At 67.2% G+C, this 55,274-nt stretch carries 60 protein-coding genes and 2 tRNA genes (2 of these 62 running past the window's edge); 28 read left to right on the forward strand and 34 right to left on the reverse strand.

Features of this window, described 5'->3' with window-relative positions; translation table 11 throughout:
• Both RHM57_RS13490 and RHM57_RS13495 read left to right on the forward strand, forming a co-directional pair.
• Positions 1-1,125, forward strand: partial view of a replication initiator gene (locus tag RHM57_RS13490; protein ID WP_322188366.1) — the 3' portion only. It extends 291 nt beyond the left edge of the window; only the last 1,125 of its 1,416 coding nucleotides appear in the window; its start codon lies beyond the left edge, outside the window; it ends in the stop codon at positions 1,123-1,125.
• Positions 1,122-1,334: a helix-turn-helix domain-containing protein gene (locus RHM57_RS13495; protein ID WP_322188368.1), complete on the forward strand. Its 213-nt coding sequence runs from the start codon at positions 1,122-1,124 to the stop codon at positions 1,332-1,334. The genes RHM57_RS13490 and RHM57_RS13495 overlap by 4 nt, the downstream gene beginning before the upstream one ends.
• 138 nt (positions 1,335-1,472) lie before the next feature.
• Here RHM57_RS13495 and RHM57_RS13500 read toward each other — a convergent pair whose 3' ends face one another.
• The 7 genes from RHM57_RS13500 to RHM57_RS13530 all read right to left on the reverse strand — a co-directional run bounded on the left by RHM57_RS13500 (position 1,473) and on the right by RHM57_RS13530 (position 7,843).
• Complete coding sequence (locus tag RHM57_RS13500) at positions 1,473-2,312, reverse strand: hypothetical protein (RefSeq protein ID WP_322188370.1); 840 nt, start codon at positions 2,310-2,312, stop codon at positions 1,473-1,475.
• 170 nt (positions 2,313-2,482) lie between these two features.
• On the reverse strand, positions 2,483-3,817 hold the full coding sequence (locus RHM57_RS13505) for a site-specific integrase (protein ID WP_322188372.1): 1,335 nt from the start codon (positions 3,815-3,817) through the stop codon (positions 2,483-2,485).
• A gap of 144 nt (positions 3,818-3,961) precedes the next feature.
• Positions 3,962-4,033, reverse strand: a tRNA-Arg gene (locus RHM57_RS13510).
• 38 nt (positions 4,034-4,071) lie between these two features.
• Positions 4,072-5,007: a CHAP domain-containing protein gene (locus RHM57_RS13515; protein ID WP_322137252.1), complete on the reverse strand. Its 936-nt coding sequence runs from the start codon at positions 5,005-5,007 to the stop codon at positions 4,072-4,074.
• 118 nt (positions 5,008-5,125) lie between these two features.
• Positions 5,126-5,623: an HNH endonuclease gene (locus RHM57_RS13520; protein ID WP_134450064.1), complete on the reverse strand. Its 498-nt coding sequence runs from the start codon at positions 5,621-5,623 to the stop codon at positions 5,126-5,128.
• A 388-nt stretch (positions 5,624-6,011) separates the two neighbouring features.
• Positions 6,012-6,710 (reverse strand): C40 family peptidase, encoded by a 699-nt coding sequence (locus tag RHM57_RS13525; protein WP_322189864.1) that lies wholly within the window; start codon positions 6,708-6,710, stop codon positions 6,012-6,014.
• A 425-nt stretch (positions 6,711-7,135) separates the two neighbouring features.
• Positions 7,136-7,843: a metal-dependent transcriptional regulator gene (locus RHM57_RS13530; RefSeq protein WP_322188374.1), complete on the reverse strand. Its 708-nt coding sequence runs from the start codon at positions 7,841-7,843 to the stop codon at positions 7,136-7,138.
• 70 nt (positions 7,844-7,913) lie between these two features.
• On the opposite strand from RHM57_RS13530, the gene serC reads away from it, so the two are divergent.
• Positions 7,914-9,032, forward strand: coding sequence for a phosphoserine transaminase (gene serC, locus RHM57_RS13535; RefSeq protein WP_322140969.1), 1,119 nt, complete (start codon positions 7,914-7,916; stop codon positions 9,030-9,032).
• Positions 9,033-9,040: 8 nt separating this feature from the next.
• Entirely contained in the window at positions 9,041-9,274 is a 234-nt protein-coding gene (locus RHM57_RS13540; protein WP_322137249.1) for a DUF2530 domain-containing protein, read from the forward strand.
• Between the two features lie 11 nt (positions 9,275-9,285).
• Here the strand turns inward: RHM57_RS13540 and RHM57_RS13545 are convergent, their stop codons facing one another.
• Positions 9,286-9,912, reverse strand: coding sequence for a DUF3027 domain-containing protein (locus RHM57_RS13545; protein ID WP_322137248.1), 627 nt, complete (start codon positions 9,910-9,912; stop codon positions 9,286-9,288).
• Complete coding sequence (locus RHM57_RS13550) at positions 9,905-10,285, reverse strand: cold-shock protein (protein ID WP_134450059.1); 381 nt, start codon at positions 10,283-10,285, stop codon at positions 9,905-9,907. The genes RHM57_RS13545 and RHM57_RS13550 overlap by 8 nt, the downstream gene beginning before the upstream one ends.
• 93 nt (positions 10,286-10,378) lie before the next feature.
• On the opposite strand from RHM57_RS13550, the gene RHM57_RS13555 reads away from it, so the two are divergent.
• The 3 genes from RHM57_RS13555 to RHM57_RS13565 are packed head-to-tail and all read left to right on the forward strand — an operon-like array spanning position 10,379 to position 14,276.
• Positions 10,379-10,654 (forward strand): hypothetical protein, encoded by a 276-nt coding sequence (locus RHM57_RS13555; RefSeq protein WP_134450058.1) that lies wholly within the window; start codon positions 10,379-10,381, stop codon positions 10,652-10,654.
• A 4-nt stretch (positions 10,655-10,658) separates the two neighbouring features.
• Positions 10,659-12,545, forward strand: a complete 1,887-nt coding sequence (locus RHM57_RS13560) for a helicase-associated domain-containing protein (RefSeq protein WP_322140970.1) — start codon at positions 10,659-10,661, stop codon at positions 12,543-12,545.
• 54 nt (positions 12,546-12,599) lie between these two features.
• Positions 12,600-14,276: a DNA repair helicase XPB gene (locus tag RHM57_RS13565; protein ID WP_134450056.1), complete on the forward strand. Its 1,677-nt coding sequence runs from the start codon at positions 12,600-12,602 to the stop codon at positions 14,274-14,276.
• 28 nt (positions 14,277-14,304) lie between these two features.
• On the opposite strand, the gene RHM57_RS13570 is transcribed toward RHM57_RS13565, so the two are convergent.
• From RHM57_RS13570 to RHM57_RS13580, 3 genes are read right to left on the reverse strand one after another with little or no spacing between them, the layout of a single operon-like run.
• Positions 14,305-15,021, reverse strand: a complete 717-nt coding sequence (locus tag RHM57_RS13570; protein WP_322137245.1) for a pyrimidine reductase family protein — start codon at positions 15,019-15,021, stop codon at positions 14,305-14,307.
• 3 nt (positions 15,022-15,024) lie between these two features.
• Entirely contained in the window at positions 15,025-15,921 is an 897-nt protein-coding gene (gene folP / locus RHM57_RS13575) for a dihydropteroate synthase (RefSeq protein ID WP_322140971.1), read from the reverse strand.
• On the reverse strand, positions 15,921-17,258 hold the full coding sequence (locus RHM57_RS13580) for an NAD(P)/FAD-dependent oxidoreductase (protein ID WP_322140972.1): 1,338 nt from the start codon (positions 17,256-17,258) through the stop codon (positions 15,921-15,923). The genes folP and RHM57_RS13580 overlap by 1 nt, the downstream gene beginning before the upstream one ends.
• Before the next feature lie 141 nt (positions 17,259-17,399).
• On the opposite strand from RHM57_RS13580, the gene RHM57_RS13585 reads away from it, so the two are divergent.
• The 3 genes from RHM57_RS13585 (at position 17,400) to RHM57_RS13595 (ending at position 20,266) form a co-directional block, all read left to right on the forward strand.
• Positions 17,400-18,092: a response regulator transcription factor gene (locus RHM57_RS13585; RefSeq protein ID WP_134450053.1), complete on the forward strand. Its 693-nt coding sequence runs from the start codon at positions 17,400-17,402 to the stop codon at positions 18,090-18,092.
• A gap of 31 nt (positions 18,093-18,123) precedes the next feature.
• On the forward strand, positions 18,124-19,857 hold the full coding sequence (locus RHM57_RS13590) for a HAMP domain-containing sensor histidine kinase (RefSeq protein WP_322188377.1): 1,734 nt from the start codon (positions 18,124-18,126) through the stop codon (positions 19,855-19,857).
• Between the two features lie 118 nt (positions 19,858-19,975).
• Complete coding sequence (locus RHM57_RS13595) at positions 19,976-20,266, forward strand: WXG100 family type VII secretion target (protein WP_134450051.1); 291 nt, start codon at positions 19,976-19,978, stop codon at positions 20,264-20,266.
• Positions 20,267-20,432: 166 nt separating this feature from the next.
• Here RHM57_RS13595 and groL read toward each other — a convergent pair whose 3' ends face one another.
• From groL to RHM57_RS13620, 5 genes are all read right to left on the reverse strand, one after another.
• Positions 20,433-22,052 carry a chaperonin GroEL gene (groL, locus tag RHM57_RS13600; protein ID WP_134450050.1) on the reverse strand — a complete coding sequence of 540 codons (1,620 nt, stop codon included), beginning with the start codon at positions 22,050-22,052 and terminating at the stop codon, positions 20,433-20,435.
• A 129-nt stretch (positions 22,053-22,181) separates the two neighbouring features.
• The gene (locus RHM57_RS13605; RefSeq protein ID WP_322188380.1) at positions 22,182-23,165 is read right to left on the reverse strand and encodes a DUF3048 domain-containing protein; all 984 of its coding nucleotides are present in this window, start codon (positions 23,163-23,165) and stop codon (positions 22,182-22,184) included.
• A 186-nt stretch (positions 23,166-23,351) separates the two neighbouring features.
• Entirely contained in the window at positions 23,352-23,555 is a 204-nt protein-coding gene (locus tag RHM57_RS13610; RefSeq protein WP_134362230.1) for a cold-shock protein, read from the reverse strand.
• 224 nt (positions 23,556-23,779) lie between these two features.
• Entirely contained in the window at positions 23,780-24,355 is a 576-nt protein-coding gene (locus RHM57_RS13615; protein ID WP_322137242.1) for a LytR C-terminal domain-containing protein, read from the reverse strand.
• A gap of 69 nt (positions 24,356-24,424) precedes the next feature.
• Positions 24,425-24,739 (reverse strand): DUF3263 domain-containing protein, encoded by a 315-nt coding sequence (locus RHM57_RS13620; RefSeq protein WP_322188383.1) that lies wholly within the window; start codon positions 24,737-24,739, stop codon positions 24,425-24,427.
• Between the two features lie 259 nt (positions 24,740-24,998).
• Here RHM57_RS13620 and msrB point away from each other — a divergent pair, with 259 nt between their 5' ends.
• From msrB to RHM57_RS13640, 4 genes are all read left to right on the forward strand, one after another.
• The gene (gene msrB / locus RHM57_RS13625) at positions 24,999-25,400 is read left to right on the forward strand and encodes a peptide-methionine (R)-S-oxide reductase MsrB (RefSeq protein ID WP_134450046.1); all 402 of its coding nucleotides are present in this window, start codon (positions 24,999-25,001) and stop codon (positions 25,398-25,400) included.
• 3 nt (positions 25,401-25,403) lie between these two features.
• Positions 25,404-25,982, forward strand: coding sequence for a nitroreductase family protein (locus RHM57_RS13630; protein WP_322137240.1), 579 nt, complete (start codon positions 25,404-25,406; stop codon positions 25,980-25,982).
• A 196-nt stretch (positions 25,983-26,178) separates the two neighbouring features.
• Complete coding sequence (locus tag RHM57_RS13635) at positions 26,179-26,583, forward strand: hypothetical protein (RefSeq protein ID WP_322137239.1); 405 nt, start codon at positions 26,179-26,181, stop codon at positions 26,581-26,583.
• A gap of 171 nt (positions 26,584-26,754) precedes the next feature.
• Positions 26,755-27,354 (forward strand): DinB family protein, encoded by a 600-nt coding sequence (locus tag RHM57_RS13640; protein WP_322137238.1) that lies wholly within the window; start codon positions 26,755-26,757, stop codon positions 27,352-27,354.
• A 16-nt stretch (positions 27,355-27,370) separates the two neighbouring features.
• Here the strand turns inward: RHM57_RS13640 and RHM57_RS13645 are convergent, their stop codons facing one another.
• From RHM57_RS13645 to RHM57_RS13655, 3 genes are read right to left on the reverse strand one after another with little or no spacing between them, the layout of a single operon-like run.
• The gene (locus tag RHM57_RS13645) at positions 27,371-28,303 is read right to left on the reverse strand and encodes a hypothetical protein (protein WP_322137237.1); all 933 of its coding nucleotides are present in this window, start codon (positions 28,301-28,303) and stop codon (positions 27,371-27,373) included.
• Complete coding sequence (locus tag RHM57_RS13650; protein WP_322137236.1) at positions 28,300-28,446, reverse strand: hypothetical protein; 147 nt, start codon at positions 28,444-28,446, stop codon at positions 28,300-28,302. The genes RHM57_RS13645 and RHM57_RS13650 overlap by 4 nt, the downstream gene beginning before the upstream one ends.
• Positions 28,447-28,481: 35 nt before the next feature.
• A complete protein-coding gene (locus RHM57_RS13655) occupies positions 28,482-28,772 on the reverse strand; it encodes a DUF4287 domain-containing protein (protein WP_134450042.1) in 291 nt (96 codons plus the stop codon).
• 150 nt (positions 28,773-28,922) lie between these two features.
• On the opposite strand from RHM57_RS13655, the gene RHM57_RS13660 reads away from it, so the two are divergent.
• Positions 28,923-29,318 carry a VOC family protein gene (locus tag RHM57_RS13660; RefSeq protein ID WP_322140974.1) on the forward strand — a complete coding sequence of 132 codons (396 nt, stop codon included), beginning with the start codon at positions 28,923-28,925 and terminating at the stop codon, positions 29,316-29,318.
• A gap of 99 nt (positions 29,319-29,417) precedes the next feature.
• Here the strand turns inward: RHM57_RS13660 and RHM57_RS13665 are convergent, their stop codons facing one another.
• The gene (locus tag RHM57_RS13665; RefSeq protein WP_322137235.1) at positions 29,418-29,831 is read right to left on the reverse strand and encodes a hypothetical protein; all 414 of its coding nucleotides are present in this window, start codon (positions 29,829-29,831) and stop codon (positions 29,418-29,420) included.
• 39 nt (positions 29,832-29,870) lie between these two features.
• On the opposite strand from RHM57_RS13665, the gene RHM57_RS13670 reads away from it, so the two are divergent.
• A complete protein-coding gene (locus RHM57_RS13670) occupies positions 29,871-30,128 on the forward strand; it encodes an antibiotic biosynthesis monooxygenase family protein (protein WP_322137234.1) in 258 nt (85 codons plus the stop codon).
• A 36-nt stretch (positions 30,129-30,164) separates the two neighbouring features.
• On the opposite strand, the gene RHM57_RS13675 is transcribed toward RHM57_RS13670, so the two are convergent.
• Together RHM57_RS13675 and RHM57_RS13680 are read right to left on the reverse strand one after the other, a co-directional pair.
• A tRNA-Thr gene (locus RHM57_RS13675) sits at positions 30,165-30,240 on the reverse strand.
• A 134-nt stretch (positions 30,241-30,374) separates the two neighbouring features.
• Entirely contained in the window at positions 30,375-31,289 is a 915-nt protein-coding gene (locus RHM57_RS13680; protein ID WP_322137233.1) for a DsbA family protein, read from the reverse strand.
• Positions 31,290-31,544: 255 nt separating this feature from the next.
• Between RHM57_RS13680 and RHM57_RS13685 the strand changes: the two genes are divergently transcribed.
• Entirely contained in the window at positions 31,545-32,642 is a 1,098-nt protein-coding gene (locus RHM57_RS13685) for an ABC transporter ATP-binding protein (RefSeq protein WP_134450030.1), read from the forward strand.
• Positions 32,643-32,824: 182 nt separating this feature from the next.
• On the forward strand, positions 32,825-34,147 hold the full coding sequence (locus RHM57_RS13690) for a DUF4032 domain-containing protein (RefSeq protein ID WP_134450029.1): 1,323 nt from the start codon (positions 32,825-32,827) through the stop codon (positions 34,145-34,147).
• A 76-nt stretch (positions 34,148-34,223) separates the two neighbouring features.
• On the opposite strand, the gene rlmB is transcribed toward RHM57_RS13690, so the two are convergent.
• The 4 genes from rlmB to RHM57_RS13710 all read right to left on the reverse strand — a co-directional run bounded on the left by rlmB (position 34,224) and on the right by RHM57_RS13710 (position 38,599).
• Entirely contained in the window at positions 34,224-35,318 is a 1,095-nt protein-coding gene (gene rlmB / locus RHM57_RS13695; protein WP_134450028.1) for a 23S rRNA (guanosine(2251)-2'-O)-methyltransferase RlmB, read from the reverse strand.
• The gene (gene cysS / locus RHM57_RS13700) at positions 35,318-36,733 is read right to left on the reverse strand and encodes a cysteine--tRNA ligase (protein ID WP_134558856.1); all 1,416 of its coding nucleotides are present in this window, start codon (positions 36,731-36,733) and stop codon (positions 35,318-35,320) included. Before cysS ends, rlmB begins: the two co-directional genes overlap by 1 nt.
• Positions 36,730-37,989, reverse strand: coding sequence for a 2-C-methyl-D-erythritol 4-phosphate cytidylyltransferase (gene ispD, locus RHM57_RS13705; protein WP_322140975.1), 1,260 nt, complete (start codon positions 37,987-37,989; stop codon positions 36,730-36,732). Before ispD ends, cysS begins: the two co-directional genes overlap by 4 nt.
• Positions 37,990-38,116: 127 nt before the next feature.
• Entirely contained in the window at positions 38,117-38,599 is a 483-nt protein-coding gene (locus tag RHM57_RS13710) for a CarD family transcriptional regulator (RefSeq protein WP_035879449.1), read from the reverse strand.
• A 178-nt stretch (positions 38,600-38,777) separates the two neighbouring features.
• On the opposite strand from RHM57_RS13710, the gene RHM57_RS13715 reads away from it, so the two are divergent.
• Positions 38,778-39,257, forward strand: a complete 480-nt coding sequence (locus RHM57_RS13715; RefSeq protein ID WP_134450025.1) for a hypothetical protein — start codon at positions 38,778-38,780, stop codon at positions 39,255-39,257.
• A gap of 129 nt (positions 39,258-39,386) precedes the next feature.
• On the opposite strand, the gene RHM57_RS13720 is transcribed toward RHM57_RS13715, so the two are convergent.
• Positions 39,387-40,067, reverse strand: coding sequence for a response regulator transcription factor (locus RHM57_RS13720; RefSeq protein WP_134450024.1), 681 nt, complete (start codon positions 40,065-40,067; stop codon positions 39,387-39,389).
• Positions 40,064-41,218: a sensor histidine kinase gene (locus tag RHM57_RS13725; protein WP_322137230.1), complete on the reverse strand. Its 1,155-nt coding sequence runs from the start codon at positions 41,216-41,218 to the stop codon at positions 40,064-40,066. The genes RHM57_RS13720 and RHM57_RS13725 overlap by 4 nt, the downstream gene beginning before the upstream one ends.
• A gap of 180 nt (positions 41,219-41,398) precedes the next feature.
• Between RHM57_RS13725 and phoU the strand changes: the two genes are divergently transcribed.
• Positions 41,399-42,061, forward strand: coding sequence for a phosphate signaling complex protein PhoU (gene phoU / locus RHM57_RS13730; protein WP_134450022.1), 663 nt, complete (start codon positions 41,399-41,401; stop codon positions 42,059-42,061).
• A 110-nt stretch (positions 42,062-42,171) separates the two neighbouring features.
• On the opposite strand, the gene RHM57_RS13735 is transcribed toward phoU, so the two are convergent.
• From RHM57_RS13735 to RHM57_RS13750, 4 genes are all read right to left on the reverse strand, one after another.
• Positions 42,172-42,918, reverse strand: coding sequence for a phosphoglyceromutase (locus RHM57_RS13735; protein ID WP_322137229.1), 747 nt, complete (start codon positions 42,916-42,918; stop codon positions 42,172-42,174).
• A 46-nt stretch (positions 42,919-42,964) separates the two neighbouring features.
• A complete protein-coding gene (locus tag RHM57_RS13740) occupies positions 42,965-44,146 on the reverse strand; it encodes a folate-binding protein (RefSeq protein ID WP_322140976.1) in 1,182 nt (393 codons plus the stop codon).
• A 67-nt stretch (positions 44,147-44,213) separates the two neighbouring features.
• A complete protein-coding gene (locus RHM57_RS13745) occupies positions 44,214-44,873 on the reverse strand; it encodes an FABP family protein (RefSeq protein WP_134450019.1) in 660 nt (219 codons plus the stop codon).
• Positions 44,874-45,064: 191 nt separating this feature from the next.
• Positions 45,065-45,328, reverse strand: a complete 264-nt coding sequence (locus RHM57_RS13750; protein WP_134450018.1) for a hypothetical protein — start codon at positions 45,326-45,328, stop codon at positions 45,065-45,067.
• Between the two features lie 83 nt (positions 45,329-45,411).
• On the opposite strand from RHM57_RS13750, the gene RHM57_RS13755 reads away from it, so the two are divergent.
• The 8 genes from RHM57_RS13755 to pstB all read left to right on the forward strand — a co-directional run bounded on the left by RHM57_RS13755 (position 45,412) and on the right by pstB (position 54,451).
• A complete protein-coding gene (locus tag RHM57_RS13755) occupies positions 45,412-46,104 on the forward strand; it encodes a winged helix-turn-helix transcriptional regulator (RefSeq protein ID WP_241975327.1) in 693 nt (230 codons plus the stop codon).
• Positions 46,079-46,993 (forward strand): mycothiol synthase, encoded by a 915-nt coding sequence (mshD, locus tag RHM57_RS13760; protein WP_322140977.1) that lies wholly within the window; start codon positions 46,079-46,081, stop codon positions 46,991-46,993. The genes RHM57_RS13755 and mshD overlap by 26 nt, the downstream gene beginning before the upstream one ends.
• Before the next feature lie 56 nt (positions 46,994-47,049).
• Complete coding sequence (locus RHM57_RS13765; RefSeq protein ID WP_322137227.1) at positions 47,050-49,224, forward strand: RNA degradosome polyphosphate kinase; 2,175 nt, start codon at positions 47,050-47,052, stop codon at positions 49,222-49,224.
• The gene (locus RHM57_RS13770) at positions 49,221-50,171 is read left to right on the forward strand and encodes an NUDIX hydrolase (protein WP_322137226.1); all 951 of its coding nucleotides are present in this window, start codon (positions 49,221-49,223) and stop codon (positions 50,169-50,171) included. Before RHM57_RS13765 ends, RHM57_RS13770 begins: the two co-directional genes overlap by 4 nt.
• A 158-nt stretch (positions 50,172-50,329) precedes the next feature.
• Entirely contained in the window at positions 50,330-51,427 is a 1,098-nt protein-coding gene (gene pstS, locus RHM57_RS13775) for a phosphate ABC transporter substrate-binding protein PstS (protein WP_322140978.1), read from the forward strand.
• Between the two features lie 162 nt (positions 51,428-51,589).
• Positions 51,590-52,534 carry a phosphate ABC transporter permease subunit PstC gene (gene pstC, locus RHM57_RS13780; RefSeq protein WP_134450013.1) on the forward strand — a complete coding sequence of 315 codons (945 nt, stop codon included), beginning with the start codon at positions 51,590-51,592 and terminating at the stop codon, positions 52,532-52,534.
• Positions 52,534-53,634: a phosphate ABC transporter permease PstA gene (gene pstA / locus RHM57_RS13785; RefSeq protein WP_322137224.1), complete on the forward strand. Its 1,101-nt coding sequence runs from the start codon at positions 52,534-52,536 to the stop codon at positions 53,632-53,634. The genes pstC and pstA overlap by 1 nt, the downstream gene beginning before the upstream one ends.
• 37 nt (positions 53,635-53,671) lie before the next feature.
• A complete protein-coding gene (gene pstB / locus RHM57_RS13790; protein WP_134450011.1) occupies positions 53,672-54,451 on the forward strand; it encodes a phosphate ABC transporter ATP-binding protein PstB in 780 nt (259 codons plus the stop codon).
• Positions 54,452-54,481: 30 nt separating this feature from the next.
• Here the strand turns inward: pstB and RHM57_RS13795 are convergent, their stop codons facing one another.
• On the reverse strand, positions 54,482-55,274 hold the 3' portion of the coding sequence (locus RHM57_RS13795; RefSeq protein ID WP_322137223.1) for an aminodeoxychorismate lyase. The gene runs 95 nt beyond the window's last position; the window shows 793 of its 888 coding nt (coding positions 96-888); its start codon lies beyond the right edge, outside the window; its stop codon occupies positions 54,482-54,484.

Genomic DNA, 55,274 nt, shown 5'->3' on the forward strand with positions numbered 1-55,274 from the left:
ACTCTCACGGCACCAAGCTTCGGCGCCGTCCACTCCGCGGGGCCGCTAACGTGCACACCGACGAAAGACGATGGGTTCTCGCGCCCTCGTCAATGTCGACACGGGCGGCCGATGGAATGCCACAGGGTCCACGACGGTGCAGACGAGCTCATTGGACAGCCGATCTGCCCGGACTGCTATGACTATGTCGGTCACGTGCTCTTCACTTGGCACGCACCGGAGCTGTGGGCGCGGTTCACACTGACTTTGCGCCGGATGTTGCGGCGGGAGTTGGTATCGCGCGGCGAATCTCCGAAAGCTTTGCGGGTTTCGTTCGTCAAAGTTGTGGAGATGCAGCGTCGGGGTGCACCGCATTTCCATTCGGTCATTCGGCTCGACTCGGCGGACGTGCCCTCTAAGGAGCCACCTCAACCGCCTGTCACGACGATCACGGCGGATGTTCTCGCCGGGTTGGCACGCCAAGCCGCGATCTCAACGCACATCGAGGTGCCTGGCTCTGACGGCGACGTTATTGCGCTTGTATTCGGCAGTCAGATGGACGCGCAGTGTCTCCCGACGCCGGACGAGACCAACGAGACCGCGTCCTCTTTCAATAATGGCGGGTCCACCGCCAGCGGTCGCCGTGTTGCCGGTTACCTCGCCAAGTACGTCACGAAGTCCGTTGCAGACTTCGGCTTGGCACCACGACGAATCAGTCGATACGCGATTGAGCATCTGCAAGTCTCTGACCATTTCCGCAACTTGCTTCGGACGATCGTTCTGATCGCCGCCGATCCTGAGCGCGAGCGCATGCTCGACTGGCTTCACGCACTCGGCTACCGCGGTCACATCACGACGAAGTCGCGCAGTTACTCCACGACAATGACTGCCCTGCGGGCACGCCGGTCCGAGTACAGGAAGCAGAGTCAAAGCCATAGATATGACGCCCCCCTCTTAGGGGCAATGGGCGTCACTACTGCAGCACCCCAGCAGCCGGCACAGCGCGACTCCGAGTGGCAGTACGAGAAGCATGGTCTCGCGACAAGCGGCGAGCGTTTGCTGGCTGTCTCCGCGGCCGTCCGCGAACGTGAGGCACGATGGGCGGCTCGCCAACTATCCGATTCCGCAGGAGGACCAGAAATATGAGCGATGAATCCGGCGAGGTGGCATTTGAACCAATCGCCGTCGATACGGGCACTGCCGCGCGACTACTCGGGTTGAGCCCGTCAACGGTCCGGGCGTACATGCGTCGCGGAGACCTGCTCCCCCGCTATTCAGGGCGGAAGCCGATCTTCACGATCGACGAGCTGAGGAAGTTCGTTGAGACGCTGCCAGACGAGCCGAGGCGATTGTAACCGCTGGGTGGCATCCTCGGTCCCTAGTCGCTCCGAGTCAGCTCCGACGCCTCGTTTCGCAAGACGATGTCATATTCGTCTCCCGTCAATGGGAGCCCGTCTGAAACTAAGCCGCGGTCGTTAGGCGGGGGTCCAAACCTAGGTCCGGCTAGATACCGCCCAAAAATCGTCGAGACTCCGAGGTTCCTTTATCCATGATTTCTTCTGTTCTTCTCCGACGTCTATTGCACCTAAGTGGATAAGTAGGCCTGCCAGCAACTCGGCGCCAGTCCAGCGCCGATATATGTCGAGTTCCTGAACTTGATCAGGCTGGGAGCCACCGGAAATCCGGGCCGTTTCAAGATAAAAATCTACCCACTGCAGGCACTCGGCCTCAAGGATATGTGTGAAGTGCAACAGCGCTACGTTGCCCTGGGCATCTGAGAGTTGTTGCATATGTTGCCGGAGGGCCGCTGTCCCGCGGCCGAGCGCGTCGACGACTCGTGGTTCCGTGTGCATAGCGCGGGGAACGCTGCCGCCTGGCACGAAAGGCGATGGTGGAAATGGCGTCCACCCTTCTGGAAGGAAGGGCGAAGGCGACTGTTCCAAGTCTTGTTGGACGATATCGAACATGTCTGACGCAACCACGGCATGGCGAACGGCCGACATCTGCGCCCCGACTCGGTTCTCTTTGATGTGCGGGTCGCGGGGTACCAGATAGTTCAGAATCTTCCAGGCATCGTGAGTAACCGCCGTCACGAGGAACGCGATCAGAGGTTGCCGGCGTGCTGCCTCAGCGCGGTCCACAAAGTAATCAACGAGAAAGAGGGCGACAAGCGTCGTGAGCGGCAAACCGATAGTTCCAGATAAGACTCCGGCAGTCAGCGCGTGGTCTTGCATCCACGCCGGGATCAGGCCATCCAGCAGGAGAGCGACAGCAATTCCAGCCGCTGCCAGAAGTGCAAGGAAGGAGATGAGCCTTACGGTCAGTTTGTTCATGATCGTCTCTGTGAGCTATATGCATTCTTCAGGTCTGCCGGAGGGCTCCTCAGCCTACAACTCGGCTCGTGTTGCTGGCGCCCGGCAGGTTAGGCCTTGCGATTCTTGGAAAGGTACACCGCCAGCAATCGCCTCCGCCACGTGCGAGATTCGTAGGTGGCGGTGTACACCTACGAGTCGATTGACGGACTGACCGCCCGCTGTCGTGCAGTACCTAGACTAGTTGAATGCGGTGATAGCGCCCCGGCGAAGTGGGTGCCCAAGCGGTCCATGGCATCCCTGGCAGCAGCACTCGAAACGTGTTGGTAGCGGCGAGTGATCTCGTCGGAGGCGTGACCGACGATCTCTCCGATGATGCGGGCGTCGACGCCCAGCTCCATAAGAACCGTCGCCGTTGTGTGCCGTGCCCAATGTGTCGTCGGCGCGGGTGGCGTTCCCTCGGCCTGGTCCTTGAGTGGCTTCGCCTGCTCAGCGGTGATCACGCCGGCGGCCAAAAGGAGGTCTCGCCATTCCTCGCTGTCCTGGCCCGACGTGATCGGAGAACCGTCGGGGTTGCGCCAGATGAGACCGTGCGGGTTTGGCCGATCCGCGGTCGCAGCGAGATAGCGACGGAGTGCTTCGACGAGCTGGGGAATCAAGGGGAAAGTCCGAGGTTTCCCGGACTTCGGCCGCACGAGACAAAGGCGTCCGTCGAGTTGTCGGTACTCAAGGCCATCGGCCAAGATCAATCGACGCTTCGGGCAAGATCCGCCGCGTTTGACAGCGCACTTGCCGCCGCAGCCATGTTCAAACCGTGCTTCCGTCAATGACCACTGAATTGTGAACAAGCCCTTGTCTAGGTCGAGACTGTCGAGGGTGGCCCCGAGGCGCTCCCCTTGCCGCACGCCACCGAGCAGGGCTGTCCACCATCGGGTCCCATCGGTTCGCACGCTTGCTGCCGCGAGGATCTTGATCGCGTCCTGAGTCGGCAAGGCGTCCCGGCTCGAGATCGCGGCCCGCGGCGCATCGACGTCGGCGACGACATTACGGCCGACGATGCCGTCGCGGCGGGCCGATTCGAACATGGCTGACATGATGTTATGCGCCTTCAGCGCTGTCGACGACGAGCGGCCCGCCTGCGCAATCCGCTGGTAGACCTCGCGCACGTCGGAAGGCTTCACAAGGGACATCCGCTTCTTGCCGATCACGGGGACGATCCAGCTGCGTGTCACCGACTCATAGGCGGCGAACGGCTTCGGCTTGAGCTTGGGCCGACAGACAGTTTCAAGCCAATGGCTCGCCCACTGCTCTACGGTTCGCCGTCGATCCAGTGGCGCGCCATAGATCTTGATCTCCTCCTTGAGCTCGTTCAGCTTGTCGCGGGCGCCGCGCTGAGTGCGCGAGGTGACCGTCTCCTGCTTCCGTCGTCCATCGGGAGTAAAGCCGATGTCGATGACGCCGCGCCAGAGATTCTTCGATGGGATGTAGAACAGAGCACCGTCGCCAGGCGATCGCTTCTTAGGCATGAGCCGTGCGATTCGGTACACACATAAGTACACACATGGGTACACACATAGGTACACACATACACCTGATATCAGGTGACGACTAGTGATGACGAGGAAATGCGCTTCACCAGTCTTTTACTGGCATCGAAGGCTATTTCAGTGTGCCCCTGGAGGGATTCGAACCCCCAACCGTTTCCTTAGGACGGAACTGCTCTTCCGTTGAGCTACAGAGGCTGGCTGTCAAAGTTTAGCTGGTGCGAGCCCGATCAGGATCACGCGGGCGGGTATAGGAACAGCGCGACGTCGCTCGGCGAGACCGTGCGCTTGTGATACGCGTGGCTGCCCATCCAGTTGTACTCCTCGAGCACGACGGATCCGTCACCGCCGATCGACTGCACATAAGCGACATGGTTGTAGTTGAACCAGGCGACCGCGCCGACGACGGGTGTCTTGCTCGTGGTCCAGCCGTGGTTGGACCACGCACTCGCCCAGGCGCTCGCGTTGCCGCCGCCGGGGGTCAGGCTGTTCCAGGTCCAGCGCCAGGAAGAGCCGGTCGAACCGGCGTCGCGGTTCAGGCGCCAGGCCACGAAGTCGACACACTCGCGGTAGTAGTAACTGAGCGGGGATAGGCCGCCACCCTGCGACTCGGTGGGCATGTTGTACCAGGGGTAGTCATCACCCTCCGCACGCACGCCGTAGACGGCGAAGGCCGCCGCAGCGGCACGGGCGGTCGCCACCTGCTGGGCAGCGAGGGCCTTCTTGGCCGCGAGCGCCTGCGCCGCGAGCTGCTCTTTCGTGGTGGCAGCGAAGCCGTCACGCGAAACAGTGACCGCGGTCGCCGCTGCTGCGACGGTGAGGCCCTGCACGGTCTTGTTCCCCGACGAGTGCGTTGCGCTCGTCATGTCACCGGCTGCGCGCGGAGTGAAGGCGTACGCGGGCAATGCCGCGGTGAGGAAGATGGCCGGGATGGCGAACACGGCGATCGCGATCTTGACCGGATGCCGCCGCTTGCGTGGGAAACGACCGACCGGCTTCGCGGGCGAGGCCGAAAAACGGCTACGCGGCCTCACTGCGGGAACGACGACGGGTTCGGGCTTCGGTGCCAGGAATTGCTCCGTGGCCGGGCTCAAAGCCGGGAGCGCGTCGCGCTTGGCCCGGAGTTCGCGACGAGTGAGAAAGACCTCGGGGCTCGCTTCGGAATCGGACACGCCAGACTCGGGCAACAGGATTCCTCTGGATCGTGGCGTATCAATCGGGTTCATCCCACCCTAGGGGAAACCGTCGAAGAAGTCACCCCCGGCGTTACACATCCGTTACATTGCCTGATCAGGCGGCAGGCGCAAGATACTCGTCCCATTGCGGCAATGGTCGCTCGACTCCGCGCACGACCCAGCTGGACCCGATCGGGATCTTCGGATGGAAGAGCAGATCCCAGCCCATCTCGGCGGGAGTGCGATCGCTCTTGATGTTGTTGCAGCGCAGGCAGCAGGCCACGAGGTTGTCCCAGCTGTCCCGGCCACCGCGGGAACGGGGCTGCACGTGGTCGATCGTATTCGCAGTCCGGCCGCAGTACGCGCAGCGATGGTCATCCCTGCGGAGTACGCCGCGCCGGCTCACCGGCAGCGAACGGGAGCGCGGGAGATGCACGTACCGCGTGAGGATGATCACGCTCGGTCGATCCCACGAGCCTGTCGTCGCCCAGACCGGGTGGGCCTGGTCGGCGGCCACGATGGTGGCCTTCTGATTCATGACCAGCACGATGGCCCGTTTGAACGAGACCACGGCGAGGGGCTCGTAGCCCGCGTTCAGAACAAGTGTGCGCATTCGTTCCCTTTCGAAAAGGGCTGGACGGCTTCCAGCCATTCGATCTACTCCCTCGCACCGAGAGTCAGGGGCAAACGGGCAAACAAAAAGGGCGCTGTCACAATGACAACGCCCTACGGTCTGAAACGCGAGAACACGCACAACTCAGACAAGTTTGACTGCCGTGCCGCAACGCAAAGCGGCAGCGCACATCCATGGTGTGGATCGTGCATCGCTCGCGCATTGGCTCTCCCAAAAGACTCGCAGTACTACAGAGCATCAGGTTAACGCACAAGCGACACGCCGCGCAGCACCCCACAACACTTCGTGGGCAAGCTGTTACGCATTGTTCACATCGTTGCCGCCCGGCGAGGCCACGTCACGGCCTCGCCGGGCCCGTCGGAGCGACTCAGATCCCGAGGCGGACGATGTAGTACGAGCTCGTCCAGATGGGCTGCACCCTCACGGAAGCCCCCTCATAGGGCGCGTGCAGAATGTTGCCATTGCCGGCGTAGATGCCGTCGTGACCGTCCATGATGACAAGGTCACCCGGCTGCGCATCGGCGAGGGAGATGCGGGTGCCCGCGGCGCCCTGGCCTGCTGCCGAATGCGGCAGGCTGATCCCGAACTGGGCGTAGACGTACATGACGAAGCCCGAGCAGTCGAAACCGGCGGGGGTCGACCCACCGTAGACATAGGGAACACCCTGGTACTGCAGGCCGACGTTATAGACGGATGCGAGGCTGAACGTCGGGTAGGACGGGTTCGCCAGGAAGTCGGAGACCGACGGCCCCGAATACGCGGCCGCATACGTCGTCATGGAGGCGGCCGCGGCGACGCGGCGCGCTTCGGCTGCTGCTGCGGCGGCCGCAGATGCTGCTGCTGCCTTGGCCGCGGCGATCTCTTCCGGCGTCGTGGCGCTGAAGCCGTCGCGGGCGACGCTGACGGTCGAGGCCTGGTCGGCGACGGTGAGCGACTGGGCGCCCGACCGCGTGAGGGCCGTGGATGCCGTCGTGCCGTGCGCGATATCCGTGCCGGGAGAACTCGGCGCGAACGCGTATGCGGGGATCGCCATGGTGGCGACGAGTCCGCCGGCCAGGGTCATCATCACGACGTTGGCGATGGCGCCGCGCCGGCGTGACGGGCGGGTGAAGATCCCGCGCGCGGGGGCCTCTTCACGCTGCGCCGGCGTCGGGGCCGGCCGTGCGGGTGTCGGGGCAGAACCTCGACGGGACAGTCTTCTACCTAATTCTTCGGCCAAAGTGTGTACCTCCGGCGCCTCGACAACACTAGGTAGTTGCCCCGTCCAATGCGTTGGTCGCATGTGTTACCGAACCAGGAGACGGGAAGAGAGACGTCCTGCTTCGAGCCCGGCGGCCGGTTCTGGCCTGTGGGACTCGTCCGACAGTACGTGAGGTTTCTCCGTTTGTCACCCCTTGGTGACGATTTAGTAACGAACGCGTAACGAAAGGGTCATCTTTCGACCGACGACAACCCGGCATCCGTTCGGATTTTGCCCCGCGAAACGGGCGGTTAGAGAGCGGCGACCGGGGTAGCCACGAAGATGTGGCTCGCGACTTCATTGGGCAGTTCGAGACCCTCAGCGAACCCCGCGACCTCGACGAGAACGTAGGAGCCGAGTGCCGAGAAAACCGCCGAATTGCCCGGCATCACGCCGGCGTTCTTGAGCTGGGCGAGGAGTTCCGGGTCGAACTGCACCGGTTCGCCGAGGCGGCGGATGACGGCGGTCACCGGGGTCGTCGACCCCGCGACGACCTCGACGAGGTTCGTGACTCCCGCCATGAATGCGACGGCGGGCGAGTCGCCCAGTTCGTCGAGCCCAGGGATCGGGTTGCCATACGGTGACTCGGTGGGATGCCCGAGCATCTCCAGGATCTTGCGCTCGACCTGTTCGCTCATGACGTGTTCCCAGCGGCAGGCTTCGTCGTGGACGAACTCCCATTCGAGGCCGATCACGTCGCTCAGCAGGCGCTCGGCGAGGCGGTGCTTGCGCATGACATGCACGGCCTTACGGCGCCCGTTGATCGTGAGTTCGAGGTGGCGGTCGCCGGACACGACGACGAGCCCATCCCTCTCCATGCGCGCGACGGTCTGCGAGACGGTCGGGCCGGAATGGCCCAGTCGTTCGGCGATCCGGGCCCGGAGGGGGACGATCCCCTCCTCCTCCAGATCGAGGATGGTGCGGAGATACATTTCGGTCGTGTCGATCAGATCAGTCATCGCCGGCCTCCCAGTGCCTCCGTGTGCGTCACAACCTTATCGCCGTGTTAGGGGTCGTTAGAATCGCCTCATGTCGAATCTGATAATTCCCTCCGAACTCTTGCCCGTTGACGGACGATTTGGCTGCGGCCCGTCCAAAGTCCGTCAGGAACAGCTTGAGTACCTCCTTAAATCTGGCACGTCCATTATCGGTACCTCCCATCGTCAGGCGCCGGTGAAGAACCTGGTCGGCCGGGTCCGAACCGGCCTGGCGGAGCTGCTCCGCGCTCCGGAAGGCTACGAAGTCGTCCTCGGCAACGGCGGGTCCACCGCCTTCTGGGATGCAGCCGCGTTCTCCCTTATTTCCAAGAAGGCCCAGAACCTCGTCTTCGGCGAGTTCGGCGGCAAGTTCGCTGCCGCGGCGAGCGCACCGTTCCTCGAAGCACCCGACGTGATCAAGGCCCCGGCGGGCTCGCGCAGCGAGGCCGTTCCGACCGAGGGCGTCGACGTGTACGCCTGGCCGCAGAACGAGACCTCGACCGGTGTGATGGCGCCCGTCACCCGCGTGCACGGCGACGCCGGAGCGCTGACCGTCATCGACGCCACGAGCGCCGCCGCCGGCATCGACTACGCCGCCGACCAGGCGGATGCGTATTACTTCGCCCCGCAGAAGAACCTCGCCTCCGACGGCGGCCTCTGGATGGCGCTCTTCTCCCCCGCGGCCATCGAGCGCGTCGAGCAGATCGCCGCGAGCGGCCGGTACATCCCGGAGTTCCTCAGCCTGAAGAACGCGATCGACAACTCGCGCCTCAACCAGACCCTGAACACGCCGGCCGTGGCCACCCTGCTCCTGATCGAGAACCAGCTCGACTGGATCAACGGCAATGGCGGCCTCGCCTGGGCCTCCGCACGCACCCGCGAGTCCTCCTCGGTGCTCTACGACTGGGCAGCGACCGTTGACTACGCGACGCCGTACGTCGTCAACCCCGACCACCGTTCGCAGGTTGTCGCGACGATCGACTTCGACGACGCGATCGATGCCTCCGCCGTAGCCAAGGCGCTGCGCGCGAACGGCATCTCCGACACCGAGCCCTACCGCAAGCTCGGCCGCAACCAGCTGCGCGTCGCGACGTTCACGGCGATCGAGCCGAACGACGTACGCCAGCTCGTCAAGTCCATCGAATTCGTCGTCGCCAACCTGGGCAAATAGCGGTCCTCGTGCGCCTCTGGCTGAGAGACAGCGAGCGCCGGCCCGATCCTGAGCCGGCGAAAGCGGATGCGCGCACGCCGATCCTGATCGGAGCACTCGCCTGGCTCGTGGCCGCGGGTCTCGCCCTGGCTTTCCAGGGTGAGCTCGCGGCCCGCGGGCTCGGCTGGTGGCTGTGGTGCGCGGTGGCCGGGGTCGGTCTCGGCGTCGCCGGGCTGGTCTGGCTGCGCCTGAGGCGCCGGTAGCGCGTCAGACGCTATTCGTCTTCGTCGATGTCGTCCGGGTCGATGTCATCGTCTTCTTCTTCGTCATCATCGTCGTCGTCTGCGTCGTCGTCATCGGTGTCGTCGTCATCGGTGTCGTCGTCATCGTCATCGTCATCGGTGTCGTCGTCATCGGTGTCGTCGTCATCGTCATCGTCATCGGTGTCGTCGTCGAGAGCGTCGGCGGCCGCGGTCGCAGCGACCAGGTCCTGGGCCGTGCGGTAGTCGGCGAGGCGATCGGACCACGGGATCCACTCGGGTGCGACGAGGGCCTCGTCCCCCGGCGTGAGCTCGGTCTCGAGCACCTGCGGCAGGGATTCCCCGTCGATGCGCGAGAGCGTGACGGTCCAGCGCCAGCCCGGATACCCGGTCATGGTGCAGTCGAAGAGCAGCGACACGACCCGGTCACCCTCGACGACGTGTCCGAGGGGGTCGCCGATGGTGTCTTCCGGCGTGAAGGTGAGGAGGGCGGCCCTGGCCACCTCGACAGCAGCGACGAGTGTCTCGTCGGTGGGAACGGCATCCGCTGCCGTCGACTCGGCGTCGTCGGCCACGGCGTCATCGGCGACGGCGTCGACAGCCGGTACGTCGAGTGTGGTGTCTTGGATCTGCTCAGGCATCGAGTTCCTCTGCGACCTTGCGAAGCATGGCGGCGATCTTGTGGCTGTGGGCGCTATCGGGGTAACGGCCGCGACGCAGGCTCGCACCGATGCCGTCGAGCACCTTGACGAGGTCCTCGATGATGATGGCCATGTCGTCGGCGGGCTTGCGGCTGAGCTTGACGAGGCTCGGCGGCGCTTCGATGATGCGCACGGACAGCGCCTGGGCGCCGCGCTTGCCATCGGCGATGCCGAATTCGAGCTTCGTTCCTGGCTTGACCGTCACTCCGGTGGGCAGCGCAGAAGCGTGGAGAAAAACCTCCTGGCCGTCATCGGAACTGATGAAGCCAAAACCCTTCTCCTCGTCGTAGAACTTGACCTTGCCGGTGGGCATCTGGACCTCGCTGAATTCCGGGCGCGCGACATGCGCGCCAACCGCACCCAGCTTATTCGGTTGCACTCGTCCCCGCCCCGTATCCTTGACACTGTGACCAATCAAACTCCACACGCCGCCGGCCGGCCGGAACGCATCCTCGCCTATATGGTCGCCGCCACCGTCGGCCTGTCGATCCTCGCGTTCTTCGCCGTCATCATCGGCACCTGGCTCGGCGCCGGCGCCAACAACGGCTTCGGCGAGGGTGTCTGGCCCGCGATCCTCGCGCTCCCGCTTGTCGGACTGCCGATTGGATTCATCCTGATTATCGTTCTCCTGGTGACGACCACCGTCCGCCGCGCTCGCGAGGCACGACAGAACGGGGAGTAACGCCGTGCTGACGCTCGCCTCACGCCTTCGTGCCCTCGACGACGCGGCGTTGCGCCGCACGATCGAGATCCGCGCGATCTCAGCCCACGGCATCCGTGATTTCTTCGACCTCGCCGAAGCCCTGCTGAATCCGGCCGCGGTCCAGGCAGCCCTCTCCCGGCTCGACCGGTCGACTCTGGCCGTGCTTGCGATCACCGCCACCGAGGCGCCCGCCGAACCGACCGAGCCGACGGGTGTGCCCGGCGCGTCCCTCGGCCTCGATGCGCTCACTTCCCGCCTCACCGAGCTCGGCGGCCTGCCCGTCACCCGAGCGGATGTCGCCGCGCGCGCAGCCGTGCTCGACGAACTGATGCTCGCACTCCTGTCCGACGACGGCCTCAGGGTATATCCGGCGGTCGCCGAGCACCTGGCCACCTGGCCCGACCTCGGCCTGCCGTCCGCCCTCGAACTCGCATCGACACCCGCGCCCTCCGCACTCGCGACCGTGATCACGACCGACAGCCGCTTCACCGACCGCCTCGCCGCCGAACGTGCCTTCGCGGCGGTCTCCTCAATCGCAGAGCTCGTCACCGAACTCTCCCGGGAGCCCGTGCGCGAGCTCAGCCGGGGCGGACTCGGCCTGCCGGACACCAAGCGCCTCTCGTCCGTCATGGGCATCGATATCGACGCCGTCGCCACCTACGTCGCGACAGCAGCCAGGGCGCAGCTCATCGCGCACTCGACCGGGTACTGGAACGAGACGGAGGCCGGCGAGGCCTGGCTCCTCGAGGGCACTGCGCACCGCTGGGCGGCCCTGGCCGGCTCCTGGCAGGCGGCACTGCCCGCCGACGTGCGCAGCATCCTCGCGCACCGCCCCGGCGTCTCCTGGGGCGAGGGACTTCGCAGCTTCGTGACCTGGCTCTACCCAGCAGGCGGCGAGTGGATGGACACCCGCGTCACCGAGTTCGCCCGCGACGCCGAGCTGATCGGCATCACCGCTCACCAGACCACGAGCCCGGCCGGTGCCGCTGTCCTGGCCGAAGACCTCGAGGGCGCCATCGCCACGATCGGGGCGTCCCTGCCTGCAGAAGTCGGCGCCGTCTACCTGCAGAACGACCTCTCGATCGTCTCCCCAGGCCCCCTGGCTCCCTCGATCGACGCCCGGCTCCGCGGCCTCGCCGACGTCGAGAGCCGCGAACTGGCCCTCAGCTACCGAATCTCGGCGACCTCGGTCAACCGGGCACTCGCCGCGGGTGAAACCGCCGAGTCACTCCTCGACTTCCTGCGCACGATCTCACTCACCGGTATCCCCCAGCCCATCGAGTACCTGATCCGGGAGTCCGCAGGCCGGTATGGACGGATCCGGGTCGGCGAGGTGGCCGCACCGACCGCGCTCAGCCGGAGCTACGTCCGCTCGGACGACGATGAACTCCTCGGCACCCTCGCCGTCGACCAGACCCTCGGCCCGCTCGGACTCGTCCGCGCGGACGCCCACCGCCTCACGAGCCGCTTCACCTCGGACGTCGTGTTCTGGGCGCTCAACGACGCCAAGTACCCGGTCGCAGCGGAGAGCTCCGACGGAGAGGTCCTGCACCTCCGCAGGCACCAGCTCGCCAGGGTCCTCCCCCCTGAGGCCCCTGACCTTGCACTCATCCTGGTCGAAAAGCTCCGTGCCACGGACGGCGGCGAAGACGTCGCCGCCGACGCCTGGCTCGCCCGCCAACTCGATTCGGCGATCAAGTCCAAGCAGACCGTCATCGTCAGCATTGCGATGCCGGGCGGGGTCGTCGTCGACTACCTGCTCGAACCGGCCAGTGTCGGAGGAGGCCGATTCCGCGCCAGGGACCGCCGTGCCGACATCGAACGCACTCTGCCGCTCTCGAGCATCATCAGCATCACACCCGCCCCATAAGCGGGGGTGGGCCGATGGGAGGCTCCCAGCCATGCGGGCGTAGGATTAACGGCTATGTCTGATGGCCCACTGATTGTCCAGAGCGACCGCACGGTTCTGCTCGAAGTCGCCCACCCCCTCGCCGAAGATGCGCGCCACGACCTCGCCGTGTTCGCCGAGCTGGAACGGGCCCCTGAGCACATCCACACCTACCGGATTACCCGGCTCGGACTCTGGAACGCCCGCGCGGCGGGACATGCGGCCTCGGACATGCTCGGGACCCTCGAGAAGTATTCCAAGTTCGCGATCCCGCAGACCGTGCGGATCGACATCGAGGAGACCGTCGGGCGCTACGGCCGCCTGATCATCGAGCGCGACGACGAGGGCCAGCTCGTGCTGCAGAGCAACGACCGGGCCGTGCTGATGGAGATCTCCGGCGCCAAGCGGATCGCCCCCCTGCTGATCGGCCACCCGACCCCGGATTCCTTTCTCGTCGAACCCTGGGCCCGCGGTCAACTCAAGCAGGAACTCGTCAAGCTCGGCTGGCCGGCCGAGGACCTCGCCGGCTACACGCCGGGAACCCCGCACGACATCGCGCTGCTCGAGAACGGCTGGGCGCTGCGCGACTACCAGAACAAGGCCGTCGCGAGCTTCTTCGACGGCGGTTCCGGCGTCGTCGTCCTGCCCTGCGGAGCGGGCAAGACCCTCGTCGGCGCCGGCGCGATGGCGACGGCGAAGACCAACACGCTCATCCTCGTGACCAACACCGTCTCGGCCAGGCAGTGGCGCGACGAGCTCCTCAAACGCACGACCCTCACCCAGGACGAGATCGGCGAGTACTCGGGGCAGGTCAAAGAAGTCAAGCCCGTCACGATCGCGACGTACCAGATCCTCACCGCGAAGCGGAAGGGCGAGTACGCCCACCTCGAACTCCTCGACGCGATGGACTGGGGCCTCGTCATCTACGACGAGGTGCACCTCCTTCCCGCGCCGGTATTCAAGCTCACGGCCGAACTGCAGGCCCGCCGCCGCCTCGGCCTCACCGCGACGCTCGTCCGCGAGGACGGCCGCGAGGGCGACGTGTTCAGCCTGATCGGCCCCAAGCGTTTCGACGCACCGTGGAAGGAGATCGAGGCCCAGGGCTTCATCTCCCCCGCCTCCTGCTACGAGGTACGGATCGACCTGCCGCAGTCCGAGCGGCTCACCTATGCCGCCGCAGCGGACGACGAGCGATACCGGCTCGCCGCGACCGCCCCGGCCAAGCTCGACGTGGTCAAGCGTCTCGTCGCCAAGCACCCCGGCGAACGCATCCTCGTGATCGGCCAGTACCTCGACCAGATCGACGAACTCGCCGACGCCCTCAACGCGCCGAAACTCACCGGGGCGACCCCCGTCGACGAACGCGAACGGCTCTACCAGGCTTTCCGGGTCGGCGAGGAGAACCTGCTCGTCGTCTCCAAGGTCGCGAACTTCTCCGTCGACCTGCCCGAGGCGACCGTGGCCATCCAGGTCTCCGGGTCGTTCGGCTCGCGCCAGGAGGAGGCGCAGCGGCTCGGCCGGTTGCTCCGTCCCAAGGAGTCCGGCCTCGCCGCCAACTTCTACACGCTCGTCGCCCGCGACACCGTCGACCAGGACTTCGCACAGAACCGCCAGCGCTTCCTCGCGGAGCAGGGGTACAGCTACACCATTCTCGACGCGAACAACCTCGACACCGACGCCCTGGTCGACGAGGCCGCAGCAGGCATCCGCTGACCTGCCCTGACCGATCCGACGGAATCGGTCAGGGCGACGGGCGCGTGTAGCGCAGGAAGAGCATGTCTCCGGCAGTGAGCACGTGGCCGAGACGCATCGGGCGTGACGCGGCCGCGGCACTGTGCGCGATACGGCCAGAGGTGCCTGCCTCGAGAACCGGGCTCAGGCTCAGGCAGAGTTCGTCAACGGCATCGGCCGTGAGCAGCGCCCCGAACAGGCTCGGGCCGCCCTCACAGAGCACCTGGCGCAGGCCCCGCGCGGCAAGCTCGCGGAGCGCGAGCGGGAGATCGATCGTCGCCGCCCCGCAAACGAGCACGTCGGCCACGGCCTCGAGGTCGGCGCGCTTGTCGGCAGGTGACCCCGCGTGCGTGATGACGATCGGGCGCGTCGCGGCGTCCGTGAACAGCGGATGCCCGGCCTCGAGATCCAGGCGCCCGCTCACGACCGCGATCCGCGGCTGCGGCGGGAGCCCGTGCGCGACGCGCCAGGCCTCGGCTGCGGCATCCAGGCGGATGCCACCGTAGCCCTCGGCGCGGACCGTTCCGGCGCCGACCAGGATCACGTCGGTGAGGGTCCGGAGCGTGTCGAAGACGAGCTTGTCGTCGGCATTGTTCAGGCCACCGCTCAGGCCGTCGTGGGTCGCGGCGCCGTCGAGGCTCGCGATGAAGTTCACCCGCAGCCGCGCGGCGGTCCTGTCCTCGATGCGGTAGGCGTCGAGGAGACCCGCCTGGCTGAAGTCGGTCATCGTTCAGGCCAGGTTGTGGCGCTCGTACGCCGGTTCGCGGAAGCCCAGGATCGCCTCGGTCATCCGAACGGCGTCCACGGCGGCGCGCACGTTGTGCATCCGCACGATCCGGGCGCCCTGCATGATGCTGAACACGGCGGCGGCGAGGGAGCCCTCGACACGTTCGTCACGGGCGCGGCCGAGGGTCTCGCCGATGAAGTCCTTGTTGGAGACCGCGACGAGGGTCGGGTAGCCGAGCGCGGCGATCTCGGGGAGGCGCCGGGTGAGCTCGAGCGAATGCCGGGTGTTCTTGTTGAGGTCATGGCCGGGATCGATGATGATCCGCTCTGCGGGGATCCCCCGGGAGAGGGCCAGCTCGGTGCGCTCACGCAGGAACGCGGCGACCTCGCCAACGACGTCGCCGTAGCGCGGGGCCGGGTGCGGCATCCGCGGGCGAGCGAGGCTGTGCGTCACGACGAGGGTCGCGTCGCTGTCCGCGACGATGTCCGCCATCAGCGGGTCGTGGATGCCGGTGGTGTCGTTGATGACGTCGGCGCCTGCCGCGAGCGCCGCCCGTGCGACGGCCGGCTGGAAAGTGTCGACGGAGATGACCGCGCCGGCGCCGCGCAAGGCCAGGACGACCGGGACGACACGGTCGATCTCCTGTTCGACGGGGACGGGCGGGCCGGGCGCGAACTTGACCCCGCCGATGTCGACCCAGTCCGCGCCATCGGATATCGCCTGGTGCGCGGCAGCGACGGCCTTGTCCAGGGCGAAGGTGGCGCCCTGGTCGAAGAACGAGTCTGGGGTGCGATTGATGATCGCCATCACCGCGATCTCGCGATCGAAATCGAATTCGCGGCCGCCGATCATGCGACGGGGATGGATGAAAACGGGAAACGCGGCGGTACCGCCCGCCATCAGGAACCCACCCCTGGCGTCTCGGCGACCGCTCGACCGGCGTCGGCGCCGTGGCTCCGGGCGGCCGCGGGGCCGAGGAGGCTGTCGAGGCTTCGGGATTCGTCCCTCAGCGCGGACACGTCGACGCGGACGCGCGACCTGATCAGATTCTGGACGGATTCGTTGACATCCCAGACATTGACGTTCATGCCCGCAACCACACGGCCGTCGGCGACCCAGAACGCGACGAACTCGCGGGCAGTCCGGTCTCCCCGGAACACCAGCTCCGCATCCCTCGCCAAATCACCATACCCCGAGTATTCCATTCCGAGGTCGAATTGATCCGTGTAGAAGTAGGGAATCTCCTCGTAGCTCACCGCACGGTCGAGCATGGAGAGTGCGGCGGCCCGGCCGGCATTCTCGGCGTTCGCCCAGTGCTCGACCCGGAGGTGGTGTCCGAGAACGGGATGGAACACGCTCGCGACGTCACCGACCGCGAAAACCCCTGGCTCGTTGGTGCGGAAGGCCGCGTCGACGACGATGCCGTCTGCCACCTCGAGCCCCGCGTCGAGAGCGAGCCGCGTATTGGGTGTCGCGCCGATCCCGACCACGACGACGTCCGCGAGCACGACCTCTCCGGACGACCCGTCCTGGCCGGGGGTCCCGTCCGTGGCCGCCTGGAGCCGGACGCCCGTGACCCTTCCGTCCGTGCCGAGGATCTCGGCCACGCCGGTCTCCATTCGCAGGTCTACCCCGTTGGCCCGGTGGAGCGCGGCGAAGACTCCGCCGATCTCCGCGCCGACCGCGCGCTGCAGCGGCACGGCGCCCTGGCCGAGCACCGTCACGTCGTTGCCGTAGCTGCGGGCAGCCGCCGCAACCTCGAGTCCGATCCAGCCGGCTCCGACCACGACGATCCGGCGTCCCCCTGGCGCGAGCGCCGCCTTCAGCCGGGTCGAGTCGGCCACGGTGCGCAGGAGGTGGACGCCGTCCAGGTCTCCCCCGGGGCCGGGGAACGGCCGGGCGGCCGCCCCGGTCGCGAGAAGGAGCCGGTCATAGTGCAGCGTCCCGCCGCCGGCGTAGCTCAGCTGCCGCGCGTCGAGGGTGAGCGCCGTCACCGCGCGACCCCGCACGACCTCGATGTCCTGTGCGGCATACCAGTCGGCCGGGTGCACGTCGATCGAGTCGCGGGCGGATGTCCCGGCGAGGAAATCCTTGGACAGCGGCGGCCGGATATAGGGGTACTCGGCCTCCTCGCCAAGCAGAACGACCCGTCCGTCGAAGCCTTCGACGCGAAGCGCCTCTGCCGCGCGCGCCCCGGCGAGGCCGGCCCCGACGATCACACATGTTGCGATTTTCATGGCGTTCTCCCGTTCGAATCCGTCGCGGCGTCCACCTCCGATCAGCCCCGGCGGCTCCGCTCCCCACCCACAATCTACTCACGTCCGAACCACACCGGTCACTCACAGCAAAGGTCCAGCTAACGCGCAGATACTGGTCCAATGACTGATGGCCCCCGCATTCTTATTGTCGACGACGAGCCCAACATCCGGGATCTCCTCACCACCAGCTTGCGCTTCGCCGGCTTCGCCGTGCGGGCCGTCGGCAACGGCGCCCAGGCGATCTCCGCCGTGCTCGAAGAGGAACCCGACCTGATCATCCTCGACGTCATGCTTCCCGACATGAACGGCTTCGGCGTGACCAAACGCCTCCGTTCCGCCGGCTACACGGCGCCGATCCTGTTCCTCACCGCCAAGGACGACACCGAAGACAAGATCACCGGCCTCACGGTCGGCGGCGACGACTACGTGACCAAGCCGTTCAGCCTCGACGAGATCGTGGCCAGGATCAAGGCCATCCTCCGCCGCACGATGCACGCCGACGAAGACGCCGTCATCCGCGCGGGCGAACTGACCATGGACCAGGACACCCACGAGGTCCTCGTCGGCGAAGAACCCATCGAGCTCAGCCCGACCGAGTTCAAGCTGCTCCGTTACCTGATGCTCAACCCGAACCGGGTGCTCTCGAAGGCGCAGATCCTGGACCACGTCTGGGAATACGACTTCAACGGCGACGCCGGCATCGTCGAGTCCTACATCTCCTACCTACGGCGCAAGGTCGACGCGCACTCCTCAGAGCCGCTGATCCAGACCAAGCGCGGCTTCGGCTACATGCTCAAGGCTGCCAAGGCATAGTCCCAGACTGCACAAATAGACTGGCAGCCTGATGCATCAGTCACTCACGGAGCGGTGGAACCGCATATCCCTCAGGTCCAAGATCACCGGCGTGACCGTTCTCATGCTCACGCTCGGTCTCCTGGTCTCCGGGATCGGCACGATGGCCATGCTCCGGCAGTACGTGATCCAGCAGGTCGACGCGCAGCTCCAGGCGGATGCCCAGACGACGTCGGTCGCATACACCGCGAACGCCCTCGGGCAGAATAACGGCACCGTCGTTCCCTCGGACTACTTCGTCGCCCTGTACGACGAGAACGGCGAACTCCGCTACCATTCCTGGACCGACGTGCCCGTACGCGAGCTGCCGCAGATCACCATGCCCCTTGACCTCCAGTCGGTCAACGCGCTCAACGGCCAGACCATGCGCCTGCAGGACGCCTCGCACGACACCGAGTTCCTCGCGGTCGCGGTGCCGCTCGTCACCAACGTCCACGGCACCTACGGCACCCTCGTCATGGCCGTCTCGCTCAAGCAGTCCGAGAACACCGTCGGCACCTACCTCACGATCTTCCTCGGCTTCGGCCTGGGCGTCGTGCTCCTGGGCGGACTGATCACCCGGTTGCTCGTGACGAGCACGTTCGCCCCCCTGCGCGAGGTGGAGCGCACGGCCGCGGCGATTGCTGACGGCGACTTCAGCCAGCGGCTCGGCGGGGCGACCCCGAACACCGAAGTCGGCCGGCTCAACCGTTCCCTCAACACCATGCTCAGCAGGATCGATCGCCTGTTCAAGGAACGGGCGCGCACGATCGACCAGATGCGCCGCTTCGTCGGCGACGCGAGTCACGAGCTCCGCACCCCCCTCGTCTCCGTGCGCGGCTACGCCGAGCTCTACCGGATGGGTGCCCTGCAGACTCCGGAAGAGGTCGCCCAGGCGATGGAGCGCATCGAGAAGGAAGCGATCCGGATGGGCGGCCTCGTCGAGGACCTCCTCGAACTCGCCCGTCTGGACGAGACGAAGCCACTCGCGCTCACCCCCGTCGACCTGCTCCCCCTCGCCCGCGATGCGGCGCTCGACGCGATGGCCTCCGCCCCCGGTCGCACCATCACGGTCGTGACGGCGGCTCCCGACACGGACGAAGAGCCTGTCGTCCCGTTGGCCCCCGCCATCGACCTCGCGCACTCCACCGGCGAGGTCCCGACCTCCGCACTCGTGACGGTCCCCAAGCGGGCAGGCGAGGCCGTGGCCGTCCCGCACACGAACACGGTTTCCTTCGCCGGTGCGACCCTCGCGCGACTACGGACCCGTCGCCCCCGTAAAGCGGATGCTCTCGCCATCCTCCCCGAGCCAGTGCCGACCGCTGCCCCGACCGCCGCGATCCCCGCCGTCGTCATGGCCGAAGAGAACAAGATCCGACAGGTCATCACCAATCTGATGGGCAATGCCCTTCGCTTCAGCCCCGCTGACAGCCCCATCGAACTCGAGATCGCCGTCGACCGACGGAACCAGCGCGCATCCGTCGCCGTAATCGACCATGGCGAGGGCATCCCGCCGCAGATCCGCGACAAGATATTCCAGCGCTTCTGGCGCGCCGACACCTCCCGTGCACGCGAGACCGGTGGCAGCGGACTCGGCCTGGCGATCGTCGCGTCGATCGTCGCCAGCCACAACGGCACCGTCCAGGTCGTCGAAACCCCGGGCGGCGGCGCGACCTTCCGGGTCTGGTTCCCTCTCGCAGAGTCCCCGAACGCGCCGCAGCGCCTCGCGATCACCCCGGCGCCCTGACCCCGGCGGCTCCTCCCCTGGCGCGGGTGGCGGTGAGTTGTCCCCAGCCGGGGCGTACTCGCCGGCCCGGCGCGGCATCCGCCATACGGTGGCAGCACACCCCTCGAAAGGACTGCAGATGCCCCGGTACCAGGTAGACAGTGAACTCGTGCTCAGCACCACGACGACGGCCAGGGCGACGCTCGGTCGGATCCAGGCGGAGGTTGCCGCGCTGCTCGGCCAACTGACCGGGCTGGAGGGTTCGTGGACCGGGCAGGCCGCCGCCGCGTTCCAGGCCGCCGTGACGGACTGGCGGGCGACTCAGCAGCAGGTTGCGCAGAGCGCTGAAAGCCTCGGCCAGGCGCTCAACCAGGCCGGCCAGCAGTATGCCGAGATCGAGCAGGCCAACGCGCGGCTCTTCGCCCGGTAGCGGCGTCCGCCGCATTGTGGCGCATGCCGGGACGCGGCGGATGCCGGACGTGCGGAGACCGGATCGGGATCGTGCCTGTCCGGACGCGAAAACAGGGCGCCTCCCGGAGGAGACGCCCTGTTGGCGGTGAAGCGGTGAAGCGGTCTAGCTATCGAGCAGGGTGGACTTAGAAGTCCATTCCGCCGGACGGGTCGCCGACCGGAGCAGCGTTCTTTTCCGGCTTGTCGGCGACAACGGCCTCGGTGGTGAGGAAGAGTCCGGCAATCGACGCGGCGTTGAGCAGCGCGGAGCGGGTGACCTTCACCGGGTCATTGATGCCGGCGAGGAGCATGTCAACGTACTCACCGGTCGCGGCGTTGAGGCCCCAACCGATCGGCAGGTTGCGCACCTTGTCGGCGACGACGCCGGGCTCGAGACCCGCGTTGAGGGCGATCTGCTTGAGCGGGGCGTCGATGGCAACCTTGACGATGTTCGCGCCGGTCGCCTCGTCTCCGACGAGCTCGAGCTTCTCGAACGCGGTCTTGCCGGCCTGGATGAGGGCGACGCCACCACCGGCGACGATGCCCTCTTCGACAGCAGCCTTCGCGTTGCGGACGGCGTCCTCGATACGGTGCTTACGCTCCTTGAGCTCAACCTCCGTCGCGGCGCCGGCCTTGATGACGGCAACGCCGCCGGCGAGCTTGGCGAGACGCTCCTGGAGCTTCTCACGGTCGTAGTCGCTGTCGGTGTTCTCGATCTCGTTGCGGATCTGCTGAACGCGACCGGCGATGGCTTCGGGGTCTCCGGCGCCTTCGACGATGGTCGTCTCGTCCTTGGTGATGACGATCTTGCGCGCGTTGCCGAGCAGGTCGAGGGTGACGTTCTCAAGCTTGAGGCCGACCTCCTCGGAGATGACCTGGCCACCGGTGAGGATGGCGATGTCCTGCAGCTGGGCCTTGCGACGGTCGCCGAAGCCGGGAGCCTTGACGGCGACCGACTTGAAGATGCCGCGGATCTTGTTCACAACGAGCGTGGCCAGAGCCTCGCCGTCGACGTCCTCGGCGATGATGAGGAGCTGCTTGCCGGTCTGGATGACCTTGTCCACGATCGGGAGGAGGTCCTTGATGTTGGAGACCTTGGAGTTGACGATCAGGATGTAGGGGTCTTCGAAGACCGCTTCCTGACGGTCGGGGTCGGTCACGAAGTACGCGGACAGGAAGCCCTTGTCGAAGCGCATGCCTTCGGTGAGCTCGAGCTCGGTGCCGAGGGTGTTGGACTCCTCGACGGTGACGACGCCTTCCTTGCCGACCTTGTCGATCGCCTCGGCGATGATCGCGCCGATTTCAGCGTCGCCGGCAGAGATGGATGCGGTGGCCGCGATCTCTTCCTTGGTCTCGACCTCTTTGGCGTTGGCGATCAGCTCTGCGATGACCGCAGCGGTGGCCTTTTCAATGCCGCGCTTGAGGCTGATCGGGTCTGCGCCGGCTGCGACGTTGCGCAGGCCTTCGCGGACGAGCGCCTGGGCGAGGACGGTCGCGGTGGTCGTTCCGTCGCCGGCAACGTCGTCGGTCTTCTTGGCGACCTCTTTGACGAGTTCCGCACCGATCTTCTCGTACGGGTCGTCGAGTTCGATTTCCTTGGCGATCGAGACACCGTCGTTGGTGATCGTGGGGGCGCCCCACTTCTTCTCCAATACGACGTTACGTCCGCGCGGGCCGAGGGTGACCTTGACCGTGTCAGCGAGGATGTTCAGGCCACGCTCAAGGCCACGACGGGCCTCTTCGTTGAAAGCAATGATCTTTGCCATATGTGTTTCTCGTCCCTCCCGGACGTTACCAAAACGGTGATGGGTTGGCACTCAAAAGGAGAGAGTGCCAAGTCGATTCTGGCACTCAGGGGTCGAGAGTGCAAGTGAGCGCCGGGAAGCGTCGGGAGGCTACGGGACGAGTTCGACGGAGCCGGTGCCGTTCGGGATCAGTTCGATCCAGGTATTGCCCGGGGCGAGGCGAATGGTGACCCCGTTGTCGTCGATCAGCCGGATCGGGTCGGCCTGCCCGGCCTTCGACCACGTCGAGTGCACGGTCTTGCCGCCGGCGGACACCGAGCCCTCCCCCGTACCGATCATGACGGTCTTGGGCACCTCGCCGTAGGTGCCGTCGATGTCGACCCGGAGCACGAGGACGTTGGTGGCGCCCCTGCGGGCGCCGGTCGTGTCGAGGTCCGGGGCGCCCTCCTGCGAGCGCAGGTAGGCCTGTGAGGCGGTGTCCCAGCTCCAGCCGGGATAGCGCGATGCGGAGAACCGCGCGTTGATCTGGGTGATCGGGGTGCCATCGACCCCGGCGGTCGATGCCGCGATGCTGCCCGCGTACGCGAACTGCTGCACCGGCGGCGCGACAGAAGCGTTGCGCCCGACGAGTTCGGCGGCCTTCAGCACGACGTTGTGCGGCGCCTCCCTGTCGGCGACGCGGGAGAACAGGCCCGTCGTGTCGTAGTCGAAGACCGAGTTGATGACGGGGGTGGCCTTCATCATGTCGACGAAGACCTGCTGTCCGCCGGAGTAGGCGACGATTCCGCCGAACGGCGTGATGATGTCGGGGTCCATCGGCCGGATCGACCGCACCGGGCCGATCGCGTCGGGAATGTCGGACTGCCAGACGCCGACGTAACGGGTCAGTCCGCCCTCGACGAGTTCCTCGAAGACGATGTCAGCCCGATCCAGCGAAATCTGGGGCCTGGCGGCCTCGTGGTTGTCGATCTTCACGGCGAGGGACGGGTTCGCAGCCTTCCCGGCCGGCACGATCGTGCCACGAAGCGGCGCGATCGCCAGCGGCGCCGGGGCGTCGACGGCAGCGGCGGTGGGTTCCACGGTCGCCGTCGGCGTCGCCGTGGTGGGCGGCTCGGTTCCGGAGCACGCCGTCATCACCAAGAGGAGGCATGGAAGAAGCACGGCACCGAAAAGTCGTGCCGTGCTTCGCCCGTGGATTCTTGCAGTTCTTTTCGCTGTCACGCCCCACACCCTAACGCGGCAAACTCGCGGATGCCGCGCGGCTCGGGGTGTTGCCCGAGATTGGGTGCGCTTGGTGTGGGTGCGCCTGATCTTTTCAGATCAGACGGGACGTACCGACTCGGCCTGTGGCCCCTTTGCCCCGGTTCCCAGTTCGAAGATGACGTGCTGTCCCTCTTCCAAAACCTTGTACCCGTGCATGTCGATGGCGGAATAGTGGACGAAGACGTCCTGTCCGCCGCCGTCGACGGTGATGAAGCCGAAACCCTTTTCAGCGTTGAACCATTTGACGGTTCCGTTCGCCATGTGTAACTCCCCAGTGCTCTGATATTTTCGGCAACCGCCCGTTGGCCGTACCGGGCCTGGCGCATGTGACTGCGTCCATCCGGTCCGACCGGTCGGTTGCCCCAGGGGGCAACCGGACGAACGAGATGAGCGACCTGAGTCAAAGATTACTGAAGCCAAGAAAGAACGAAAGGGGGTTGACGAGGAGCCCCCGTGGAGTTATACAACCGGAGGCGAATGGCCGGTCAGGACGCAGGCGTGGTGCTTGACACGAAGTCAGCCCCGACGACGACCGTGAGGTCGGCCCCCGAGGTTGCGAAGTCGCTCGCGAGGAGCACCGTGGATCCCGGAAACGAAGCCGCGACCCCGCGGGCGGCGCCCTCGAGGGTCGCATCGGCGTAGTACACGGTCGTCTTGGTCACATCTTCTGTGCTCGCGTTACTGAGCGCGCCGACGGTCCAGCCGGCCGCGGAGAGGGCTTCCCCGGCAGCCTTGGCGACACCCGTGCCCTTTGTGCCGTTGAGCACGGTCACGGTGAGACTCGGATCGACCGTCGCGACGGCCGTCGGAACGGCGGTCGCGGCATCCGTCGCCGTGTCTGTCGCCGAGCTGGAGGACAGCCCGGGGATCGCGATGTTGAGTTTGTTGCTGAGCGAGGCCATCCCGAAGACTCCGAGGCCGATCAGGACGGCCGTTGCCCCCAGTGCCCACCAGAACGCAACCCAGTGGCGTCCCTTCTTTCCGGGGGCGCGATGGGCGCCCACTCGGTCGAGGGAGTGCGGCAGGTGGTCGAAGCGGTCTTTCGGATAGGTGGGAGGCATTGTGGGGCTGGGTCGATCCTCTTGTCGCGGGCGAATGGGTGGAACGTCGGGGTCGAAATCCGGCTGCGCCTAGGGGGCGGGGCTGGTTCGGTGCTCCGGAGCGCGCACTGTCCGGCGCTCCCGTGCCTGCTCACGGGCTGCACGCATCCGCTGCAGCCGTTTCACCAGCATGGGATCGTGAGCCAGGGCAAGAGGGGAGTCGATCAAAACGCCCAATAGTTGATAGTACCGGGCCGAGGACAGCCCGAACTCGGAACGGATCGCCTGCTCCTTGGCTCCGGCATGGGTGAACCAGCGCCGTTCGAAGCTCAGGATGCCGCGGTCGCGGTCGGTGAGGCCGCCCGGGGAGTCGGCGGGGTCCGGGTCACGCACGCCGTCCACCATCCACCTCTTTCACCATCGCCATTCGCTGCTCGAATCCTATTTGGCGTCGGCTATGGATTCGCTGGGCCACGCGGGTCGCTCCCTCGCCGGGAGGAAAAGTGCCCGGGCAGGCGCGGGAGCGTGCCGGTGAGCGTCCCGGTGTGAAAGTGCTGAACGGGCCCGGGAATCGGAATACGCCCCTGCCGGGCTGAGTTTAAGCTTGCTGGGAGGGTTGGCGGCCACGCTGCACTGCGCCCTCGCCCGATGGGAAGGATGAACCATGGACTACGAAGTCACGAAGTCAGACGCTGAATGGGCCGCGGAACTCGGGCCGGAGAAGTTTGCCGTACTGCGGCAGGCCGCCACCGAGCGAGCCTGGACCGGGGAGCTGCTCGACGAGAGCCGTTCCGGCATCTATACCTGCGGCGCCTGCCACGCCGAACTCTTCAAGAGCGGCACGAAGTTCGATTCCGGGTGCGGCTGGCCGAGCTTCTATGAGTCGGTGCGCCCGGAGGCCGTCGAACTCATCGAGGACACCTCCCTCGGCGTCGTCCGCACCGAGGTGCGCTGCGCGAACTGCGGTTCCCATCTCGGGCATGTCTTCGACGACGGTTTCGGCACCCCGACCGGCGACCGCTACTGCATGAACTCCATCTCGCTCGAGTTCAAGCCGGTCGACTAGACCGTGTGCACGCCGCTCGAGGCGATCGGCGGGCGGCGTTCGTCGTCCGCCGTGACACCGGATGCCCCCACGCACGACGACCTGCTCCCGCTCGTGGCCGCGTGTGCGCGCGTGGCCGACCACGGGGCCCTGCGACCCTGGCGCCTGATCGAGCTGCGCGGGGACGCCCGCATGCGGCTCGGGGCTGCGTTCGCCGCGGCATCCGCACGCCTCGCTGCTGAGGCCGGTGCGGAACCGCCGTCCGCTGCGGAGTTGGCCAAGCTCGCGGGCAAGCCGCTTCGGGCATCACTGTTGATCGCGGTCGTCGCGAGCCATCGGGAGAGCGACAAGGTCGAACCGTGGGAACAGGACGTCACAGCGGCGGGTGTCGGACACGCCCTGAGCCTCCTGTTGACACACGCCGGCTGGGGTGTGATGTGGCGCACCGGGGCGTTCACCCGCACCGCCGAGGTGCACCGGCTGCACGGGCTCGCCGAATCGGAGGAGTTGCTCGGCTGGCTCTATGTCGGCGGAGTGCCGTCTGGTGCGAAGCCGGGCGTCCGGCTCCCGATCGACCCTGCCGCGCACCTCACCGCCCTCTGACCACCCCCTGACCGCCGCCGCTGACTGCCCCCGTTTTCGGTTCTTCAGGGTCGCGCGCCACGTGCGCCGCTTCGCGCCAGGCAGGCCTGGCGCGAAGCGGCGCAGTTGGCGCGCGAAGGCGAGGCTTCACCGTTTCTTCACCTGAACGTCGGCAGAATGTCCCGGGTGCAGCAGGGGCGCGACGTATCCTCGTGGCGTGAGCGCAGAAATCAGCACACTCGTCCGGCCTGACACCATCTCCCTCGGTACGCTGACCGTCCTGCGGACGGCCGCCACAGCACCCCTGATCGCCCACGCTCCTGCTGCCTCCGCCTCCGCGGTTCCGCGGAGCCCGAGCCTCGACGATGCCGAAGCCACCTTCCTGGAACCGCTCGTGGATGTCGTGCTCCGGTTCCTCTGGGCGCTCGTCGGCTGCTATGTCTGGGTCGTCCTCCTCGCCAAGGGGCCGCGGCCCCGCTCGGAGAGCCGGGAGCTCGAGCCGATCGTGTGGCCGCAGGCGGACTACCCCGCTGTGGGACTGCCGGCCATCGGACTGTCGAGCGCCGGCAGCATCCGCCGACCCGTGAGCCCCGACTTCGACCAGACGAGCGCTCGCCCGTAGGTCGCTCGGCCTGCGCGTGCCGTGTTGTCGGACGGATCGCGGAACGCGCAGTCGCGCGGCGCCCACAGCCGGTCGATGGGTCCTGGAGCAGACCCGCCCGGATCGACCCGGGTCGGACCGGATCAGCACGGATCGCTTGGCCCGCCGAGCCGGGTCTGCGAGGCTGGCGGGATGACTGATGCAACGGAGACTGCAGCCAAGACGGATCTGACGCGGTACCTGGTGTCGGGTCGGGAAGCATTGATCTGGAAGCTCGACGGGCTCAGCGAGTACGACGTGCGGCGCCCGCTCGTGCCGACCGGCACCAACCTGCTCGGACTCGTCAAGCACATGGCCGGCGTCGAGGCCGGGTATCTCGGGCTCGTCTTCGGCCGGCCCTTCCCGGAACCGCTGCCGTGGACGGCGGACGACGTCGAGTTCAACGCGGACATGTGGGCGAAGCCGGACGAGTCCCGCGAGTCGCTCATCACCCTCTACCGCCGGGTCGGGGCGCACTCGAGCGCGACGATCGAGGCGCTCACGCTCGACACCATCGGCCGGGTGCCGTGGTGGACGGGCGATCGGAGCGCGGCGAGCCTGCACGAGATCCTCGTGCACCTCATCGCGGAGACGCACCGGCACGCCGGGCACGCCGACCTCGTCCGAGAGCTCATCGACGGGGAGGTCGGACTCCGGCAGGGCAACGACAATATGCCGCCGGCCGACCGCGCCTGGTGGGAGGGCTACCGGGAACGCGTCGAGGCGGCCGCGCAGGAGTCTGCGGAGCGCTGACCGTCGCCGGTGCGACTCAGCGCGAGATGACAGTGCCGCCGAGCGAGGCGATCGCCCGCAGCAGGCGCGGGCCGGCAGCGAACCAGGCCACGATCATCACGACGACCGAGGCCGCGAAGATCCAGAATCCGGTCCAGCCGTCGTCGCTCTGCACGGCGTACATGTGGTTGAGGTTGCGCAGCGCCCCGGTCGCGAAGACCAGGGTCACGTGCACGACGACGAAGATCAGGAAGACGATCATCACGCCGACGTGGACCGCCTTGGTCGGGCGGAGCGGGACGAGTTCGCTCAGCCGGCGTGACGTCCAGAGCGGCGAGAGGCGGATGCCGGTGGCCAGCGCGAGCGGAGCGGCCACGAACACGATGGTGAAGTAGCTCAGGGTCTGGAGGGCGTTGTAGTTCACCCAGCCGTCGGAGACCGGCCAGCCCAGCGAGACGTACTGGAGCGCGGCCGACACGGCGTTGGGAATGATGTCCCAGCTGACCGGAACGATGCGCACCCACTGGCCGGTGACGAAGAGCAGCACGTAGAAGAGGAGCCCGTTGAGCACCCAGAGCACGTCGACCGAGAGGTGCAGCCAGACGTTGATGCCCATCCGGGTGGGCGCTTGTTTCGTGCGTATCAGCCCGGTATTGCGCCGGGTCCAGAACATGGTCGGCCGCCCGGCGCTGCGGACCTGCCAGCCCGAACGCACGATGAAGAGGAGGAAGAAGACGTTGAGCCCATGCTGCCAGGCCAGCCAGGCCGGGAAGCCGACGGGCGCCCCGGACGGCAGCTGCGACGTTCCCGGGAAGTCGGTCAGGAAGGATTGCACGGCCGGCAGCGAGCGGAGGCCCTTGGCGGCGAGCACGGCGGCGGCGAGCAGGCCGATCGCGAGGATGATGGCCACGGCGAGCCTGAACCAGGCGGTTCGACCGAAGCCGAGCAGTCCGGAGCGCTCTGCTGTCACCGGTCTCCCTCCCGGGCGATGGCGTCGTGCGGCATGGGCGTGCATCCCTCTGGTCTGGCGGCGTCGGTCGACGCGATGGCGCGTTCGAGCGCGACTATGCAATCATCGACCATTTCACGCCCGGCGTCTGCCTGCAGTGTCAAACTACGACATCTTGGCGACGGCTGCGTGCACCTGGTCACCCGGGGCGGTTCAGTTTCCCGTCGAGCCAGAGCGTGTCGGACGCATCGCTGTGCGTGGTTCCGGTCCCGACGTGCTTGGCGTCGATCTTCTCGCCGTTCTTGATGACGTGTACGAGGGCCATCGCGTGACCTCGGCCCAGGTCGAAGTCCGCCTTCAGCCAGTCGACGATCACGCCGGCCTTCGTGGACGGGTCGTCGAACCCCTTCTCGTGGGCGAGGGTGATGAACTCACGCGGGGTCAGGCCAGTCTTGTCTTCGATGTTGTCGAGGTAGGCCTGAAATGACATCTCTGCTCCTTCGCTGGTGGAATCCGGAATCTCGGGCCGGTCCATCAAACCGCCTTCGGGAGCGGGTCGCAATCGTTTGGACCGGAGACGTCCCACATTCGCGATCCGCTGTCCAGAGATGCGTGTCGGACGCGTGCTAGCGTCGGCGAGATGACGGCTCCCCAAATCACCCTTGGCGCGATCAACGTCGAGGCACATGACCCGACTGCGCTTGCCGATTTCTGGGCGTCGGTCACCGGAGCGACACCCTCACCCGGCGGCGATAGCGTCTACCTGCCGCCGGCCGGCGCGAACGGTTTCGGGATGTTCTTCCGGCCTTGTGACTCCCCCCATCCGAATCGCCGCGGCGCCCACCTGGACCTCACCGTCCCGTGGGGGTCACGACGTGCTGAGGTCGAACGTCTCCTCGGCCTGGGCGCCGTCTACCAGTGGGACGTCCTGGACGAGTTCCCACACGTGCAGTGGACCACACTGGCGGACCCGGAAGGCAACCTCTTCTGTCTGGCCGAGCATCCGCCCGCGGAGGGATCAACTCAGGACCAGTGACGTCAAGATTCTGCACGCTGGTAGCCCTGAACGCTGCACTGGCGGCACTGTGCGCAATCGGGCTGGTCACCGAATAAGAATTTCGGACGCCCTTGGGGGCTAGTCCAATGGGATGCCCGGGTCCCGGACGATATCTTCGACAGGGATGCTCGGCTCGCCGGCTTCCAGCTCCGCGAGCGGATGAGCGGCCGTTACGTCCTCGGTACCGTCAGCCAGGGCGCGCGTGGACACCGCCGGGTCCAGCGGCACCACGCCAGTCAAGTACTCCTCAAGGTCCGCGATTTCCCGTGCGAGTGCGTCGCCGCGACGGTACATGCGCAACGGTGTCGAGATGACGTGCCGCGCTGCGATCTCTGAGCAACCCAGAAGGCGACGGACTCGCTCCGCGGCGTCATCGTCACTCGACGCAGCAACGACGGCCCGAGAAACCTCCTCGATGCGGTTCCGGGCCGCGAGTAGCGTCCTCAATCTCTCCAGCCGATCTACCTCCCGGGCGTGTTCCTCTGCGTTCATGTGAGTCAGCGTAGCCACCCCGAATGACACACTGGCCTCGTGGTCACCGAACACGCCTTACTGCCCGTCATCGCCGGACGAGAAGTTGAATTCGAGCGAGCCTTCACCCTGGCTCGCCCGATCATCGCCTCCATGCCCGGATGCCTCAGCGTGTCGTTGTCGCGGTCTATCGAGTCGCAGAGCACGTACCTACTGCTGGTCGAGTGGGAGGATCTACTCGACCACACGATCGGGTTCCGGCAGTCGCCGCAGTACCGGGATAGGCGAGATTCTCGGCGAGACAACCGCCCATCATGACCGGATCGGCGTGGATCCCAGTGTTTTCAAGGGGTGTGGGGCCGGCCACGGGACTTGAACCCGTAACCCCCACTTTACAAGAGTGGTGCGCTACCAATTGCGCCAGGCCGGCATGAGGCGGATTCCCGCCTCGGTCCCCCATCCTAAATGACGAACGGGGTCCGCGGGGCCAGACCGGCAGCATCCGCCGACCGGGAGCCCGCTGCGGACGAAAGCTGCGGACGAAAGCTGCGGACCCGTCGAGGATCAGCCCGCCGGTGTCGGCGTGGGCGTCGGCGTCGACGTCGAGTAGGTCTCTCCGGCGGACTGCAGCACGAATGCGGCGAATTCCTTGGGGTCATCGAGGGCGCCCGAGTACTGCTTACCGTTCACGAGCACGGTCGGAGTGCCGGTCACGGCCTCGACCGTGGTGTTGGGCAGCGGCCCGGACAACGCCCGGTTGGTCGCGGCGACGACCCAGGCCTTGTAGCGCACGTCGGTGATGCAGGTGTTGATCTCCGAGACGGATGACGCGACTCCGGAGCTCGTCACGAGCCCCATGATCGCGGCGTCGTCCAGCCCTGCGGTGCCTTCCTTCGGCTGGTTCGCGAAGAGTGCGGCATTGAAGGTGAAGAAGTCACTAGGGGAATAGTTGGCGACGCACGCGGCAGCGTTCGCCGAGCGGAGCGAGTACTGGGTTCCAGCTGACTTGCTGGTCAGGATGGAGATCGGGTGGATCTCGACCGTTGCGGCACCCGAGGTGACCCACTTCACGATCTGGTCGCTGTTGGTCGTTTCGAACTGGCCGCAGAACGGGCACAGGTAGTCGACGTACACGCGGATGTCGGCGACGGTTCCGGTCGCATCCGGCGTGGACGGCACGGCGTCGGCGCCGGCCTTGAGGGCCGTGGTCTCGGTGACCTTCATGCCCTCGCCGATGAGAACGCCGTCACTGGCCATGTTCGCGGGGCCGGGGCCTGCGGGGCGGATCGAATTCATGACGACGAGTGCGATGACTGCGACGATCGCGAGTGCGACAACCAGGATGCCGCCCTGCAGCAGGAACCGGTTGCGACGGTTCTTCTTCTTCTGCTCGACACGCAGCTGGGTAGCCTTCGTGCGGACCGCGTCGCGTCGCTTATTTCGGGAAGGTCGACTCTCGCCAGATCCGCCAATAGTCATGAATGCTCGCTTCGGGTAGGTCTTTGGATCGACATTTCCTATGTAAATGCCCTCCAAATAATAGGACTCCAGTCTGGGAAATGACCAGACAGGGGCTGCCTTGCGACGCATCCGCTGGGCAAAACCGCCGCAGACCCCCTGTTCGGGCGTGTCATACTGGAACAGTCGGATCCTGCCATGATGCGCAGGCCGACAATAAATCCCATCACTACGGATCGTCCGGCACGTACCTGCCGGTGAAGGAGAATACCGAAAATGGCTTCAGTCACCTTTGACAAAGCAACCCGTCTCTACCCGGGTTCCACCCGCCCCGCGGTCGACCACCTCGACCTGTCGGTTGCCGATGGTGAATTCCTCGTCCTCGTCGGTCCCTCCGGCTGTGGAAAGTCAACGTCCCTGCGCATGCTCGCCGGCCTCGAAGAGGTCAACGACGGCAACATCTTCATCGGTGAGCGCAATGTGACGGACGTTCCCCCGAAGGACCGCGACATCGCGATGGTCTTCCAGAACTACGCGCTGTACCCGCACATGACGGTCGCCGAGAACATGGGCTTTGCGCTCAAGATCGCCGGCGTCAACAAGGACGAGCGCGCCGCCCGCGTTCTCGAAGCCGCCAAGCTGCTCGACCTCGAGCCCTACCTCAGCCGCAAGCCGAAGGCCCTCTCGGGTGGCCAGCGTCAGCGCGTCGCCATGGGCCGTGCCATCGTGCGTCAGCCCCAGGTGTTCCTCATGGACGAGCCGCTGTCGAACCTCGACGCCAAGCTCCGCGTGCAGACCCGCACCCAGATCGCCTCGCTGCAGCGTCGCCTCGGCGTCACGACCGTCTACGTCACCCACGACCAGACCGAAGCCCTCACCATGGGTGACCGCATCGCGGTGCTCAAGGACGGCGTGCTCCAGCAGGTCGGCACCCCGCGCGACCTGTACGCCAAGCCGAACAACGTCTTCGTCGCCGGATTCATCGGCAGCCCGGCCATGAACCTCTTCCTCGCGGACACCGTCGAGGGTGGCATCAAGTTCGGCACCGCCACGATCCCCGTCGCCCGCGAGATCATCGCCGGCGCGACCGGCCCGAAGGTCACCATCGGTGTCCGCCCCGAGGACATCCACCTCTCGACCACCCACGGCGAGGGCCTCGAGGTGAGCGTCGACCTGGTCGAAGAGCTCGGCGCCGACGGTTACCTCTACGGTCACTCCACAGTCGAGGGCAAGCGCACCGACATCGTCGCCCGCGTCGACGGCCGTTCACACCCGAACGCCGGAGAGACGGTCTACCTGACGCCGACCGCGCACCACCTGCACGTCTTCGACGCCGAGAGCGGCCTCCGCCTCGGTGGAGCCGTCGCCGACTAGTCGACAACGATTCACAAGAACGGCCGGGCGGATTCATTCCGCCCGGCCGTTCTGCGTCCCGTGCCCAGCGTGACAGTGACGAGCCACAATTGCCTCGGTGAAGCGGATGCCTCGACCCGGGACAGCCCCTGTCCGCGGGGCATCCGGCACCGGCCGCCAACCCGCACCGGTAGGCTCAATCCATGAGCGGTTCTGTCAATATCACCTCGGCCACGGCCGACCCGGCCCTCCTCGACCTGCCCTGGCACCTGCCGCTGGATGCCTGGCCGAACGAGAACATCGCCGCCCTGCCGAAGGGCCTGTCCCGTCACCTCGTACGGTTCGCGCACCTCAGCGGTCGCGTCGTCGCGATCAAGGAAACCACGAGCGAGATGGCCAAGCGCGAGTACGAAATGCTCCGCACCCTCCAGGGACTCGAAATCCCCTGCGTCGAGCCGCTCGCCGTGATCACGAACCGCACCAACGAAGACGGCGAGCCGCTGAACTCGGTCCTCGTCACCCGGCACCTCAAGTTCTCACTCCCCTACCGCGCCCTGTACTCGCAGACGCTGCGACCGACGACCGCGACCCGCCTCGTTGACGCCCTCGCCCTCCTGCTCGTGCGCGTGCACATGGCCGGCCTGTTCTGGGGCGACGTCTCGCTCTCGAACACGCTCTTCCGCCGCGACGCGGGCGCCTTCGCCGCCTATCTCGTCGACGCGGAGACCGGGCAGCTCTACCCGGGCGGCCTGTCCAAGGGCCAGCGCGAGAACGACCTCGAGATCGCCAGGGTCAACATCGCCGGCGAACTGATGGACCTCGAGGCCGGCGGCCGCGCCGCTGACGAACTCGACCCGATCCGGGTCAGCAACGGCATCGTGAACGCCTACCGGCTGCTCTGGACCGAGCTGACCGGCTCCGAATCCTTCGCGAGTTCCGAGCGCTGGCGCATCACCGAACGCGTCGAGCGCCTGAACGACCTCGGCTTCGACATCGAGGAACTCGCCATCAAGACTGATGCGACAGGCTCGACCGTGCGCATCCAGCCCAAGGTCGTGGACGCGGGGCACCACCAGCGCCGCCTGCTGCGGCTGACCGGCCTCGACGCCGAGGAGAACCAGGCCCGGCGCCTGCTCAACGACCTCGACGCCTATCGCCTCGCATACGGCGACCCGGCGAGCGACGAAGAAGCCCTCGCCCACGAGTGGGTCGTCCGGGTCTTCGAACCCGTCATCCGCGCGATTCCGCGCGACCTCAAGGGCAAGCTCGAGCCGGCAGAGGTGTTCCACCAGCTGCTCGACCACCGCTGGTACATGGCCCAGAACCAGTCCAGGGACATCCCGCTCGCCGAAGCGGTCACGTCCTACGTGCAGGATGTCCTGCGTCACCGCCGCGACGAGGCGACCGTGATCGAACCCGCGACCGGGTCCATCACGCTTCCGATCGACGTCACGAACGACGACGTCGCCGCAGGCGCCGGCGACACCAGCGCTGACGACGCCCAGGACTGGCGCCTCAAGGTCTAAACGTCCGGTCGGGCGACGTCCGGATGCCGCGGTCCGCGGCATCCTCCGTCATGGCGAACCCTGACCCGGTGACGGGTCAGGCGGTGGCGGCTGCCTTGGCGGCGGCGAGCTTGACGGCCTTCGCGACCTTCGCTGCCGCGCGCAGGCGGGAGATCTCGTAAAGCGTGACGCTCGCGGCGATGCCGGCGTTGAGGGACTCGGTGCTCGCGCTGATCGGGATCGAGACGATCGCGTCGCAGGTTTCGGTGACGAGGCGCGACAGGCCCTTGCCCTCGCTGCCGACGACGACGACGATCGGGCGCTCCGCGAAGCCGAGGCCGAGCTCGGGCAGCGAGGTGTCCCCGCCGCCGTCGAGGCCGATCACAAGCACACCGACCTCCTTGAGCGACTTGAGCGTCTGGGTGAGGTTGCTCGCCATGGCGACGGGCGTGCGCGCCGCCGCACCGGCGGAGGTCTTCCACGCGGAAGCCGTGACGCCGACCGACCGGCGCTGGGGCACGATCACGCCGTGGCCGCCGAATGCCGCGGTCGAACGGATGATGGCGCCCAGGTTGCGGGGATCGGTGATGCCGTCGAGGGCGACGAACAACGGCTTGAAGCCGCGGCTGATCGTGAGCTCGAGGAGCTCCATCGGGTGCGCGTACTCGTACGCGGGCACCTTGAGCGCGAGGCCCTGGTGCACGGCGTCGCGGCCGGCGAGGCGGTCGAGTTCCGGGCGCATCACTTCGAGCACGGGGATGCCGCGGCCCGTCGCGAGGGTCAGGACCTCCTTGACCCGGTCATCCATTTCAATGCGGGTTGCGATGTACAGGGTGCTCGCGGGGATCTTCGCGCGCAGGGCCTCGAGCACCGAGTTGCGCCCGGTGACGATCTCATGCTCGTCGATCGACTTCGCCTTGCGGGTGGAGGTGCCACCGCCGCCGGAGTTGGCGGTGGAGCGCTGCCCGCCCTGCGAACCCGTCGTGGGGCGGCTGCGGCCACCGCCGGCCGCTGCGAAGCGGTCCTGGGCGGCCTTGCGCTTCCCGGCGGGGTGGTACGGACGGTCTTCGGCCTTGGGCGTGGGCTTCTTACCCTCGAGGGCCTGGCGGCCCTGTCCGCCGGAGCCGACCTGGGGGCCGCGGCTGCCCTTGCGCACGGACCCGGTGCGAGCCTTGCGGTCTGTGTTCTTCATCAGTCAAAACTCCAATGCGCACCCGAGGGGGTGTCTTCGATGGTAATTCCGGCGGCGACGAGCTCGTCCCGGATACGGTCTGCGGCCTTGTAGTCGCGGCTTTCCCTGGCGGTCTCCCGGTCGGAGAGCAGGCGCTCGACGAGGGCGGTGAGTGCGACCATGGCTGGTTCGTCCGTCGCGACGGCCCAGCCGGGCGACAGGGGGTTGATGCCGAGGACCTCGCTCATGGCGAGCACCTGGCCACGGGCGGCGGCGGCGGCGCGCAAGTCTTCGGCGTCGAGCGCCGCGTTGCCGGTGCGCACGGTCTCGTGCAACACGGCGAGGGCCTGGGGCACGGCGAGGTCGTCGTCCATGGCGACCGCGAACTCGTCGGGGACGAGCTCGACGCCGCTCGAGGCGAAACGCGTCTCGGCGAGGCGGCGGTCGGCCCTGTCGAGGAAGCTCTCGATGCGTTCGAGGGCGGCTTCGGCCTCGGCAAGGGAGTGGTCGGTGTAGTCGATCGTGGAGCGGTAGTGCGCGGCTCCGAGGTAGTAGCGCACGACGATGGCCCTGGCCTGATCGAGCAGCTCGGCAGCAAAGACGGAGTTGCCGAGGGACTTGGACATCTTCTGGCCGTGCACGTGCACGAGACCGTTGTGCATCCAGTACTTCGCGAACGCGTCGCCGGCCGCCGTTGACTGGGCGAGTTCGTTCTCGTGGTGCGGGAACCGCAGGTCGAGGCCGCCGCCGTGGATGTCGAAGCCCGCGCCGAGGTAGCGGCTCGCCATCGCGGAGCACTCGATGTGCCAGCCGGGCCGGCCTGGTCCCCAGGGGGATGGCCAGGACGCCGAGGCCGGTTCGTCGGCCTTGTGACCCTTCCAGAGGGCGAAGTCGCGCGGGTCGTTCTTGCCACGCGGGTCGGCGTCCGCCGCCGCTTCCATGTCGCCGCGACCCTGGCGGGTGAGCGCCCCGTACTCCGCCCAGCTGTTGGTGTCGAAGTAGACGTCGCCGGAGCCGTCGGCCGCCGGGTACGCGTGGCCGCGGTCGATCAGTCGGGTGATCAGGTCCTGCATCTGCTGGATGCTCGCGGTCGCACGTGGCTCGTACGTGGGGGCGAGGATGCCGAGACGCTGGTACCCGGCCGTGAACTCGAGTTCGTAGCGGTAGGCGAGCGCCCACCACTGCTCTGCGGTGCCTGCCGCGTTGGCGAGGATCTTGTCGTCGATGTCGGTGACATTGCGGATGAACGTGACGTCGAAGCCGCGGTAGGTGAGCCAGCGCCGAAGCTGGTCGTAGACCAGGGCGCTGCGCAGGTGGCCGATGTGCGGAGAGGACTGCACGGTCGGCCCGCACACGTAGATTCCGACCGCACCGGGGGTCGTCGGGATGAAGTCACGCAAGGCCTGGGCCCGGGAATCGTACAGTTGGATCGTCACACGTCCCAGCTTAGAACAGGGCCGGTTTCCGGCAGCGGGATGAGGGGCACGATGAGGGCCGTCGCGACGGCCGCGATGCCCTCGCCGCGCCCGGTGAAACCGAGCCGGTCCGTCGTCGTTGCGGACACGCTGACCGGCGCGGACAGGATCCCGCTGAGGTATTCCTCGGCCTCGAGTCGGCGCGGGCCGACCTTCGGGCGATTGCCGATGATCTGGACGGTGACGTTGCCGACCCGGAACCCGGCCGCGGTGACCCGGCGGAGGGTTTCGCGGAGGAACACGTCGCCGTGCGCACCTTCGAGACGCGGGTCGGCCACGCCGAAGACACCGCCGACGTCGCCGAGGCCGGCCGCGGACAAGAGCGCGTCGCAGATGGCGTGCACGGCGGCGTCGCCGTCGCTGTGCCCGGAGAGGCCGCGCTCCCCCCGCCAGTGCAGGCCGGCGAGCCAGAGCGGCGCGGCATCGTCGTACCCGTGCACGTCGAGGCCCGAACCGATCCGCGGTGACGGCGCCTCGGCCTGCTGGCCGACCGCGGCGGCATCCGTGCGGGCACGCTCGTCGAGGAGGGCCTCGGCCCGGTGCAGGTCCCACGGGGTCGTGATCTTGAACGCGAGCGGGTCTCCGGGGATGACCCCGACCGGATGTCCGGCGGCCGCGACGATTTCGGCGTCGTCGGTGGGGGTGCTCGCGGGGTCTGCGGCGCTCATGGCGGCGAGCAGCACGCCCCGGGGAAAGCCCTGCGGCGTCTGCACGGCCGAGAGGGCCGAACGGTCGACCGTCGCGCGGATGGTGCCCTCGGCGTCGACGTGCTTGATGGTGTCGACGAGGGCGAGACCGGGGACGATGCCGTGCCCGGTCGACCGCACAGCGGCGACGACGGCGTCGCACAGTCCGGCGGGGGTGAGGGCGCGGGCGGCATCGTGCACGAGGACGGTCTCGACGCCCGGGCGCAGCACGGCGAGGCCCCGGTTGACGGAGTCGGCACGGGTGGGGCCGCCCACCACGACGTCGACGTACGACGCGGCAGCCCTGGCGGCGGATGCCGCGATCACCCCGGCCTCCGAGAGGTGACTGTCCGGCGCCACGACGATCACCTGGGCGGGTTCGACCATTCCGAACACGGAACCGAGCGCCCGCTCGAGGAGCGTGCGGCCCCTGAGCAGGACGAACGCCTTCGGCTCCGTCGCTCCGAGCCGGGCGCCACTGCCCGCGGCGACGACGATGACCGCGACCGCGGGGGCTGCGTATTCAGTCATGTCTGGAGGCTATCTGTTGGAGGGCGGATGCTGCGGGATAGTTCGCACCGGAACGTTCACACCGGAACGTGCGAAAGGCGGCACCTCGCGGCGCCGCCTTTCAGCGTGTGAAGAAAGTCAGGGTGGGTCAGGAAGCCAGAACCTCGTCGAGGACCGTTGAGGCCTTCTCTTCGTCGGTCTTTTCGGCGAGGGCCAGCTCGCTGATCAGGATCTGACGGGCCTTGGCGAGCATCCGCTTCTCACCGGCGGACAGGCCGCGGTCCTGGTCGCGGCGCCACAGGTCGCGAACGACCTCTGACACCTTGATGACATCGCCGGAGGCGAGCTTTTCGAGGTTGGCCTTGTACCGGCGGGACCAGTTGGTTGGCTCCTCGGTGAACGGGGCGCGCAGCACCTCGAACACCTTGTCGAGGCCCTCACGACCGATCACGTCGCGCACGCCGACGAGGTCGACGTTCTCGGCGGGAACCTCGATGGTGAGGTCGCCCTGAGTGACGTTGAGCTTCAGGTACAGTTTTTCCTCACCCTTGATGATCCGCGTTTTCACTTCCGTGATTGTCGCGGCACCGTGGTGGGGATAAACGACGGTTTCGCCTACTTCAAAAAGCATGTATGGATATCCCTTCAGCAACGTCTAGGATACCACAGCGAGGGGTGGTAGGGTTTGCGACCCTGACCGGGGCATGGGCCGGCGGGGCCACGAGGCCGGCCTCCCCGATACGCTAGGCTCGAAGCGAAATCTGCGGCGTTCGCGCCTTCAGGCGCACCGTCGAACTGTTGGAGGTCTTGTGAGGGCTCGAGTCTTGCTGTCCGTGTTGCTGACGGCCGGTATCCTGCTGGGTACCAGTGGATGCAACCTGCTGGCCCCGCAGTCAACGACCAAACACTACGACGCGAGCGACGGGGTCAGCGGCAACGTCGGCGACCTGCAGGTCCGCAACGCGATCGTGCTCTCGACGGACGGAAAGACCGGGAGCCTCCTCGTCACCGTGGTCAACCCGAGCGATTCAGCGCACAGCCTGTCCGTGCAGTACACGGCCACGACCGGCAAGGTCACCCAGCAGCTCACCCTGAAGCCGCAGTCGAGCACCGCGATCGGTGCGACCGGCGGCCCCGTGATCACGCTCGAGAACATCGACGCCCCGCTCGGCTCGCTGTTCCCCGTCTACTTCCAGTACGGCACCGAGACCGGCCTCCAGTTGCTCACGCCGGTACTCGACGGCACGCTCCCCCAGTACTCGACCCTGCTGCCGACCACGGCGCCGTAGCGCCCGGCAGACGCAGTTCCGGCCAGACCGGGTCAGGCCGGAACTGGTCGAGCCCGACCGGTTCGAACCAGACCGGTTCGAACCAGACCGGGTCGAGTTAGGCCGGGTCCGGCGTCGAAGCGGACCGGGTCAGGCCTCGAAGCGGTAGCCGAGGCCACGCACGGTGACGAGCATGGTCGGCTCTGACGGCGTCGCCTCGATGCGCGAGCGGATCCGCTTGATGTGGACGTCGAGGGTCTTTGTGTCGCCGAAGTAGTCGGTGCCCCAGACCCGGTCGATCAGTTGGCCGCGGGTCAACACCCGGCCGGCGTTCCGCAGCAGGAACTCGAGAAGCTCGAACTCCTTGAGCGGCATGTTCACTACGGTGCCGCTCACTGCGACCGTGTGGCGTTCGATGTCCATCCGGACGGTGCCCGCCGTGAGCATGTTCTCGTCGTCCTCGGTCTGGTCGGTGCGCCTACGTGACACCGCACGGATGCGCGCGAGCAGTTCCCTGGTCGAGTACGGCTTGGTCACGTAGTCGTCCGCGCCGAGTTCGAGTCCGACGACGATGTCGACCTCGGAGTCCTTCGCGGTGAGCATGATGATCGGGACCTGGGAGCGGGTGCGGATCTCGCGGCACACTTCGGTTCCGGGGATGCCGGGGAGCATCAGGTCCAGCAGGATCAGGTCGGGTCCGATCCGGTCGAATTCGCTGATGGCGCTCGGCCCGTCCTCGGCGACGGTGACCTCGTAGCCTTCGCGTTCGAGCAGGAAGCTCAACGGCTCGCTCAGCGCTTGTTCGTCCTCAACCAAAAGAATGTGGGTCACGGGGTCTCTCCTGTTGTGGCCAGGGCGATGTGACTCGCCTCAGGCAGCCGGATGGTGAACGTCGAACCGCTGCCCGGTTGGGACCAGACGCGGATGTCGCCGCCGTGGATCTGCACGATGTGCTTCACGATGGAGAGGCCGAGGCCCGTTCCACCGGTGTGACGGGACCTAGCCTGGTCGACCCGGAAGAATCGTTCGAAGATGCGGTCGAGGTCGGCCTCCTGGATGCCGACGCCCTGGTCGGTCACCGTCACCTCGACGACGCCGTCGTGGTGACGCACTCCCACACCCACCCGGGATCCCTCAGCGGAGTAGTGCACCGCGTTGGCGACCAGGTTGTGCACGGCCATCACGAGGAGGCGTTCATCGCCCGTGACGAGGGCACCGGAGGGCTGGCCGACGGCGAGCGTGATGCGTGCGGCATCCGCAACGACCCTGCTCTGGTCGACGGCAGCCGCGACGACGTCGTCGATCGGGAGGTCTTCCGGCTCGGACAGGGAGTCCTGTGCCTGGAGCCGGGAGAGCTCGATGATCTCCTGCGTCAGCCGGGTCAGGCGCCCGGACTCCGTCGTGAGCCTGCTGGCGAACCTGCGCACCTGCACCGGCTCGTCGGCGGCCTGGTTGAGCGCCTCGGCGAGCAGGCCGACGGCGGCGATCGGGGTCTTGAGTTCGTGGCTGATGTTGGCCACGAAGTCGCGGCGCACCTCGTCGAGGCGGAAGGCCTCCGTGCGGTCTTCGGCGAGCAGCAGCACGTAGCGGGTGCCGAGCGTGGCCAGGCGCACGCGCACCCGCATGCTCGCGTCGCCGAACGGCCCGCGGGAGAGGATCAGGTCTTCGGCGATCGGTTCCCCGGAGCGCCGCACCTTACCGGCGAGCTCGAGGAGTTCCGGGTGCACGATCTGCCGGTTCCAGACCATCCCCATCGACACGGCGGCCGGGGATGTCTTCATCACATTGTTGGAGGGGTCGAGCACGACGGCCGCGGTGTCAAGTGCGTCGAGGACCTGGTCGATGCCGTCCGGCACGGCCGGGTTGACCACCTCGGAGGCGCGACGGCCGTGGCGTTCCGCGATCTGGAGCAGGCTGATGAACCCGGCACCGACCATGAGGCCCAGTGCCAGAGACACCAGCACGAGCCACGATGATTCCATTCCACCAGATTACTGACACAAAAAAGCGGAACGAACCGTGCCGGGCCGCTGGGCGGCTACTTTAGGTAGTATTCAACACTCCGGCACCTGCCGTTAACCTCTGTCGACAAAGATTCGCTGGGGGCCAGGTGGTTTCCACGTTTCTGCGCGTATCGCGCGCCCAGGAAGGAACACAGACGTATGCGTGAAGTATTCCAGCAGGAGCTCGCCGAGGTTCAGGACCGCCTCGTCGAGATCTCCCGTCTCGTCGGCATCTCGATCGCGAAGTCGACCAGGGCTTTCAACGAGTCCGACGTCAACCTCGCCGAAGAGGCCATCAGCGAAGACGACAAGATCGACGAACTCACCATCGAGCTCGACGAACTCGCCATCACGATCCTGGCGCGCCAGCAGCCGGTCGCCCGCGACCTGCGCATCGTGGTGAGCGCCCTCCGGATCAGTTCGTCCCTCGAGCGGATGGGCGACCTCTCCACCCACATCGCGCAGCTCGCCCGCTACCGCTTCCCCGACAAGGTCGTTCCGCAGAGCCTGCGGGGCACCTTCGGCGAGATGGGCGCCCTGCTCGTGACCATTTCGACGATGCTCACCGAGTTGCTCACCACCCAGGACGTCAAGCTCGCCGAGGTCATCCGCAACGAAGACGACAAGGTCGACGCCCTGCACCTGAGCGTCTTCGACGCCGTCCTCGCGGAGACCTGGAAGGGCGAGGCCGCCGACACGGTCGACTCGACCCTCGCGAGCCGGTATCACGAGCGCTTCGCCGACCACGCCGTCTCGATCGCCAAGAAGATCCAGTACCTCGGCACGGGCGCCTGGCAGCAGAGCACGACCGGCGTCCAGTAGTCCGCCCGCACCACTCGAACCGCCGCACAACCGAAACGGCCCCGGAAGCGAATGCTTCCGGGGCCGTTTTCGGTGGGGACTGTCGATAGCGGACTAATGGTGCGGGAGTGCTACTTCTTGCTGCCCTGGGCGGCGACGGCCGCGGCACCGGCGGCGGCGGCCTCGGGGTCGAGGTACTGGCCTGGACCGATCGGGACGAGGTTCTCGTCGAGGCGGTAGACGAGCGGGATTCCGGTCGGGATGTTGAGCTCGGCGATGTCCGCGTCGCTGATGTTGTCGAGGTGCTTCACGAGGGCGCGCAGCGAGTTGCCGTGGGCGGTGACGAGAACGGTCTTGCCTGCACGGAGGTCCGTCGCGATATCGGACTCCCAGTAGGGCAGCATCCGGTCGACGACGTCGCTCAGGCACTCTGTGCGGGGCAGCTCCTCGCCGAGGCCCGCGTAGCGCGGGTCGTGCGCCTGGGACCAGGGGGAATCGTCGGCGAGCACGGGCGGCGGCACGTCGAAGGAGCGGCGCCAGAGCTGGAACTGCTCCGGGCCGAACTTGGCGAGGGTCTCCGCCTTGTCGAGGCCCTGCAGGGCGCCGTAGTGGCGCTCGTTGAGGCGCCAGGAGCGCTTCACGGGGATCCAGAGGCGGTCGGCTTCCTCGAGCGCGATGTTCGCGGTCTGGATGGCGCGGCTAAGGAGTGACGTGTGCAGGACGTCGGGCAGGAGGCCGGACTCTGCGAGGAGCTCGCCGGCGCGCTTGGCCTCGGCAGCTCCCTGCTCGCTCAGGCGAACGTCTACCCAACCGGTGAAGAGGTTCTCTTGGTTCCATAGGCTCTGGCCATGGCGAAGGAGGATGAGATTGTATGACATGCCTCCAACTCTATCGAGAGCCGGGCCGGTGGTCGGTGGCCGGGGGTCAGTGCCCGGGGGTGCGGATGCCCAGCCGGGGCAGCCGGGGGATCTCGGCGACCGAGCCGGCCGACTGCGGAACGATGACCTGCTGGGTCGCGGCGACCGCGATCTCCTCGCTCAGCACCTGGAGCACGACCGTTGCAGGCACGGTGCGTTTGACGACAGCGAGGGCGATCGGCCCGAGCTCGTAGTGGATAGCACTCGAGGTGATCGAGCCGACGCCGCGACGCTCCGTTTCGCCGTCGGGAAGCCGGCGGACGGCCTGGACTTCGTCGCCGTGCACCGGCAGCACGCCCTGGGAGCCGTCGAGGTGGAGAAGAACGAGCCGTCGCGGGGGGTGCCCGAGGTTGTGCACCTTCGCGACGGTCTCCTGGCCGCGGTAGCAGCCCTTGTTCAGGTGCACGGCGCTGCGCAACCAGTCGAGTTCGTGCGGGAGGGTCCTGTCGTCGACCTCTGTCGCCCGGCGTGGCCGCCAGGCCGCGATCCGGAGCGCCTCGAGGGCGAGCAGGCCGGCCGCGCGCACGGTGCCGCGGCGGACGGCCAGGGTCACGGCGGGAAGCGCGGTGCGGGGCACGAGGGCCTCGGTCCAGTGCCAGTCGGCGCCGGGATGCGCGGGGTCTTCCGCGTACTGGAAGCCGCCGGTGACGACGGCAGCCCACGGGTCGTGCCAGACGAGGGGGGTTCCGTTCGGCGCGGCGGGTTCGAGCGCGGGCGAGGCCGCGGCGAGGTCGCCGATGCTCCCCATCGTGCCGATGACGGCGTACTCATCGGTGCGGTCGCGCAGTTCGACCCGCAGCATGAAGCGCATCCGGTCGAGCCACGTAAGCAGTGCGGGCAGTTCGGCGGCCTCGACGACGAGCCACGCCTCCATGCCGTCGTCGACGAGCCGCACCGCGTGCTCGACGTGCCCGGTCGGGTCGAGCACGAGGGTCTCGGCCGACTCCCCCGGCTGCAGAAAGCGCAGTTCCTGGCTCGTGATCGAGTTGAGCCAGGTCAGCCGGTCCGGGCCGGAGACGCCGAGCACCGCACGATTGGAGAGGTCGACGATGGCCTCGCCGGCGAGCAGGTGACGCTGTTCGATCATCGGGTTGCCGTAGTGGGCGGCGACGCCGGCATCGGGGCCGGTCGCCTGCACGGCGCCGGGCAGGTCGAGCAGGACTGAAGCGGATGCTGTCGGCGGGGTCATGAGGACTTCTTCCGGGGTTTGCGTGACGCGGAGGCGCACATCGGGGACAACGCGGGAACCGCCGGGATTATTCGACCCGCTTGAGGCGGCCGGATGCGTGCGTGCGCAGGCTCTGGCCGAGGGCGGCGATGTCCCACGCCCAGAGCAGGTGGCCGTCGACGAGACCGTACAACCGGGTCGCGGCCGAGTACGCCTTCGCGCCCTGGGTGCGCATCACCGCGTCGGTCGCGAGGTCGATCCGCGGCCCCTTGACCTGTCCGAGGTAGATCTCGGCGGCACCGCCGGGATGCACGAGCGTCACGTCGATGTCGAAGCCGCCGTCCGCATTGCGGAGCGTCTCCACGGCGGACGCCGTCGTATAGGGGTGCTCGCCCTCTGCCGGCAGCAGCCCGGGCCCTGGGTCGCCGGCGCCCTGGGGGCGACTCAGGCGCCAGTACCCTGTCTCGGTCATGAGCGGGGTCTTCCCGACGAAGCCGGACGCGGCCCCGTCGACCGCCTCGGCGTCGTCGTCGACGCTCGCTGCGGCATCCGCTTCAAGCCAGGTGTATGAGCTGTAGTTCAGGTGCGGGAGGCCGTCGTGGCTGAAGCTCAGCCGCTGGCCGAACTCACGTGAGACCCGATGACCGTCCGGCAGGGCATAGTCGATGACACCTGACCCCTCCCAGACGCCGAGGAGCCACGAGAGTGGGACGAGTTCGGACGGGAGCTGGGTCGGGAGCTCGAACATCGAGGGCTACCGCTGCCCCCGGAACAGCTTGAACAACACGATGCCGGAGACCCAGGCGATCGACAGGCTCGCGAGCGCGAGGAGGCCCAGGAAGAAGATTTCGAGCGCGAGGATTGACATGACACCACCTTAGCTCCCGGCGAGAGCCGAAACGCCTGCGCGCGGGTACCCGGCGCGGCTTTACCAGTTCGTTACAGAAGCCCGGCGAGCGCGAAGATTCCGGTCGCGGCGGCGAGGACGAGGACCGCGCCGACGAGGCTCAGCGTGACCCGGTGCACGTAACCCTCTTTTTGGCCGGTCGCGAGCTGGATGGAGAGGGTGCCGATGGTGCACCCCGCGAGGGAGAGGCCGATCCACACGAGGGAACGACCGGGCGCCGCGAGGGCCCCGGTGAGCACAGAACAGACCACGGCGAACGCCCAGACCAGGCCGACGCTTCTCCACTGCCACTTCACTCTTCCATTGTGCCCTGCCAGGGGAGCAATCGGCTGCACGTGGCTGCACGCTAGGATTGGCCAACAATGGTTGGAGGGCCCGCGTGGCGCAATTATTGATCCTGACCTCCGCGGTCGGCGGGGAGGTCCTGCCGGCGCTGGCGTTGCTCTCGCATGGAATCCGCGTCATTCCGGCCCAGCCCGACCAGCTCATCACCGCCCCGGACTCCGATGTCATCCTCGTCGACGCCCGCACCAACCTGATGGCCGCCAAGTCGCTGTGCCAGATCATGCAGACGACGGGCAGCCAGGTCCCGCTGCTGCTCGTGATCACCGAGGGCGGCCTCGCCGCGGTCAGCCCCGGCTGGGGCATCGACGACGTCATCCTCGACACGGCGGGTCCCGCCGAGGTCGACGCCCGCATCCGCCTCGCCGCCGGCCGCACGCCGCGGGCCGAGGAGTCCGCGCTGATCCGCGCCGCCGGTGTCGTCATCGACGAGGCGAGCTATTCCGCGAAGGTCTACGGCCGACCGCTCGACCTCACGTACAAGGAATTCGAGCTGCTCCGCTTCCTCGCGGCCCATCCCTCCCGGGTCTTCACGCGTGAGCAGCTGCTCAGCGAGGTCTGGGGCTACGACTACTTCGGCGGTACCCGCACGGTCGACGTGCACGTCCGCCGCCTTCGCGCCAAGCTCGGCGACCAGGAATCCCTGATCGGCACCGTGCGCAACGTCGGATACCGCTTCAATGTGCAGGAACCAGAGGCCGTGCGTGATCAGTCCGTCGCACGGGCCTGACGACAGCGCCTTCGCGCTCTCCTGGGCCGCGGTGACGGATGCCGCCGAACGCGTCGACGGGTATGCCCCGCTCAACGAGCAGGCCACCCTCGATCTCGCGGCCGGGCGCCGCACTCCCTTTCTGCTTCGCGACGGCGACGCGGCCGTCGGAGCCCTCGTCCTCGGCTCTGGTGAGCTCGACCTCGTCGTGCACCCCGGGTCCCGCAGGCACGGCCACGCCACCGCGGCCCTGACCGAGCTCTTCGGCGATCCCGCGTACGCGGTGGATGCGCCGGACGGACTGACCGCCTGGGCGCACGGCGATCACCCGGCGGCCCGCGCCCTCGCCGGGCGCTTCGGCTTCGACGCCGTCCGTCGACTGCTCCAGCTGGAACTGGCGCTCGACGCATCGTCCGCTCCCCCGGAATCCGCCATCACACCCGAGGCATCGATCGTGGAGCCCAACGACGCGATCGTGATCACCGCATTCGACCCCGCCGCCGACGCCGACGCCTGGATCGCCCTGAACGCCCGGACCTTCGCCACCCACCCCGAGCAGGGCGGCATCACAGCGGCCGACCTCGCCGACCGCATGAACGAGGCCTGGTTCGACGCGGGCGACTTCCTCGTCGCCCGCGTCGGCGACGCCCTGGTCGGCTACAACTGGCTGAAGATCGAGCCGGGAGCAGCCGAGGGTGAGATCTACGTGGTGGGGGTGAGCCCCGAGTGGAGCGGGCACGGCCTCGGACGCCGGCTGATGACCGCGGGACTCGAGCGTCTGCGCCGGCGCGGGGCGACCAGCGCGACGCTCTACGTCGAGGGCGACAATGTGCCCGCCGTGCGGCTGTATCGGTCCCTCGGATTCACCGATCGCAGTGTCGACGTCCAGTACCGCCGCCCAACCCGATAGGCACTGTTCACCCGGAACCGTCGCACCGGCAGGTCCTGCGGTGTCAGGATGGACTCATGGACGGCGAAAACATTCAGGACGAATCGGGTCTCGGAAGCGACTTCGATGACGATTTCGATCCCCTGACCGGCAAGGACGACCCGGAACTCCCCACCAACCGGTATCTCGACCGGGAATTGAGCTGGCTCGCGTTCAACCAGAGGGTGCTCGAACTCGCCGAGGACCCACTGCTCCCGGTTCTCGAGCGCGCGAACTTCCTCGCCATCTTCTCGAGCAACCTCGATGAGTTCTTCATGGTCCGCGTCGCGGGACTCAAACGCCGCATCCTGACCGGACTCGCCGTGCCGACCAACATCGGTACCGCACCGCAGGACGCCCTCTCCGACATCTCGGCGATGGCGCATGTGCTCCAGGACCGGCACGCCCGCGCCTTCCAGGACCTCGTCAGCCCGGCCATGATGGCCGCCGGCATCCACATCGCCACCTGGGACAGCCTCGACGAGGCCGACCACCGCTCGCTCCGCGACTACTTCTCCAACCAGATCTTCCCGGTGCTGATGCCCCTCGCGGTCGACCCGGTGCATCCGTTTCCCTACATCTCCGGCCTCTCCCTCAACCTCGCCGTCCGGGTACGCAACTCGAAGACCGGCAAGCAGGAGTTCGCGAGGCTCAAGGTGCCGACCATGCTGCCGCGCTTCGTGCGGGTCGACCGCCGCGAAGGCTTCGACAACGTGCGATTCATCATGCTCGAGGACCTGATCGCCAACCACCTCGGCGACCTGTTCCCCGGCATGGACATCCTCGAACACCACGTCTTCCGGGTCACCAGGAACGAGGACGTCGAGATCGAGGAAGACGAGACCGAGAACCTGATCAAGGCCCTCGAGAAGGAACTGCTCCGTCGCCGGTTCGGCCCGCCCATCCGCCTCGAGATCACCGAGGACATGGACGAGGTCACCCTCGGCCTGCTCGTGCGCGAACTCGACGTCACCGAGCAGGAGGTGTACCGGCTGCCCGCTCCGCTCGACCTCGGCGGGCTGTTCGACCTGCGCGTCGACCGCCCGGACCTGCGCTACGTCAAGCATGTCCCGACCACGGCCGTTCAGCTCCTCGCGCCAGAGCCGAACGCCGAGCCCGATATCTTCAGCTCGATCGCGCGCCGCGACATCCTGCTGCACCACCCGTACGAGTCCTTCGCGACGAGTGTGCAGGCATTCCTCGAGCAGGCGGCCGCCGACCCGGACGTTCTCGCGATCAAGCAGACCCTGTACCGCACCTCCGGCGACAGCCCGATCGTCGAGGCTCTCATCGCTGCCGCCGAATCCGGCAAGCAGGTGCTCGCCCTCGTCGAAATCAAGGCCCGCTTCGACGAGCAGGCCAACATCTCCTGGGCACGCAAGCTCGAGAAGTCCGGCGTGCACGTCGTCTACGGCCTCGTCGGCCTCAAGACGCACTGCAAGCTCGCCCTCGTCGTGCGCAACGAGAACGGCGTGCTGCGGCACTACAGCCACATCGGCACCGGTAACTACAACCCGAAGACCAGCAGGCTCTACGAGGACCTCGGCCTGCTGACCGCGGACCCCCAGGTCGGCAAGGACCTGACCCGCCTGTTCAACGAGCTCTCCGGGTACGCGATCGAGAAGAAGTTCAAGCGGCTTCTCGTCGCACCCCTGCACCTGCGTCGCGGGCTGTTGAAGGCGATCAACCTGGAGACGCAGGCCGCCCTCGACGGCAAGCCCTCCGGCATCCGCATCAAGGTCAACTCGATGGTCGACGAGGCCATCATCGACGCGCTCTACCGGGCCAGCCAGGCCAGGGTCCCCGTCGAGGTCTGGGTGCGTGGCATCTGCAGCCTCACGCCGGGCCTCCCCGGGGTCAGCGAGACGATCAAGGTGCGGTCGATCCTCGGCCGCTACCTCGAGCACTCCCGGATCTTCTCCTTCCACAACGGCGGGGACACCCAGGTGTACATCGGCAGCGCCGACATGATGCACCGCAACCTCGACCGACGCGTCGAGGCCCTCGTGCGCCTCGTCGACCCCGATCACCTCACGGAGATCGATGGGCTGTTCAACCGCGCCATGGACGACCGCACGGCATCCTGGTGGCTCGACAACACCGGCGAATGGACCCGCCACCACCTCGATGACTCCGGAAAGCCGCTCGACGATATGCAGGACCGATTGATGCAGCAGATCTCCCGACGCGTTCGGCCGACGGGTCGCCGATGAGTGCGGTCCTCCCGAACGGAGCGATCCACGCTGCCGGTGCGGTCTGCTGGCGCCTGATCGACGGCAAGATGAACGTCCTGCTCGTGCACCGCACGGTCTACGGCGACGTCACCATCCCCAAGGGGAAGGTCGACCCCGGCGAAACGCTGCCGCAGACGGCCGTGCGGGAGATCGAGGAAGAAACCGGACTCGCGGTCGCCCTGGGCGTGCCGCTCGGCGAATCGCGGTACTCGCTCGGCAACGGCAGGGAAAAGATCGTGCAGTACTGGGCCGCCGAGGTGCACCCCGAGGAGATCCAGCGCTCGACCTTCGTGCCGAACAGCGAGATCGCGGCGATCGAATGGGTCACGATCAAAAAGGCACGCAGCTACCTCAGCTACGCGCAGGACGTCGAGATCATCGACGCCTTCGCCGAACTGGTCGACAGGGGCGTGACGACGACCTTCGCCCTCATCGCCCTCCGGCACGGCAAGGCCGTCACCGGTTCAAGCTGGGCCGGCCCGGACAGCACCCGTCCCCTCACCGAACGCGGCGTCGCCCAGGCCGTCGAACTCGTGCCGACCGTGGGGGCGTGGCGCCCGCGCCGCATCGTTTCGAGCACGGCCACCCGGTGCATCACGACCGTCGCCCCGCTCGCGGCCGCGACCGGCATCCCGATCAAGCGCACGGAGCTCTTCAGCCAGGACGCCTTCGAACAGGGCGTAGCGGATGTTCGCGCCGGCATCGGCAAGCGCATCCGCTCCCGCAAGACCGCCGTCATCTGCAGCCACGGCCCGGTGCTGCCCGAGATCCTGCACGAGATCGCGCTCGCCACGGGGAGCACCTTCGGCCTGTACATCGAGGAGGCTTCCCACCTCGACATCGGATCGTTCTCCGTCGTGCACCTGTCCCGCGAGAACCCGAGCGCCGGGATCCTCGGCATCGAGACATACCGACCGAGCGTCTGAGGGCCCGCCGGCCCGCCGAACAGCCCGTTCACGTTAACCTTCCGTTCATCTTCCGGAGGGGGTGTCGTTAAGCCGTCGGATTATCGTCTGACCGGGGCCAGCACCGGCCCCGCCCTGCAGTCAGTTTCACTGCTGTCAACCCTCGAAAGGGAAAATTCGTGAATCTCAAGCGTTTTGGCCGACCCGCAGTCATCGCCGTCGCCGCCGCTCTCGCACTGTCCTCGTGTGCCTCCAACGAAGCCGGAACCGGCTCGAGCACCACCGCAGCGACGACCAGCACCTTGACCGGAACGCTCACCGGCGCCGGCTCGTCCGCCCAGGGCTCCGCCCAGGAAGCCTGGATCGCAGCGTTCCAGACCTCCAACCCGAACGTCACGGTCAACTACGACCCGTCAGGCTCCGGCGCGGGCCGCTCCACCTTCATCGCGGGCGGCTCCGACTTCGCCGGCAGCGACTCCTCGCTCAACGACACCGAGCTCGCCGGAACGTTCGCGTCCTGCGCCGCCGGTGCCAAGGCCGTCGACCTGCCCGTCTACATCTCCCCGATCGCGGTCATCTTCAACGTCGCCGGCGTCACGGACCTCAAGCTCGACTCCGCAACCCTCGCGCACATCTTCCGCGGCGAGATCACGACCTGGAACGACCCGGCCATCGCCGCGCTCAACTCCGGCGTGACCCTTCCGGCAACGGCGATCACCGCCGTGCACCGCTCGGACGACTCGGGCACCACGAAGAACTTCACCGACTACCTCTTCCAGACCGCACCGACCGTGTGGACCGACAAGGCAGCCGACGCATTCCCGATCCAGGGCGGCGAAGGCGCCAAGGGCACCTCCGGTGTCGTTGACGCCGTGACCAACGGCGTCGGCACGATCGGCTATGCGGACGCATCCAAGGCCGGCAAGCTCGGCGTTGCGAAGATCAAGGTCGGCGACACCTTCGTCGGTTACACCGCGGAAGCCGCGGCCGCCGTCGTCGCCGAGTCCCCGCTCGTCACGGGCCGCGACGCGAGCGACCTCGCCATCAAGATCAACCGCACCACGACCGACGCGACGCACTACCCGCTCGTGCTGGTCAGCTACGCGGTCGTCTGCACCGAATACGCCAAGCCCGCCCAGGGCGAGCTCGTCAAGGCGTACGTGACGTACATGGCCAGTGCTGACGGCCAGAAGGTCGCCGCATCCGCCGGTGGCGCAGCGCCGCTCTCGACCGACCTGGCCGATAAGGTCGCCGCGGTTCTCGCGACCGTCAAGTAACACCCGTTTCACCGGCACCACCCGCACTACCAGCTCCACCGAAGTCTGCCCGGCCAGGGCCCGCGTCGTACCAGCGGCCCGGACCGGGCAGACTGGGGTGTACGGCCCCCGGACCGCGCATCGTTTTCGCTCCACCACCCGAACCTCAGGGAGACGCCCGGCATGACCTCCGTAGTTGCCCGCGATCGAATCCGCGCCCCCCAGCGTCCCGGCGATGTGATCTTCTCAACGGCGACCGTCGTCGCCGGCAGCCTGATCCTCGCCGTTCTCGCCGCCGTCGCCGGGTTCCTGCTCGTCCAGAGCCTGCCGGCCTTCGTCGCGGCACCCGCCGATTTCAGCGGCGGCTTCACCAACTTCTGGGCCTACGTCTGGCCGCTCGCCTTCGGCACGCTCTGGTCGGCACTGCTGGCCATGATCATCGCGATCCCGCTCGCGATCGGCATCGCCCTCTTCATCTCGCACTACGCCCCCCGGCGGATCGCCCAGGGCCTCGGCTACGTCATCGACCTCCTCGCCGCCGTGCCGTCCGTGGTCTTCGGCCTGTGGGGCATCGGCGTGCTGGCCCCGCTCGTCCAGCCGTTCTACGCGAACCTCGTCGACTGGTTCGGCTGGTTCCCGCTCTTCGCCGGACCGGTCTCCGGCACCGGGCGCACCATCCTCACCGTCGCCATCGTGCTCGCGGTGATGGTGCTTCCGATCATCACCGCACTCTGCCGGGAGATCTTCCTGCAGACCCCGGTGCTCTACGAGGAAGCCTCCCTCGCCCTCGGCGCCACCCGCTGGGAGATGATCTCAATGGCGGTGCTTCCCTTCGGCCGCTCCGGTATCATCTCCGCCTCGATGCTCGGCCTCGGCCGCGCCCTCGGCGAGACGATGGCGGTCGCGATGGTGCTCTCGCCGAGCCCGACGGTGCTCTTCCAACTGCTGACCTCGCAGAACCCGACGACCATCGCCGCGAACATCGCCCTGAACTTTCCTGAGGCGCACGGCGTCGGCGTGAACATCCTCCTCGCCACCGGCCTGATCCTCTTCGTCATCACCCTCGCGGTCAACATGATCGCCCGCTACATCATCAACCGCCGCAAGGCCTTTTCGGGAGCGAACTGATGAGCAGCACGACCGCCACCCGGGCCGCGAACACGCCCCAGGCCAACGCATACGCCGCCGGCAAGCTGCCCAGGAACTCCACGCTCTACGTCCTGCTGGCAAGCTGGATCGTCACCGGAGCGGTCTTCCTGGTGCTCCAGCTGTCGGGGGCCACTTCCGGCTTCAACATCGTCGGCACGGTCTTCTTCGGCACAGTGCTCTACTGCGTCGCCATCTACGCGCTCTCCTACGCCGTCGAAGGCGTGCGCCGGGCGAAGGACCGCCTCGTCACCGCCCTCGTCACCGCCGCCTTCGTGATCGCACTGCTGCCGTTGATCTCACTGGTCTTCACGACGGTCGTTAACGGGCTGCCGGCCTTCCTCACCCCGACGTTCTTCACCGAGTCGCAGCGCAACGTCGTCGGCGCGGGCGGCGGCGCCCTGCACGCCGTCATGGGCACCCTCGAGATCACCGGCGTCGCCACGCTCATCTCGGTGCCGATCGGCCTGCTCGCCGCTATCTACCTCACCGAGTACGGACGCGGCCGGCTGGCCCAGTCGATCACCTTCTTCGTGGACGTGATGACCGGCATCCCCTCGATCGTGGCAGGCCTGTTCGCCTTCGCGTTCTTCTCCCTGCTGTTCCAGGATGCGGGCATCCGCTTCGGCTTCGGCGGTGCCATCGCTCTCTCGGTGCTGATGATCCCGGTCGTGGTGCGCTCGAGCGAGGAAATGCTCAAACTCGTGCCGAACGAGCTGCGCGAGGCCGCGTACGCCCTCGGCGTGCCGAAGTGGCTGACCATTCTCAAGGTGGTGCTTCCGACCTCGATCGCCGGCATCGTCACGGGAATCATGATCTCGATCTCCCGGGTCATCGGCGAGACGGCCCCGCTGCTGATCATCTCCGGCTTCACGGCGAGCATGAACTACGACCTGTTCAGCCAGCGGATGATGACCCTCCCGGTGTTCGTGTACACCCAGTACGCGAACCAGGGCACGGACACCCAGGCGTATCTCGACAGGGCCTGGGCCGGCGCACTCACCCTGGTGCTCATCGTCATGCTCCTGAACGGCCTCGCGAGGCTCATCGCCAGAATCTTCTCCCCCAAGCTCGGCCGCTAGGCTCCACCCGGCCGCTGGCCGCAACTCGAAGGATCACATGTCCAAGCGCATTGAAGTCAACGACCTCAACGTCTATTACAGCAAGTTCCTCGCTGTCGAAAACGTCACGCTGACGATCGAGCCCCGCACGGTGACCGCCCTGATCGGGCCGAGCGGGTGCGGTAAGTCCACCTTCCTCCGCACCCTGAACCGGATGCACGAAGTCATCCCGGGCGCCTACGTCACGGGCGAGGTGCTCATCGACGGCAACAACCTCTACGGCCCCGGCGTCGACCCGGTACTCGTGCGCCGCCAGGTCGGCATGGTGTTCCAGCGGCCGAACCCGTTCCCGACCATGTCGATCGGCGACAACGTCCTCGCCGGCGTGAAGCTCAACAACCGCCGCATCTCCAAGTCGGACGCGGATGCCCTCATCGAGAAGTCCCTCCAGGGCGCCAACCTCTGGAACGAGGTCAAGGACCGCCTCGACAAGCCAGGCTCGAGCCTCTCCGGCGGCCAGCAGCAGCGGCTCTGCATCGCCCGTGCGATCGCCGTGCAGCCCGACGTGATCCTGATGGACGAGCCGTGCTCGGCCCTCGACCCGATCTCCACCCTCGCGATCGAGGACCTCATCGAGGAGATGAAGGCCGAATATACGATCGTGATCGTCACGCACAACATGCAGCAGGCATCCCGGGTCTCCGACCGCACCGGCTTCTTCAACATCGCAGGCACCGGCAAGCCGGGCAAGCTCATCGAGTACAACGACACCACGACGATCTTCTCCAACCCGTCGGTGCAGGCGACCGAGGACTACGTCTCCGGTCGCTTCGGCTAAACCCGCGCCTGCCCCGACCGCTTCGGCGGTCTAGTCGGTGCGGCCGAGCAGGTACGCGTTGAAGACGCGGGTGCGCGGCAGGTCGGTCGCGAGCGGCAGGCCGTCGAGTTCGGTCACGGCCACGACCAGGCGGATGCTCGACAACAGCCAGACGGCATCCGCCGCCCGCAGCTCCGCGACCGTGATGTCGCGGTACTCCACCGGTTCGCCCTGCTCCCTGAGGTGCTCGAAGAGTCTCTGCTGGGTGGTGCCGTGCAGGATCGCACCGCTCGGCGCCGGCGTCACGTAGACGCCGTTCGAACGGATGACCACGCTCGACGTCGGGCCCTCCATGACGTAGCCGTCGTGCGTGAGGAAGATCGTGTCGTCGGCCCCACGGCGCCGCGCCTCGCGGAGGGCGGCCATGTTGATCGCGTAGCTGAGTGTCTTCGCACCCATCAGCAGCCACGGGGCGACCTCGGCGACCCCGCGCGGGTACCCACGGTCGAGGGTGATCGCCCGCACCCCGTTCTCGCGCGCGGCGGAGTGGTCCGGCGCGCGGGTCGCGTGCAGCCACGCGGTCGGTGCAGGCCCGGATTGGACGCCGCGGCTGAGTACGAACTTGAGGGCGAGCTCGCCGTCGTGCGGAACCCGCGCCACCGCGTAGGCGATGGCCTCTCGCCACTGCGCCGGGTTCGGCACCGGGAGGTCGCAGATCTCAGCCGAGTGCCGCAGGCGGGAGATGTGCGCCTCGACCTCCTGCGGGTGCCCGTCGACGACGCTGAGCGTCTCGAAGATGCCGTCACCGCGCTGGGTGCTCAGCTCCCCCACCCGGAGAGCCGGA

The organism is Cryobacterium sp. 10S3, from assembly GCF_034344045.1.
Taxonomy (GTDB): Bacteria; Actinomycetota; Actinomycetes; order Actinomycetales; family Microbacteriaceae; genus Cryobacterium; species Cryobacterium glucosi.

Coding starts and splice junctions, on each gene's coding strand:
- RHM57_RS13495 (WP_322188368.1), top strand. CDS start 1,122: ATGAGCGATGAATCCGGCGAGGTGGCATTTGAACCAATCGCCGTCGAT.
- RHM57_RS13500 (WP_322188370.1), bottom strand. CDS start 2,312: ATGAACAAACTGACCGTAAGGCTCATCTCCTTCCTTGCACTTCTGGCA.
- RHM57_RS13505 (WP_322188372.1), bottom strand. CDS start 3,817: ATGCCTAAGAAGCGATCGCCTGGCGACGGTGCTCTGTTCTACATCCCA.
- RHM57_RS13520 (WP_134450064.1), bottom strand. CDS start 5,623: ATGCGCACACTTGTTCTGAACGCGGGCTACGAGCCCCTCGCCGTGGTC.
- RHM57_RS13525 (WP_322189864.1), bottom strand. CDS start 6,710: ATGATGACCCTGGCCGGCGGACTCGTCGCCACCATGGCGATCCCCGCA.
- RHM57_RS13530 (WP_322188374.1), bottom strand. CDS start 7,843: ATGACTGATCTGATCGACACGACCGAAATGTATCTCCGCACCATCCTC.
- serC (WP_322140969.1), top strand. CDS start 7,914: ATGTCGAATCTGATAATTCCCTCCGAACTCTTGCCCGTTGACGGACGA.
- RHM57_RS13545 (WP_322137248.1), bottom strand. CDS start 9,912: ATGCCTGAGCAGATCCAAGACACCACACTCGACGTACCGGCTGTCGAC.
- RHM57_RS13550 (WP_134450059.1), bottom strand. CDS start 10,285: ATGCCCACCGGCAAGGTCAAGTTCTACGACGAGGAGAAGGGTTTTGGC.
- RHM57_RS13565 (WP_134450056.1), top strand. CDS start 12,600: ATGTCTGATGGCCCACTGATTGTCCAGAGCGACCGCACGGTTCTGCTC.
- RHM57_RS13570 (WP_322137245.1), bottom strand. CDS start 15,021: ATGACCGACTTCAGCCAGGCGGGTCTCCTCGACGCCTACCGCATCGAG.
- folP (WP_322140971.1), bottom strand. CDS start 15,921: ATGGCGGGCGGTACCGCCGCGTTTCCCGTTTTCATCCATCCCCGTCGC.
- RHM57_RS13580 (WP_322140972.1), bottom strand. CDS start 17,258: ATGAAAATCGCAACATGTGTGATCGTCGGGGCCGGCCTCGCCGGGGCG.
- RHM57_RS13585 (WP_134450053.1), top strand. CDS start 17,400: ATGACTGATGGCCCCCGCATTCTTATTGTCGACGACGAGCCCAACATC.
- RHM57_RS13590 (WP_322188377.1), top strand. CDS start 18,124: ATGCATCAGTCACTCACGGAGCGGTGGAACCGCATATCCCTCAGGTCC.
- RHM57_RS13595 (WP_134450051.1), top strand. CDS start 19,976: ATGCCCCGGTACCAGGTAGACAGTGAACTCGTGCTCAGCACCACGACG.
- groL (WP_134450050.1), bottom strand. CDS start 22,052: ATGGCAAAGATCATTGCTTTCAACGAAGAGGCCCGTCGTGGCCTTGAG.
- RHM57_RS13605 (WP_322188380.1), bottom strand. CDS start 23,165: ATGACGGCGTGCTCCGGAACCGAGCCGCCCACCACGGCGACGCCGACG.
- RHM57_RS13610 (WP_134362230.1), bottom strand. CDS start 23,555: ATGGCGAACGGAACCGTCAAATGGTTCAACGCTGAAAAGGGTTTCGGC.
- RHM57_RS13615 (WP_322137242.1), bottom strand. CDS start 24,355: ATGCCTCCCACCTATCCGAAAGACCGCTTCGACCACCTGCCGCACTCC.
- RHM57_RS13620 (WP_322188383.1), bottom strand. CDS start 24,739: ATGGTGGACGGCGTGCGTGACCCGGACCCCGCCGACTCCCCGGGCGGC.
- msrB (WP_134450046.1), top strand. CDS start 24,999: ATGGACTACGAAGTCACGAAGTCAGACGCTGAATGGGCCGCGGAACTC.
- RHM57_RS13640 (WP_322137238.1), top strand. CDS start 26,755: ATGACTGATGCAACGGAGACTGCAGCCAAGACGGATCTGACGCGGTAC.
- RHM57_RS13655 (WP_134450042.1), bottom strand. CDS start 28,772: ATGTCATTTCAGGCCTACCTCGACAACATCGAAGACAAGACTGGCCTG.
- RHM57_RS13660 (WP_322140974.1), top strand. CDS start 28,923: ATGACGGCTCCCCAAATCACCCTTGGCGCGATCAACGTCGAGGCACAT.
- RHM57_RS13665 (WP_322137235.1), bottom strand. CDS start 29,831: ATGAACGCAGAGGAACACGCCCGGGAGGTAGATCGGCTGGAGAGATTG.
- RHM57_RS13680 (WP_322137233.1), bottom strand. CDS start 31,289: ATGACTATTGGCGGATCTGGCGAGAGTCGACCTTCCCGAAATAAGCGA.
- RHM57_RS13685 (WP_134450030.1), top strand. CDS start 31,545: ATGGCTTCAGTCACCTTTGACAAAGCAACCCGTCTCTACCCGGGTTCC.
- RHM57_RS13690 (WP_134450029.1), top strand. CDS start 32,825: ATGAGCGGTTCTGTCAATATCACCTCGGCCACGGCCGACCCGGCCCTC.
- rlmB (WP_134450028.1), bottom strand. CDS start 35,318: ATGAAGAACACAGACCGCAAGGCTCGCACCGGGTCCGTGCGCAAGGGC.
- ispD (WP_322140975.1), bottom strand. CDS start 37,989: ATGACTGAATACGCAGCCCCCGCGGTCGCGGTCATCGTCGTCGCCGCG.
- RHM57_RS13710 (WP_035879449.1), bottom strand. CDS start 38,599: ATGCTTTTTGAAGTAGGCGAAACCGTCGTTTATCCCCACCACGGTGCC.
- RHM57_RS13725 (WP_322137230.1), bottom strand. CDS start 41,218: ATGGAATCATCGTGGCTCGTGCTGGTGTCTCTGGCACTGGGCCTCATG.
- phoU (WP_134450022.1), top strand. CDS start 41,399: ATGCGTGAAGTATTCCAGCAGGAGCTCGCCGAGGTTCAGGACCGCCTC.
- RHM57_RS13735 (WP_322137229.1), bottom strand. CDS start 42,918: ATGTCATACAATCTCATCCTCCTTCGCCATGGCCAGAGCCTATGGAAC.
- RHM57_RS13740 (WP_322140976.1), bottom strand. CDS start 44,146: ATGACCCCGCCGACAGCATCCGCTTCAGTCCTGCTCGACCTGCCCGGC.
- RHM57_RS13745 (WP_134450019.1), bottom strand. CDS start 44,873: ATGTTCGAGCTCCCGACCCAGCTCCCGTCCGAACTCGTCCCACTCTCG.
- RHM57_RS13765 (WP_322137227.1), top strand. CDS start 47,050: ATGGACGGCGAAAACATTCAGGACGAATCGGGTCTCGGAAGCGACTTC.
- RHM57_RS13770 (WP_322137226.1), top strand. CDS start 49,221: ATGAGTGCGGTCCTCCCGAACGGAGCGATCCACGCTGCCGGTGCGGTC.
- pstC (WP_134450013.1), top strand. CDS start 51,590: ATGACCTCCGTAGTTGCCCGCGATCGAATCCGCGCCCCCCAGCGTCCC.
- pstA (WP_322137224.1), top strand. CDS start 52,534: ATGAGCAGCACGACCGCCACCCGGGCCGCGAACACGCCCCAGGCCAAC.
- pstB (WP_134450011.1), top strand. CDS start 53,672: ATGTCCAAGCGCATTGAAGTCAACGACCTCAACGTCTATTACAGCAAG.